General features: G+C 36.5%; 61 protein-coding genes (1 of these 61 only partly in view). 26 read left to right on the top strand and 35 right to left on the bottom strand.

The features are described 5' to 3' along the window. From HDC90_RS19655 to HDC90_RS19620, 8 genes are all read right to left on the bottom strand, one after another. Positions 1 to 75, bottom strand: partial view of a hypothetical protein gene (locus HDC90_RS19655; RefSeq protein WP_255497764.1) — the beginning only. It extends 411 nt beyond the left edge of the window; 75 of the gene's 486 nt are visible here — the first part of the coding sequence; the start codon lies at positions 73 to 75; the stop codon falls past the left edge of the window. Between the two features lie 5 nt (positions 76 to 80). Continuing rightward, on the bottom strand, positions 81 to 911 hold the full coding sequence (locus HDC90_RS19650) for a universal stress protein (RefSeq protein WP_184469420.1): 831 nt from the start codon (positions 909 to 911) through the stop codon (positions 81 to 83). A gap of 333 nt (positions 912 to 1,244) precedes the next feature. After that, positions 1,245 to 1,772, bottom strand: a complete 528-nt coding sequence (locus tag HDC90_RS19645) for an HAD family hydrolase (RefSeq protein ID WP_184469418.1) — start codon at positions 1,770 to 1,772, stop codon at positions 1,245 to 1,247. Positions 1,773 to 1,842: 70 nt separating this feature from the next. Continuing rightward, positions 1,843 to 2,085 carry a Fe-S cluster assembly protein IscX gene (gene iscX / locus HDC90_RS19640; RefSeq protein ID WP_167293382.1) on the bottom strand — a complete coding sequence of 81 codons (243 nt, stop codon included), beginning with the start codon at positions 2,083 to 2,085 and terminating at the stop codon, positions 1,843 to 1,845. A gap of 95 nt (positions 2,086 to 2,180) precedes the next feature. After that, positions 2,181 to 2,513 carry a 2Fe-2S iron-sulfur cluster-binding protein gene (locus tag HDC90_RS19635; RefSeq protein WP_029275355.1) on the bottom strand — a complete coding sequence of 111 codons (333 nt, stop codon included), beginning with the start codon at positions 2,511 to 2,513 and terminating at the stop codon, positions 2,181 to 2,183. Positions 2,514 to 2,553: 40 nt separating this feature from the next. Then, complete coding sequence (locus HDC90_RS19630) at positions 2,554 to 3,318, bottom strand: Rossmann-like and DUF2520 domain-containing protein (RefSeq protein WP_184469416.1); 765 nt, start codon at positions 3,316 to 3,318, stop codon at positions 2,554 to 2,556. Positions 3,319 to 3,322: 4 nt separating this feature from the next. Next, entirely contained in the window at positions 3,323 to 5,788 is a 2,466-nt protein-coding gene (locus tag HDC90_RS19625) for a heme lyase CcmF/NrfE family subunit (protein WP_184469414.1), read from the bottom strand. A gap of 5 nt (positions 5,789 to 5,793) precedes the next feature. Beyond that, entirely contained in the window at positions 5,794 to 6,228 is a 435-nt protein-coding gene (locus tag HDC90_RS19620) for a cytochrome c maturation protein CcmE (protein WP_057932366.1), read from the bottom strand. A 257-nt stretch (positions 6,229 to 6,485) separates the two neighbouring features. On the opposite strand from HDC90_RS19620, the gene HDC90_RS19615 reads away from it, so the two are divergent. The 3 genes from HDC90_RS19615 (at position 6,486) to HDC90_RS19605 (ending at position 10,722) form a co-directional block, all read left to right on the top strand. Beyond that, complete coding sequence (locus tag HDC90_RS19615; protein ID WP_184469412.1) at positions 6,486 to 7,166, top strand: hypothetical protein; 681 nt, start codon at positions 6,486 to 6,488, stop codon at positions 7,164 to 7,166. Between the two features lie 58 nt (positions 7,167 to 7,224). Further along, positions 7,225 to 9,246 carry a hypothetical protein gene (locus tag HDC90_RS19610; protein ID WP_184469410.1) on the top strand — a complete coding sequence of 674 codons (2,022 nt, stop codon included), beginning with the start codon at positions 7,225 to 7,227 and terminating at the stop codon, positions 9,244 to 9,246. Between the two features lie 81 nt (positions 9,247 to 9,327). Beyond that, a complete protein-coding gene (locus tag HDC90_RS19605) occupies positions 9,328 to 10,722 on the top strand; it encodes a hypothetical protein (RefSeq protein ID WP_184469407.1) in 1,395 nt (464 codons plus the stop codon). Between the two features lie 129 nt (positions 10,723 to 10,851). Here the strand turns inward: HDC90_RS19605 and HDC90_RS19600 are convergent, their stop codons facing one another. The 4 genes from HDC90_RS19600 to HDC90_RS19585 form a co-directional block, all read right to left on the bottom strand. After that, the gene (locus HDC90_RS19600; RefSeq protein ID WP_184469405.1) at positions 10,852 to 12,273 is read right to left on the bottom strand and encodes a Glu/Leu/Phe/Val dehydrogenase; all 1,422 of its coding nucleotides are present in this window, start codon (positions 12,271 to 12,273) and stop codon (positions 10,852 to 10,854) included. Between the two features lie 656 nt (positions 12,274 to 12,929). Further along, entirely contained in the window at positions 12,930 to 13,148 is a 219-nt protein-coding gene (locus tag HDC90_RS19595; protein ID WP_184469403.1) for a CcmD family protein, read from the bottom strand. A gap of 1 nt (position 13,149) precedes the next feature. Then, entirely contained in the window at positions 13,150 to 13,812 is a 663-nt protein-coding gene (ccsA, locus tag HDC90_RS19590; protein ID WP_184469401.1) for a cytochrome c biogenesis protein CcsA, read from the bottom strand. A 38-nt stretch (positions 13,813 to 13,850) separates the two neighbouring features. Further along, positions 13,851 to 14,516 (bottom strand): heme exporter protein CcmB, encoded by a 666-nt coding sequence (locus HDC90_RS19585; RefSeq protein ID WP_184469399.1) that lies wholly within the window; start codon positions 14,514 to 14,516, stop codon positions 13,851 to 13,853. Positions 14,517 to 14,636: 120 nt separating this feature from the next. Between HDC90_RS19585 and HDC90_RS19580 the strand changes: the two genes are divergently transcribed. Genes HDC90_RS19580 through HDC90_RS19570 form a run of 3 tightly spaced genes read left to right on the top strand, consistent with a single transcriptional unit; the run spans position 14,637 to position 16,094 of the window. Continuing rightward, complete coding sequence (locus HDC90_RS19580) at positions 14,637 to 15,116, top strand: methylated-DNA--[protein]-cysteine S-methyltransferase (RefSeq protein ID WP_184469397.1); 480 nt, start codon at positions 14,637 to 14,639, stop codon at positions 15,114 to 15,116. 21 nt (positions 15,117 to 15,137) lie between these two features. Next, positions 15,138 to 15,527, top strand: a complete 390-nt coding sequence (locus HDC90_RS19575; RefSeq protein WP_184469396.1) for a hypothetical protein — start codon at positions 15,138 to 15,140, stop codon at positions 15,525 to 15,527. Between the two features lie 54 nt (positions 15,528 to 15,581). Then, the gene (locus tag HDC90_RS19570) at positions 15,582 to 16,094 is read left to right on the top strand and encodes a lipocalin family protein (RefSeq protein ID WP_255497763.1); all 513 of its coding nucleotides are present in this window, start codon (positions 15,582 to 15,584) and stop codon (positions 16,092 to 16,094) included. On the opposite strand, the gene HDC90_RS19565 is transcribed toward HDC90_RS19570, so the two are convergent. The 4 genes from HDC90_RS19565 to HDC90_RS19550 form a co-directional block, all read right to left on the bottom strand. Then, positions 16,091 to 16,489: a hypothetical protein gene (locus HDC90_RS19565; RefSeq protein ID WP_184469394.1), complete on the bottom strand. Its 399-nt coding sequence runs from the start codon at positions 16,487 to 16,489 to the stop codon at positions 16,091 to 16,093. The genes HDC90_RS19570 and HDC90_RS19565 overlap by 4 nt on opposite strands. Positions 16,490 to 16,532: 43 nt before the next feature. Continuing rightward, complete coding sequence (gene gldC, locus HDC90_RS19560; RefSeq protein ID WP_029275370.1) at positions 16,533 to 16,868, bottom strand: gliding motility protein GldC; 336 nt, start codon at positions 16,866 to 16,868, stop codon at positions 16,533 to 16,535. A gap of 159 nt (positions 16,869 to 17,027) precedes the next feature. Continuing rightward, positions 17,028 to 17,300 carry a hypothetical protein gene (locus HDC90_RS19555; protein WP_184469392.1) on the bottom strand — a complete coding sequence of 91 codons (273 nt, stop codon included), beginning with the start codon at positions 17,298 to 17,300 and terminating at the stop codon, positions 17,028 to 17,030. Further along, a complete protein-coding gene (locus HDC90_RS19550) occupies positions 17,300 to 18,646 on the bottom strand; it encodes a DEAD/DEAH box helicase (RefSeq protein WP_184469390.1) in 1,347 nt (448 codons plus the stop codon). The genes HDC90_RS19555 and HDC90_RS19550 overlap by 1 nt, the downstream gene beginning before the upstream one ends. A gap of 158 nt (positions 18,647 to 18,804) precedes the next feature. On the opposite strand from HDC90_RS19550, the gene HDC90_RS19545 reads away from it, so the two are divergent. Genes HDC90_RS19545 through HDC90_RS19530 form a run of 4 tightly spaced genes read left to right on the top strand, consistent with a single transcriptional unit; the run spans position 18,805 to position 21,672 of the window. Then, positions 18,805 to 20,139 (top strand): dihydroorotase, encoded by a 1,335-nt coding sequence (locus tag HDC90_RS19545; protein ID WP_184469388.1) that lies wholly within the window; start codon positions 18,805 to 18,807, stop codon positions 20,137 to 20,139. A gap of 32 nt (positions 20,140 to 20,171) precedes the next feature. Then, entirely contained in the window at positions 20,172 to 20,369 is a 198-nt protein-coding gene (locus HDC90_RS19540; RefSeq protein ID WP_184469386.1) for a DUF2683 family protein, read from the top strand. Next, entirely contained in the window at positions 20,360 to 20,596 is a 237-nt protein-coding gene (locus tag HDC90_RS19535) for a Txe/YoeB family addiction module toxin (RefSeq protein ID WP_184469384.1), read from the top strand. Before HDC90_RS19540 ends, HDC90_RS19535 begins: the two co-directional genes overlap by 10 nt. A 2-nt stretch (positions 20,597 to 20,598) precedes the next feature. Then, complete coding sequence (locus tag HDC90_RS19530; protein WP_370576652.1) at positions 20,599 to 21,672, top strand: DUF3810 domain-containing protein; 1,074 nt, start codon at positions 20,599 to 20,601, stop codon at positions 21,670 to 21,672. 43 nt (positions 21,673 to 21,715) lie between these two features. On the opposite strand, the gene HDC90_RS19525 is transcribed toward HDC90_RS19530, so the two are convergent. Next, a complete protein-coding gene (locus tag HDC90_RS19525; protein ID WP_184469382.1) occupies positions 21,716 to 22,297 on the bottom strand; it encodes a tRNA-(ms[2]io[6]A)-hydroxylase in 582 nt (193 codons plus the stop codon). Between the two features lie 153 nt (positions 22,298 to 22,450). On the opposite strand from HDC90_RS19525, the gene HDC90_RS19520 reads away from it, so the two are divergent. Then, positions 22,451 to 23,686 (top strand): glycosyltransferase, encoded by a 1,236-nt coding sequence (locus HDC90_RS19520; protein ID WP_184469380.1) that lies wholly within the window; start codon positions 22,451 to 22,453, stop codon positions 23,684 to 23,686. A 97-nt stretch (positions 23,687 to 23,783) separates the two neighbouring features. Here the strand turns inward: HDC90_RS19520 and HDC90_RS19515 are convergent, their stop codons facing one another. Then, positions 23,784 to 26,519 carry a TonB-dependent receptor gene (locus tag HDC90_RS19515; protein WP_184469378.1) on the bottom strand — a complete coding sequence of 912 codons (2,736 nt, stop codon included), beginning with the start codon at positions 26,517 to 26,519 and terminating at the stop codon, positions 23,784 to 23,786. A 310-nt stretch (positions 26,520 to 26,829) separates the two neighbouring features. Here HDC90_RS19515 and hscA point away from each other — a divergent pair, with 310 nt between their 5' ends. Together hscA and HDC90_RS19505 are read left to right on the top strand one after the other, a co-directional pair. Beyond that, entirely contained in the window at positions 26,830 to 28,686 is a 1,857-nt protein-coding gene (hscA, locus tag HDC90_RS19510; protein WP_184469376.1) for a Fe-S protein assembly chaperone HscA, read from the top strand. 550 nt (positions 28,687 to 29,236) lie between these two features. Then, entirely contained in the window at positions 29,237 to 30,268 is a 1,032-nt protein-coding gene (locus HDC90_RS19505; protein WP_184469374.1) for an LLM class flavin-dependent oxidoreductase, read from the top strand. Position 30,269: 1 nt separating this feature from the next. Here HDC90_RS19505 and HDC90_RS19500 read toward each other — a convergent pair whose 3' ends face one another. Continuing rightward, positions 30,270 to 30,713, bottom strand: a complete 444-nt coding sequence (locus tag HDC90_RS19500; protein ID WP_184469372.1) for a DUF4395 domain-containing protein — start codon at positions 30,711 to 30,713, stop codon at positions 30,270 to 30,272. A 263-nt stretch (positions 30,714 to 30,976) separates the two neighbouring features. Here HDC90_RS19500 and HDC90_RS19495 point away from each other — a divergent pair, with 263 nt between their 5' ends. From HDC90_RS19495 to HDC90_RS19480, 4 genes are all read left to right on the top strand, one after another. Next, positions 30,977 to 31,639 carry a hypothetical protein gene (locus HDC90_RS19495; RefSeq protein WP_184469370.1) on the top strand — a complete coding sequence of 221 codons (663 nt, stop codon included), beginning with the start codon at positions 30,977 to 30,979 and terminating at the stop codon, positions 31,637 to 31,639. Positions 31,640 to 32,010: 371 nt separating this feature from the next. After that, positions 32,011 to 32,463 (top strand): DUF1569 domain-containing protein, encoded by a 453-nt coding sequence (locus HDC90_RS19490; protein WP_184469368.1) that lies wholly within the window; start codon positions 32,011 to 32,013, stop codon positions 32,461 to 32,463. Positions 32,464 to 32,579: 116 nt separating this feature from the next. After that, complete coding sequence (locus HDC90_RS19485; RefSeq protein WP_184469366.1) at positions 32,580 to 33,005, top strand: VOC family protein; 426 nt, start codon at positions 32,580 to 32,582, stop codon at positions 33,003 to 33,005. Between the two features lie 53 nt (positions 33,006 to 33,058). Further along, a complete protein-coding gene (locus tag HDC90_RS19480; protein WP_184469364.1) occupies positions 33,059 to 34,015 on the top strand; it encodes a zinc dependent phospholipase C family protein in 957 nt (318 codons plus the stop codon). Here the strand turns inward: HDC90_RS19480 and HDC90_RS19475 are convergent, their stop codons facing one another. From HDC90_RS19475 to HDC90_RS19405, 15 genes are all read right to left on the bottom strand, one after another. Further along, the gene (locus HDC90_RS19475) at positions 34,016 to 34,702 is read right to left on the bottom strand and encodes a DedA family protein (protein ID WP_184469363.1); all 687 of its coding nucleotides are present in this window, start codon (positions 34,700 to 34,702) and stop codon (positions 34,016 to 34,018) included. It lies immediately after the preceding gene. 65 nt (positions 34,703 to 34,767) lie between these two features. Beyond that, complete coding sequence (locus HDC90_RS19470) at positions 34,768 to 35,469, bottom strand: DUF4397 domain-containing protein (protein ID WP_184469361.1); 702 nt, start codon at positions 35,467 to 35,469, stop codon at positions 34,768 to 34,770. Positions 35,470 to 35,528: 59 nt separating this feature from the next. After that, entirely contained in the window at positions 35,529 to 36,206 is a 678-nt protein-coding gene (locus tag HDC90_RS19465; RefSeq protein WP_184469359.1) for a DUF4397 domain-containing protein, read from the bottom strand. An 83-nt stretch (positions 36,207 to 36,289) separates the two neighbouring features. Further along, positions 36,290 to 37,414 carry a DNA polymerase III subunit beta gene (gene dnaN, locus HDC90_RS19460; protein ID WP_086545224.1) on the bottom strand — a complete coding sequence of 375 codons (1,125 nt, stop codon included), beginning with the start codon at positions 37,412 to 37,414 and terminating at the stop codon, positions 36,290 to 36,292. 33 nt (positions 37,415 to 37,447) lie between these two features. Beyond that, positions 37,448 to 39,133, bottom strand: a complete 1,686-nt coding sequence (gene gldG, locus HDC90_RS19455) for a gliding motility-associated ABC transporter substrate-binding protein GldG (protein WP_184469357.1) — start codon at positions 39,131 to 39,133, stop codon at positions 37,448 to 37,450. Beyond that, positions 39,133 to 39,858 (bottom strand): gliding motility-associated ABC transporter permease subunit GldF, encoded by a 726-nt coding sequence (gene gldF / locus HDC90_RS19450; RefSeq protein ID WP_184469355.1) that lies wholly within the window; start codon positions 39,856 to 39,858, stop codon positions 39,133 to 39,135. The genes gldG and gldF overlap by 1 nt, the downstream gene beginning before the upstream one ends. A 176-nt stretch (positions 39,859 to 40,034) precedes the next feature. Next, positions 40,035 to 40,691, bottom strand: coding sequence for a porin family protein (locus tag HDC90_RS19445; protein ID WP_184469353.1), 657 nt, complete (start codon positions 40,689 to 40,691; stop codon positions 40,035 to 40,037). A 183-nt stretch (positions 40,692 to 40,874) separates the two neighbouring features. Next, entirely contained in the window at positions 40,875 to 41,405 is a 531-nt protein-coding gene (locus HDC90_RS19440; protein ID WP_184469351.1) for a hypothetical protein, read from the bottom strand. 224 nt (positions 41,406 to 41,629) lie between these two features. Continuing rightward, a complete protein-coding gene (locus HDC90_RS19435) occupies positions 41,630 to 42,166 on the bottom strand; it encodes a hypothetical protein (RefSeq protein WP_184469349.1) in 537 nt (178 codons plus the stop codon). 2 nt (positions 42,167 to 42,168) lie between these two features. Beyond that, positions 42,169 to 42,876, bottom strand: coding sequence for an ATP-binding cassette domain-containing protein (locus tag HDC90_RS19430; protein ID WP_184469347.1), 708 nt, complete (start codon positions 42,874 to 42,876; stop codon positions 42,169 to 42,171). A gap of 147 nt (positions 42,877 to 43,023) precedes the next feature. Then, a complete protein-coding gene (locus HDC90_RS19425) occupies positions 43,024 to 43,944 on the bottom strand; it encodes a glycerophosphodiester phosphodiesterase family protein (protein ID WP_184469345.1) in 921 nt (306 codons plus the stop codon). Positions 43,945 to 44,017: 73 nt separating this feature from the next. Next, positions 44,018 to 44,650, bottom strand: coding sequence for a response regulator transcription factor (locus HDC90_RS19420; protein WP_184469343.1), 633 nt, complete (start codon positions 44,648 to 44,650; stop codon positions 44,018 to 44,020). Positions 44,651 to 44,738: 88 nt separating this feature from the next. Beyond that, the gene (locus HDC90_RS19415; protein ID WP_184469341.1) at positions 44,739 to 45,524 is read right to left on the bottom strand and encodes a sensor histidine kinase; all 786 of its coding nucleotides are present in this window, start codon (positions 45,522 to 45,524) and stop codon (positions 44,739 to 44,741) included. Continuing rightward, positions 45,503 to 46,150, bottom strand: a complete 648-nt coding sequence (locus tag HDC90_RS19410) for a hypothetical protein (protein WP_184469339.1) — start codon at positions 46,148 to 46,150, stop codon at positions 45,503 to 45,505. The genes HDC90_RS19415 and HDC90_RS19410 overlap by 22 nt, the downstream gene beginning before the upstream one ends. A gap of 12 nt (positions 46,151 to 46,162) precedes the next feature. After that, positions 46,163 to 46,717, bottom strand: a complete 555-nt coding sequence (locus tag HDC90_RS19405; protein WP_184469337.1) for a hypothetical protein — start codon at positions 46,715 to 46,717, stop codon at positions 46,163 to 46,165. 350 nt (positions 46,718 to 47,067) lie between these two features. Here HDC90_RS19405 and HDC90_RS19400 point away from each other — a divergent pair, with 350 nt between their 5' ends. The 7 genes from HDC90_RS19400 (at position 47,068) to HDC90_RS19370 (ending at position 53,824) form a co-directional block, all read left to right on the top strand. Continuing rightward, positions 47,068 to 48,474: a S8 family serine peptidase gene (locus HDC90_RS19400; protein WP_184469335.1), complete on the top strand. Its 1,407-nt coding sequence runs from the start codon at positions 47,068 to 47,070 to the stop codon at positions 48,472 to 48,474. Continuing rightward, the gene (locus HDC90_RS19395; protein ID WP_184469334.1) at positions 48,471 to 48,674 is read left to right on the top strand and encodes a hypothetical protein; all 204 of its coding nucleotides are present in this window, start codon (positions 48,471 to 48,473) and stop codon (positions 48,672 to 48,674) included. The genes HDC90_RS19400 and HDC90_RS19395 overlap by 4 nt, the downstream gene beginning before the upstream one ends. A 423-nt stretch (positions 48,675 to 49,097) precedes the next feature. Further along, positions 49,098 to 50,741 carry a glycine--tRNA ligase gene (locus HDC90_RS19390; protein ID WP_184469333.1) on the top strand — a complete coding sequence of 548 codons (1,644 nt, stop codon included), beginning with the start codon at positions 49,098 to 49,100 and terminating at the stop codon, positions 50,739 to 50,741. Positions 50,742 to 50,834: 93 nt separating this feature from the next. Then, positions 50,835 to 51,515 (top strand): 2'-5' RNA ligase family protein, encoded by a 681-nt coding sequence (locus tag HDC90_RS19385; protein ID WP_184469332.1) that lies wholly within the window; start codon positions 50,835 to 50,837, stop codon positions 51,513 to 51,515. A gap of 25 nt (positions 51,516 to 51,540) precedes the next feature. Further along, a complete protein-coding gene (locus HDC90_RS19380) occupies positions 51,541 to 52,422 on the top strand; it encodes a DUF6252 family protein (RefSeq protein WP_184469331.1) in 882 nt (293 codons plus the stop codon). A 143-nt stretch (positions 52,423 to 52,565) separates the two neighbouring features. Next, positions 52,566 to 52,973, top strand: a complete 408-nt coding sequence (locus HDC90_RS19375) for an AraC family transcriptional regulator (protein WP_184469330.1) — start codon at positions 52,566 to 52,568, stop codon at positions 52,971 to 52,973. 86 nt (positions 52,974 to 53,059) lie between these two features. After that, the gene (locus HDC90_RS19370) at positions 53,060 to 53,824 is read left to right on the top strand and encodes an SDR family oxidoreductase (RefSeq protein ID WP_184469329.1); all 765 of its coding nucleotides are present in this window, start codon (positions 53,060 to 53,062) and stop codon (positions 53,822 to 53,824) included. Positions 53,825 to 54,042: 218 nt separating this feature from the next. Here HDC90_RS19370 and HDC90_RS19365 read toward each other — a convergent pair whose 3' ends face one another. After that, complete coding sequence (locus tag HDC90_RS19365) at positions 54,043 to 55,248, bottom strand: SH3 domain-containing C40 family peptidase (protein WP_184469328.1); 1,206 nt, start codon at positions 55,246 to 55,248, stop codon at positions 54,043 to 54,045. Positions 55,249 to 55,386: 138 nt separating this feature from the next. Here HDC90_RS19365 and HDC90_RS19360 point away from each other — a divergent pair, with 138 nt between their 5' ends. Then, positions 55,387 to 56,076 (top strand): CAP domain-containing protein, encoded by a 690-nt coding sequence (locus HDC90_RS19360; RefSeq protein WP_184469326.1) that lies wholly within the window; start codon positions 55,387 to 55,389, stop codon positions 56,074 to 56,076. 267 nt (positions 56,077 to 56,343) lie between these two features. After that, positions 56,344 to 56,844, top strand: a complete 501-nt coding sequence (locus tag HDC90_RS19355; protein WP_184469324.1) for a GtrA family protein — start codon at positions 56,344 to 56,346, stop codon at positions 56,842 to 56,844. The last annotated feature ends 320 nt before the right edge of the window (positions 56,845 to 57,164 follow it).

Raw genomic sequence — 57,164 nt, 5'->3', positions numbered from 1 at the left:
AATTTGAGCTAGTTGGAGTGCAAAAGGAAATGAAAGTTTAAAGGCATTATGTAACTTACCTGTTGCAAAATCCAATATTATTAATCTTTCAACAATAACACCGGCACATGTGATTTAATGGTTAACTTTTGAGATACACTTTCATGCAACAAGTTTTCGAAAAAACTGTATTTTTTAGGCAGTGCAATAATTAACTGGGCTTCTTCACTTTTGGCAAATTTTACGATTCCTTTAATGGTATCGGGATGATTGGCGTAGTGATAAGCGGGAGAAAAATCTTTGAGCATTTCTTGTAAAATGTGTTCTTCTTGCATATTAATAGGTCCGCCAGAGTTGATATTGAGCACCAAAAGTTTTAAGGCATGTTTGCTTAAGATATTTTTAAGTGCATGCATGGGGATTACCTCTTTAACCTTTTTAAAATCGCAGGCCAAAATGGCTTTGCGGATCGATTGATAATCGGCCTTAGGCGGAACAACCAAAACCGGAACCGGACTTGATTTAGAAATTTTGATCGCATTAGAACCTATATCACTTTCGTCTTTCGCTCTTTTACCATTACTGCCGATAATAATAAGTCCGATCTCTTCCCTATTTACCCGATCGATGATGGATCTTAATAAGGTTTCCCTTGTTAAAGAAACCTCTATATCGGCCTCAGGGTTAATCTCCAACATTTTTACTTTAAGTTTTTCGAGTGCTTCGATCCTTCTCGTAATTTCATCGGCGATATGAGCATCCGTAGTAACAATTAAGTCGGGCGTTGGCAAGATGCTTTCATATTCCGAAACATAGTAGGCATTAAGCAGTATAATTTTTGAGTTCGCCATTGCGAAACTCAGCCTGGCCGCATATTTCGCAGCGTGATCAGCTGTTTTAGAAAAATCGACAGGTACAAGGTATGTACTCATATAATTAAAATTAAGGTTTTTACATCTATAAATTAATCAATCGATTGATTAATTTATAGATGTAAATTTCGCATATAATCTGAAGTATTGCAAATTTTGGAGATAGAGATTTATAATGAGAGCGTCACATACAAATAGATCCTTCGACTACGATCAGGATAACAATCAAAGGAAGAGCGATGAATAACGTACAGTTAACAGTTGTCAATTTTTAGTTAACTGTTACGAATAATGATCGGGATTGACAATGATGATGGCAAGATTGAAGTTAACAATTAGCCGTTACTGATCAAAAGAACAACTTACCAACGAACTAATGACAAATGAACTTATTTACATACCAGAATCTGCGGCATTTGGATTTTCATCGTGCCATCTGCCCTGTACTTTCATTACCTTCTCGATAATATCACGGACAGCAGTTTTGCCTCCATTGTAAGGAGAAATAAATGTTGATATTGCTTTTATTTCTTCTACGGCATCGGCCGGGCAGGTTGGAAGCCCTACAAGTTTCATTACTTTTAAATCAGGGATATCATCTCCCATGTAAAGTACTTCTCCAGGAGCAATCTTTTTATCTTGAAGGTATTGATTAAAAATGGCCACCTTATCTCCTGTCCCGAGGAAAACATCGGTTACACCCAGATTGAAAAAACGCTTCCCCATAGCAATACCATCTCCACCAGAAATAATACAAATGTTATACCCTCTTTTAACAGCCAACTGCATGGCATAACCATCTTTAATGTTAAAAGTACGCAACGATTGACCATTATCAGTAACCTGAACGGTTCCATCGGTAAGCACACCATCTACATCAAAAATGAATGTGGTAATTTCTTTTAATTTCTGAAGAAACATGTTGCGTTTAGCGTTTAGGGGTAAACGTTTGGAGTTGACTCAAGGCTGAGGACTCCGAACTCAGGACTAACTATTGATTATCTCTCCACTCGTAAACCCAAGCAGATTGAATTTGCTCTAAATGACCTTCATTGCTTTCTTCACGGGTTCCTTTAAAGTTGGGTAATGATAAAACCCAATCTAAAAGTTCGGTAAAACGGATGCGGTAGATTTTGGCCTCTGTAAAATCATCACCAAATTTCTCATATAAAGACATTGCAATATCTTCATAGTCGTTCCAGTAAAAAGGTAAAGCAAATTTATCGTTATTCATGTTTTGTTATTGGTTAATTGTTTGAATTGGTTAATCGGTTAATTATTGAAATCGATTAATCGACTCCCGACTAAGGACTTTGGACTCCAGACTAATTAGTGCCCCATAAAGTCTGACTGATCTGGAATGGTAACTTCGATATCGCCATTAATCACTACACACTGGCAACCCAGGCGGGAAGTAATTTTCGGACGAACTGCCCTGTCAATAAAGTCTTCTTCTTTGTCAGAAATCTCTTCGATATTATCCATGCCCTTAGTTACATACACATGGCAGGTACTGCAACCGCAAACACCACCACAGTTGTGTTGTAATTCGATTCCATTATCCAGGCAAACATCTAAAACAGACTCGCCTGCTGCTATTGGTAATTCAATAGATTCGTGATCTGCTTCTTCAAAATTTATTTTTAGTTTAAAAATGCTCATAGTTATTTTGCAAAAGTAAGAAGCAAAAGCCGTAATTATGCTATTTCAGCGTTAATTTTATGCTATCGCTCAATGTTTGATAAATGTTCTGCAATTCGGGCATATCGGTTAACATACTCAAATGCTTATTTAAAGTGTTTTCATCTGCCCGTACTGCTGGCCCAGTCTGCACATTTTCAGGTAGATTGTTCATTACCTTATCAGCTGTTTCGGCAATTAAAGGCTTGATAATTTCAAAGTCTAAGCCGTTCTGGTTTAAAATCTTATTCGCCAAAGTATATAGGTGATTCGCAAAATTACAGGCAAACACGGCTGCGAGGTGTAACACTTTTCTTTTCTCGCCATCTAACTCATATACCCGATGGCTTATTTTAGCAGCCAGCGTATTTAAAATCGACAATTGACTTTCATCATTCGCTTCGATGCACAATGGGATATTTTCAAATGAAACCTCTTTACCTTTTGAAAAAGTTTGCAAAGGATAAAAAACACCTGCTCGCTTAACTTGTGATGATAAGATACGAATATCAGTAGTACCAGAGGTGTGTACCACTAGGCCAGTTACATTTTTTAATGATTTGGCAACGCTTTCAATCGCATCGTCTTTTATTGAGATAATATATAAATCAGCGTTTCGTTCAATTTCAGTAAGATCGTTTAGCCCTTCAGCTCCAATTGTAACAGCTAAAGATTTTGCATGATTTAAGTTTGGGCTATATACCTGTATCACATCTTCGCCTTTAGCCTTTAAAGCCTTAGCCAAGTGCGTGGCAACATTTCCCGAACCCAATAAAACGATCTTCATGACTTTATACGGCTTTGGCCTCTTTTCTTCTTCTAAAAATTGAAAGTAAAAAACCAACAACCATTACAATGGTACCGGCCCAATATAAATTGATAAAAGGAAATTCTATTGCTTTGAAAACTACCCAATCTTTAGCCTGTTGTGGTTTCTCAAAAATTTGAAGCTCCACTTTTTTCTCATCTGGCAATACCCTGGAAAAACGGAATTTTAGATCCAATTCGTCTACCTTACGTGCGAAATCGAAAGTATTATTTCCTTTGATTAAGAAAATAGGCTCCGTGTTATAAACTTTGCCAGCAGCATTAACCTCTAATGGTAAACCAACAGCATAATCGCCCTGACCTAAAACTAAATCTTTTGCAGTAGGTTTTCTGTTTAAATCTTTAACCGTAACCACACCACTTGAGGTATGTATAGTATCCCCTACCGAAACCTTTACAATACGTGGCGCCTTATAATTTTCATCATCCGAATGCCCTTCATGCTCCTCGTGAGAGGATTGTTTAACTGCTGCACTGGTAATGTGTGTATACACATCGTATGTAAGGTAATGTTTGGTATCAGGAGAGGCAATTAAGCCCATTTTTTCGTTCTCCTGTACGTGTGGATGTAAGTTAAAATCTTCTTTAACCTTACCTTCTTTATCTAAAACCTTAAAATTAAGGGTGTAAATGGTATTAGGTGCTACAGTGGTATCGGCAACATAGGTTACGGTATACTTACCCATTTTCTTGGGTTCGTTTTTATATAACATGATGTTCTCACCCGGTTTTTCTACTTTTTCGAAATCTTTTACCGGAATAAATTTAGTAGTATTGATCGATAAGGGTCTGTTGGTAGCCGCAGAAATTAATGCACCTAACACTAAGAGTGCAAAACCAATGTGCGCAATTGCAGAACCCGCTAATTTTGCCTTACCACCAAAAGCCTGATACAATATTGCCGCATTAGAAAGTACAGCAAATAAACAGCTAAAGGTAATCAGGATGTACATGGTGTTGGTGTAAATCTCAGCCACATATACCAAACCTGCCGTTAATACAATCGAAAACAAAATCGCAGAGATTAAACTGCTATAAAATTTCCGAGGATCTGTTCGTTTGTATTTTAAATATTGAGAAAACCCTGAAATTAAGGTAATTAATACCGCAAAAGGTGCCTGCCACTGATTGTAGTATTTTACTGCATCAATTGGTGGTGTAAATTTAGTGCCGAATGCTTTATTAAATACAGGAACTGAAGTGGAGAATATAACCTGAATACAAGCGATGGTTACGACTAAAGCGCCAATAAACATCCAGAACTCGCGCGAATAGGTTTCTTCGTCTTTAGTGGTAATTGGCAATTCTTTCCATCTTACCACAATTAGCACAATTGCTAAAACAGCGAAAACAACATTGTATAAAATTAAGTGGCCAAACATACCCATATCGGTAAATGAGTGAACCGATGTATCGCCTAAAATTCCACTCCTGGTTAAAAAAGAAGCATAAAGCACCAATAAGAAACTTAAAAATACTAAAGCAATTGCGGTAAAATAAGCATGTCCAGTATTCTTATAAGCAATCATTACGTGTACAGCACCAATTAAGGTTAACCAAGGAATTAAAGAGGCATTTTCTACAGGATCCCATGCCCAGAAACCACCAAAGTTTAATGCTTCGTAAGCCCAAAAAGAGCCCATAATAATACCAGTACCTAAAACCATTACCGCAAAAAGCGCCCAAGGCATAGCTGGCTTAATCCATTCTTTATATCTTTTTTGCCATAAAGCCGCTATTCCATAGGCAAAAGGCACAATCATACTGGCAAAACCTAAAAACAAGGTTGGTGGATGAATGACCATCCAATAATTTTGCAACAATGGATTTAATCCTCTACCATCGGTAATAAATTTTAAATAATTAGCGTAGTTCTCAGGATTTGCAAAAACGACAGGGGCCATTGATTTTAAATCAAGCGAATCTCTTAACAGGATAAACGGAGAACTTCCAATACGCTCACCAAAAATCTCTACACCTAAAAGCATTGAGGTTAAAAACACTTGAGAGAGGGCTACAACTGTCATTACAGGGCGTTCCCATGTTTTAGCTTTCCAGATTAATAGTGCACCTAGAAACGATTGCCAGAAAGCCCAAAGCAAGAAACTGCCTTCCTGTCCTTCCCAAAAAGCCGAAATAATATAATAAATTGGAAGCTGTTTTGAGGAGTGCCAATAAATATAACTGTATTCATTGTAGTGCCCCAGTACCAAGTAGAATAAGATTGCTCCAATACCAATTATACAGGCAAAATTAACCAAGAATCCAATCCGACCTAAGTTGCGCCAAGATCTATCTTCTAAATTTTTCTCGCGACTGGCATAAAAGTATGCGATTGTTGAAAGTAATGATGCACTAAACGCCAGCACAATAAAAAACTGCCCGATTTTACCCGGTAGCAGGTTTTCGCCTACAAATTGAATATCCATTAAAATTAGTTATATTTTTTCTCGCCGTACTTACCTACCGTATCAACCTTACCGTCTTTATTAATTTCAACAAGGTTATCGTTATATTTAGATGGGCATTTCATTAAAATTTTCGATGCGTAAAACTTGTCTTTGTTCATCTTACCGATTAATACAAGTTTTTCTGATTTTTCGAAATCCTGTGGTTTAGTACCTGCGTAAATCACCTCTCTCACTTCTCCCTTTTCATCTTTCATGTGAAATGAAAAATGGTTAGCATCTTTTACGGCGTCGTAGTAAGTACCCATCGATTTTACCCAATAGCCCATAACATGCTCTTCTTTCTCAGAAAGGGCTGCCTGTTTGAAATTAGAGTAGGTGTCGGTATTTGCGTTTAAGCTAAATAAAATTCCTACGGAAATTGCGATGGTAATCAATCCAATGATGGCACTTTTCTTCATGGTTATACTTGTTGTAAAAGCTGGCAACAAAGATAGAAAAATCGGCTTAGCCAGCATTCTTTTACATTTTTCTTGTCTTTATATTGACAATTATCTGATTTTTGAAGTAAAATATTTTTTCAAAAAGCTACTATTTATAACCGATCTTAAGTAATATCTTAAATCGTTTAAAAGTTCGGGCTGAAATTATTAAGTTTGGCCTGTCAGATAATCATTCCTTTTTTTACATCCCACAGTAAAACATAAACCAGATTAATATGAAATTAAAGCAGTTTTATAGGCTTTTGTTATTTATAGTTTTAATGCCCTTTTTAAGCTCTTGTTTTGAGGTAATTGAAGAAATTGCCATGAAAAACGATGGAACCGGCGATGTGGCACTTACTATAAACCTTAGCCAGAGCAAAACCAAATTAGCTTCGGTAATGCTTTTGGATAGCGTTCAAGGCTATAAAGTACCCAGTAAACAAAAAATTCAGCAGGAATTAAATGAAGCGGTGGTCTATTTAAAAAAGTCGGAAGGGATTTCTAATGTAAAAAGCACAAGTGATTTTAATAACTATATCGCGACCATTAGTTTTTCTTTTAAAGATGTTTCAAATATCAATAATATCACCAAAAACATTCTTGCCCTGCAAAAAATTAAGGCCACCAATACCTCCTCGTATACTTATAATAAGGCCACCAAAACCTTTAATCGAAAATATCAGGCAATAGGTACGGCTAAAACAGAATTTAATAAATTAAAAGCAAAAGACAAGGCGGTTTTTAACGGCGCAACCTACACCAGTATCTACCGTTTCGAATCTGTTGTAACAAGTAGTACCAATCCGGCATCAAATGTATCGAAATCTAAAAAAGCCGTGATGTTAAAAAGCAACATCATGGATTTAATCAACGGAAAAATTAACGTATCTAATTCTATACAACTATCTAAATAAAAATGAAACCATCGCGTAACCGTGATAGTTTCATCTCCATTGAAAACAAATTATACCAATGAAAAAAATTCTAATTGTTATCTCTCTTTTCTTATCGTTTAACCTGGCCAAGGCTCAAGATTTAGTTAAGAAAATACCTGCAAATGCCTTCACAGTTGCCACAATTAAAGGCGATAATATATTTAAGTTAATGTTTGTGAAAGATTTTAACGAATCTTTTCTGGGCAAAAAATTACTGACCGAAACTTCAAAATCACTTGATAAAAGCTTTACCAGCATAGAAGATTTTGGCATTAACCTGGAGAAAAACATGTATTACTTCAATCAGTTAAGCGATAGCATTACTTATAATTGCTTTCTCATCCCGATTAAAGATGCTACTAAGCTCGAAAGCCTAATTAACAACAAAGAGAATAAATTTAAAAGGGATGGCGACGTTCGCACTATGATTTTGCCTGATAGTACAAGCATTATTAAGTGGAACAATAACATGATGTACTTTGTAACAGGAAGCATTAGTAGTTCTTTTTTTGCCGATTCTGCTAAATCTGCCCGTTATGGAATTAAAGATATTAGATTTCAAAATGATGATGACTTAGCTATTGATAGTACTGTGGCAGTAGCTGTAGATTCTGTTGCAGTTGCAGAACCAATGATTGAAGAAATACCCGCTCCACCTATTGTAAAAGTAAAGGTTCAGAAAAAATCGACGACTAAAAAGAATACTAAAAGAACTATTGGAACAAAAAAAACCGGCAAAAAGAAAACGGCTAAAAAAGTTAAAATAGATTCAGATTTTGAAGAATCCAGAGAACCAAGAGAATTCGCAGTTGATACTGCAAGCGCCATGACTCCGGTTCATGGCATTGTTGATGAACGATATGATGCTTACCAACAAGAACGTGCAGAGCAAGATGCCAAGAAAAAAAGATTGGCTTTTACCTGGATGACTGCCCAGGCGGATCAGATTTTTAATGGCAGTTACGAGTCTATCGAAAACAATAAATCGTACACGTCGAGTTTAGATAATAAAGCCATTGCAGAACTTTGGGTATCGAGCCTTCAGGATGTTTACAATGCGATTTCTCCAGAATTCGGCACTTATGGTAAAGCAGGGTTAATGAAAGGTTATGGCAGTTTAAATGCTAAGCTTTTTATGGACAACAAGAGTTTCCGTATCTCTACAGGCCTAGAATTATCTCAGGAACAAGCAGATTCGTATAAAAAAATCCTGAACAGAAAGTTAAACAAAAACTTTTTGAAATATGTGAACAGCGAAAAAGCACTCGGCTTTATGAGCTATTCTATCGATACCAAAGCTTATCTGGAAGAGTTTCCTAAATTATTAAAGCAGACCTATGGTTCTTTCCTAGGTGCTAAAATGGACCAAGAAATAGACCTGGGTGCTGAACTGTTTTCTCTTTTGTTAGATGAAGAAGCGGTAAGCAAAGTAATTAAGGGCGATGCCTTATTCGTAATTAATGGGCTAAATACCAAAGACGTTACTTATACCACTTATGAATATGATGATGATTATAAACAGAAAGAAATAGTTAAAACCAAAAAAGAAACCTTGCCTGATTTCCTTTTCATGTTTTCTTCTGAAGACACCAGATTGATCAACAAATTGATTAAATACGGTGTAAACAAGAACTATGTATCTGTTGAGAACAACATTTATAAAATATTGGAAAAGAAAAGCCCTATTGATATTTACTTTATGATTAAAGATGGCATTGTATTTTTCGGCAATTCTTTAACCGAAATGCAGGGCATTAGCAACAACCAATACAATAGCAATAAATTAAGTAAACTGCATAAACAACTATTGAGCAAAAATAATTTTAGCTTTTTATTTAACGCCAAAAATCTGGTGGGTAAAGTACCAGATTCGGAAATTGGTGGCGAAGAAACCGCTAAGAAATTTAACAGCACTTTAGAAAAAATGGGCAATGTATATATGAAATCGAACCCCATTAAGGGCAGATTGGTTTCAGCAGATATTAGTGCTGAAATTCCGAACGGACATGAAAACGCTTTAAAATATCTGTTTTCTTTAATTGAAAATGCGGCGAAATAGTTCTATTTGCAGTTTTCAATTAACGGTTTACAATTGGCACGGTTAACCGATTTAAAGAATTAACCGATTAACCATTACAGAATGAAGAAATTCCTTAAAATAACAGCAGCGATAGTCATATTGCTGCTTATTTTTTATTTTGGCTTTTTTAAATACAGGCAAATTCAGTCCAACAAAGTATTAATTCCATCGGCTACCCATACTTTGTATAAAATAAATGTGGACGAACTATACAAAACCTTTGCGGTTAGTTACCTCAAACACCCCAGTCAATATTCCGGGACAGACAAGAAAGGGATTAATGAAAAAGTAACCGATTTAAATACTGGCATAAAAATCCCCGCTAATATTTACCTATACGATTTAAAAGGAAAGATTAAAAATACTTTTTTCTCGCGCTTTGAAATTGTAGATAGTTTAGCATTTAAGAGCTTTATCCTGAAAAAACTCTCGTTAACAGAAAAAGATATCAATTTCTTTCAGTCCGCCGATTCAACAATTTGCCTTCTATTTAACAAAAAAGCGGTAGCTCTAGCATTTAGCCCCAAAAAGGAATCTGTAAAAACGGCTCTTGAAGAAATACTGGCTCAGAAAAACATGGTTAAAATTAGCGATAGCAAATTTGAACAAATGGCCGCCCTTTCTGATCACCTATCTTTTCAAAATGCAGAAAATTTAAGCAAGATTAATTTTACCGATGGAAAAATTGTTTTTAGCAGTGAATTGGTGAACAAATGGATAGAACCTGCCCTTCAGCCTAAACACAGGGTTTTAAATCCCCAAAGTACAGTAAGTATGTGGCTAAACGGGAAATTTAAATCTGTGTTGTCCAACAAAAGTGCAATTGCTAGTTCTTCTGTTTTTTCTAAAGATAACTTTTTAAGGTTTTATACAGGTTATTTGGATTTTGAATGGACAAATACCGTAAAACAGGTTGATACTATTACAACTTATGAATACAATGATGAATTTGAGCAAGTAGAAAAAAAAGTGGCCAGAGAACGGAAGATTCCGGGTATTTCTATAAATATGAGTGCGAATGATCAGGAAGTGAGTAACTACCTTAAATCATCAGGTTTTCTGGATCAATCGACAGGAAAAATTAGTGCAGCAATGATTCCACTATATCAGGTTTACTTTAAAGGTAGCAATGGCAACATTCAATTGAGTACATTATCAAATGCTAAACCCGATCTTAAAATGGAATCAGCAAACGATTTCTTTTACTTAAAAATAGATTTAAAAAAGCTGGTTAAACAAATACCGTTCTTTGATAAACTGAATATTTTCAGTCAATTTAAAATGAATGCAAAAAGTACGGGAAAAGACAAGATTAAGATAGAATCGGAGCTTTTGTTCGTAAACCAGGATGCCAATGCCCTAATGCAGTTATTGAAAACGTGGAGGAATACAGGAAAAAACAATTCGCTCGATTTTAATTTCAAATACAATATCGATATTCCAGTAAACAAGTAAACTATTGCCCTCAGATTTGAGGTGGTATACGCAAATAATGTTATATTTAATATATAAATAAAAATCCTTGCAAATTCCACATCTGCAAGGATTTTTCGCTTTAAGCTTTAATCTTTCGGCTTTGAGCCCTTATGGCCAAACACCTAAGTTCATATAAGAAACTGCAATTTTATCGATCGAATTTACAAAGGCAGCCGTTCTTAAGGTTTGCGTGCCTGGTTTGTTCATCAATGTTTCGCGGATTTCGTGATAAGAATGGATCATGGTATCTTCTAAACCAGAGTTTACCAATTCCATTTCAGATGCACCTTTAACAATCATTAAACGGTGTTCCGGAAGGATCGTTTTACCAGTTAAATTTTCTAAAGTATTGATCAGATTGGCATTTGAGTTAGCCGCATAACGGTTCTCCATACGACCAAAAGCCACGTGGGAAAGGTTTTTCAACCATTCGAAATAAGAAACTGTAACACCACCTGCATTGCAATACATATCAGGGATAATAATACCGCCCATTTCAGTAAAAATTGCTTCGGCTTCTGGTGTAGTTGGTCCATTTGCACCTTCAGCAATAATTTTTGCTTTGATGTTACGGATGTTAAGTTCTGTAAACTGGTTTTCCAGTGCTGCCGGAACAATGATATCGCAATCTTGCTCTAAACCTTCCATTGAATTTTTAAAATCTTTAGCACCTGGAAACCCTAAGATCGAACCAGTATTTTTACGGTGTGCAAAAACTTCATCAACATTTAATCCATTAGGATTGTAAATAGCACCTTCAAATTCACATAAACCTACAATGGTAGCACCAAATTCTGCTAAGAATTTAGCCGAATGGTAACCCACGTTACCTAAACCTTGTACAATTACTCTTTTATCGCCTAAACCAGCTTTAAAACCGATTTTAGCCATATCTTCTGCTACTTCTACACATTCGCGTACGGCATAAGCAACACCACGGCCAGTAGCTTCTTTACGGCCACGGATACCGTGTAACGCAATTGGCTTGCCAGTTACACAGCCTAAAGCGTCTAACTGACCTGGATTCATGGTCATATAGGTATCGGCTATCCAGCTCATTTCGCGTTCGCCAGATCCATAATCAGGAGCAGGAACATCAATACCAGGGCCAATAAAATTTTTCTTAATTAATTCTGTAGTATAACGGCGGGTGATGGTTTCTAACTCTGCAACACTATATTGTTTGGTGTTGATTTTGATACCACCTTTTGCACCACCAAATGGAACATTAACAATGGCACACTTGTAAGTCATTAAGGCAGCGAGTGCCATAACCTCATCCTCATTTACCATTTCACTGTAACGGATCCCCCCTTTAGTAGGGCTCATGTGGTGAGAGTGTTCTACACGCCAAGCATCAATTACTTCAAAACCGTTTCCGCGGCGGATTGGGAACTGGAAACGATACACACTATTACATGTTTTAATCTGGTTCAATAAACCTTCTGGATGATTGGTGAATTGAGCCGCACTGTCAAAGTTCTTACAAACATCTGCAAAGAACTTGTTCTCGTCTGCTAGATTAGCCATTATTTATTTTTTATATTGAATAAGTTTTCGATGCAAAATTGCCTAAAAAAACTACACATATCCAAATGGAAAAAGACTTAGTGTAAAGCAAACACCATTCTATTTTAACCTAAAAATAGCTTTTATACCAATAAGAGAAAACTGTTCAAAAACCACACCTAAACACATTTAAACATAGATATCTTACCCGGTGAATCTTATTAAAGCGACTATTTTCATAGGTTTTATTATGGCTTATTTTGATCTAAAAAAATTTATAAAAAAAATATTTAAAACAGCCTTTCATTGCAATAACCAACAAACAGAGACTTAAAAACCAACCAATATTACGAATATTGCAAAACACCCCTAAAAAACAGGGCATAAAAAAAGTGACCAATAGAGTGTTGATCACTTTTTAAAGTTAATCTAAATCGTCCCGTTGATTTAATCTATAACTAATCAAACTTGATCAATAAATTATCAAAAAACAATACTGTGATGTAGGTATTTTGGTTCTATACTGGTTTGTATTTTTAATTAGGGATTTATAAATCAATAAAAACCTCTTTTACAATAAGATAAGCAAAAAAAACAATAAATTTAGTTTCAAAACACGCCTATTTACTAACTATTAAAGCCAAATATGGTTTTAACTAGGATTCGTATTTCCGCTGTTATTTATCAGTTTGGTTTTCTTTTTCGATTTTTTTTAATCTTTTATCGAGGGAGAACAGGTAAGCCAACAAACCTACAAGAATAATTACGATACATATTACCACAACATATATCTTTCCATTGCTACGAAGGCTATCGGCCATTTCTACACCATTATCCTGGGCATACAACTGCATGGCGGCCATCATTAATATTAGGGAAAAAAATATCTTCTTCATTTTAGTTATGTTGTTGTTTGTTTTCAATATTACGTATTCTGAAACGGATGGTATATATCCAAAAGCCAATAATTGACCAGCCAATAAATGCCGGGTATAAAACTGCTCGCATTCTGCTATCTAAATCATAGCTATTAAAGCCAGGATTACCACCATTACCTGGGTGTAATGAGTCTGATAACCTTGGTAATACCATAATAAGTACAACCATCATTGGAAAAGCAAAAATATTGTAAATGGCCGATATTTTTGCTCTCTTTTGTTCTTCATCAATTGCATTTCGAAGAATCAAATAAGCAAAATATAACAATATAGCAATTGCACTAAAATTTTGCTTGACATCAAAACTCCAAAACTGCCCCCATGTAAATTTAGCCCAAAAAGATCCTGTTATTAAACCAAGTATACTGAAAACTACCCCTACGTTTACACTTTCTACTGCTTTAATATCATAGCTTTCTTTACCTCGAAGTAAAAACATAACGCTATAAAAAACTGAAATAGAAAATAGTGTAATCATAGCGAACCACATTGGCACATGAAAATATAAATTTCTTATGGTCTCATTCAAAATTGCCAATCTAGGTACACCGATTAGTAAACCTCCAATTGTTGAATATAAAACCAATATGGAGCCCAGAATTTTCCACCATGTTTTACTCATATTTTTTTTATAAATTGTTTTTGATTAGTTCGTAAATCTTATTCCCTCCAAAGATAAGGAAACAGCAATAAAGCTGTTGCAACGGTAACTGCATTAACCGCTAAAAGCATACCTATTTCATCGTAGCTCGTATCCCACGGCAAACCATCGACAGCATTCTTAGCTAACTTAATTAAAAGTATAAGAATGGGGATTATAATTGGAAAACTTAAAATAGCCATCAACATTCCGCCATTTCCGGCCTTGCTTGCAATGGCCGAAACCATCGTAAAAACCGTTGAAAAGCTAATTGCTCCCAGAATTATCGCCAAGTAATACATTAATAAATTTGTACCATTATATGTACCAAACACCAAAATATAAAATCCAAGTGCAATCGTGGTTAAAATAAGCATCAAAAGCACATTGTAGATCATTTTTGAAATCAGAACCGCAGCCGGACTTGCCAAAATATAACTATATAGCTGTTGCCCCTTGGTTTCCTGCAAAAAACTCTTCGATACACCATTAATGGAGGCAAAAAGCATGATGATCCAAAACAAGGCATTCCATGTTAATTTGTCGCCAAGGCTAACAAAAGAGAGGTAACAAGTAAAAATGGTAGAAACCACATACAGCAATACACCATTAATGGTATATTTGGAGCGCCACTCTAACAATACTTCTTTGTGAATTAAATATTTAACCTCTTTGGCCAATTGCATAACCGCAAAGATACTTTTATTGCTAAATATTGCACGCTTAAATTGTTGTATTGTTGTAATTTTGTTTAAGAATAAGCGCAAAGGAAATTAGTCACAGAAACACTGAAGTCACAGCAAATTATGGAGTACGCATCAGTTATAAAATCGCCGGTTGGCAAAATAACCATCTTAGCTGATGAAGAATTTGTACAAGTAGTTACTTTTGCAGAAAAAGACATTACGGGGTTATCTGAAAACGAACTTACTAAAAGGGTAGCAAAGCAGTTAAATAATTATTTTAGAGGCGATTTAAAGGATTTCGATTTCCCGATGAAACAAAAAGGGACTGAATTTCAGCAAGAAGTTTGGCAGAATTTATTAACCATACCTTTTGGTGAAACCACTTCATATGCCAAATTTTCTGCGCACCATCCATTAGCGATACGGGCTATTGCTGCAGCAAACGGAAAAAATAATATTGCCATTGTAGTACCATGTCACAGGGTAATTGGCAGTAATGGCAAGCTGGTCGGTTATGCAGGTGGTTTATGGCGCAAACAATGGCTGCTACAACACGAACGTGAAGTTGCCCAAAAAGGACAAACCGAATTAAAATTTTAAAACCATACTTTTTTTTTGCAGATGAATAAAGATCAAGCTGAAACGACTAAAAATTATATAAAAGCCATCCGTTTAATTAATATTGAAGATAACAAATGTGCTTTTGAACTAGGTAAAATCCCTATCCGTCAACATATTAATGCCAATTATTTTTTCGCGCAAACCGATGTATCTACTTTAGAGAAAATACCCCACCCTGCCCCAAGACGCCAATACGTAATTACGCTTAAAGGTAAACTTCAGTTTAAAGTAAGCAGTGGCGAAACTTTTATTATCGAGCCAGGGATTATACTCATCGCCAATGATACAGCCGGAGAAGGGCACACCTGGGAAGTTATAGAAGGCAGTGAATGGGAAAGAATCTATATCCCGTTGGATGATGATACTGATGATTATTTTATAGCAGACTAAGATCCTCAAAACCAAGATTAGACCAATTCCGTAAATCATATTAAAACCGATGATATGATGAAAACGATCTGCTCCCTTCTTCTTGTTCTTTTCACCCACTTGCCAATGGAGAAAAATGTTCCGGTAGCCAAACTAGATTTGAAAAAATATGCCGGAACATGGTATTCATTATATTCGATCCCAACCATTTTTGACAAAGGGAGCCGCGAAACAACTACAAAATATACCTTAAATAAAGATGGCTATTACAATGTCATCACCACTTATAAAAAGCCCGGAGACGATAAAGTTTATTCCAGAAATTCGAAAATGTTCCCTGCTGAAGATGGAGATAAGGGAGTGTTACATGCACAATTTATCTGGCCGATAAAAATAGACTATTGGATTATAGAACTGGCAGACGATTACTCTTATGTAGTGGTAGGTCATCCCGACCATAAATTTTTGTTCATCATGAGCCGTAATCAGACAATGCCGAAGAAAACTCATGATGAAATTGTTGCCAGGTGTAAAGCTAAAGGTTACGAAGTAGCTAAACTTACTTCACAGCTGCACGAAAAATCTTAAGCAGTAATTTTCTCGCCGCGTTTAACGCTAAAAAGCATAAATATTACACCCACTAAAAGTACAATCCAGCCCCATTGGAAATGAACAACTTTGCCGATAAGCTTATTAGCGAAGCCATATTTAGTATAATTATTTGCCGTAAAATAAACAGCAACCACCGCTAAAACATACCAGATAGCCATTACGAAACTCATAAACTTAAAGGCACCTATTTTTCTAATAAACAGAACCAATACCGAAATGGCGATAATGGCATACGTGATTAAAAACAAACGTGCATCTGATTGATACAAGTTCCAATTCCCTTTAATCGGCACTTTTAACATTGGGCAAAAACCTGCAATAACGCATAACAAAATGCCTAACCAAGCTCTGAATTTATTTAATACTAACATTTTTTGTTGGTTAATAGTTTGTGACAGAAGTTAATGACTAAAACTACTGTCCTTCAATAATCCCCATCTTATCAGCAAAGTGGGCACAGTAATCGCGTAAATCTTCAACAATCAAAGTTTCGTTTGTGGCTTTTAAAAAGCTATCTCCCATGGTCTGCAAAGTTTCGTAGAAGAAACGTTTCATCTCATCAACCGGCATATCCTTTGTCCAAAGATCTATCTTTAATGTATTTTTATAATTATGGTCCCAAACCGATAAAAACATAGCCTTTGCAGGTACTTTATCAGCATTTCCAGAATCTGTACTCTCCCAAAGTATATTATCTGGGTTATTGCCTTCGTCTAACTCAACCGTTATTTTTATTTCTGCTTTTTTCATTTTTTTTAAAATATGATTACCCTAATCAAAGGATTACACCGATAAGGGATCCCGAGGATCTCAGTTTATTTTTTCCGGTGCAAAGATGATTAATTAATTTGATTCCGTAGATGAGTAGATTATAGTGATTAACATTGTCGAGATATTTTTACGGTTTAATTACGCGAGCTTCTGCAAGATTAACATTAATACGGCCGCAATAACGATAAAAATCAATTCAACGATCCAAATTTTTTTAATATCCTTTAACGTAAAACGGAAAATCATATCAGTAATAAAAGTTACCGCAATTAAACAGGCCAATATAAGGAGATAAAAACCGTTTAAGTTTATATGTCTTGGTGCTGTATTTTTGTCCGAAACAAGATTTAAAACCACCAGGCCAAGCCCTGCTGCGCTTACGATATTTAAAGGTGTAATTCTTAAGCTCATTATTTTTTCTTATCGAATTTTTTACCTTTTTTAAAACTCTTTACCTGCTTACCAGCTTTTGCTTTAGCCTTTTCCCTTACCTTTTTTTCTATCGCTGCAGCATGTTTTTTCTCGTGGAAAGCCCCTTTAAAGTCAGGATCTTCCTTACGTTTCTGCATATCGATTTCTTTTGCAATATGTTGACGTTCTTCGTAAGGCGTTTCCTCAATGAAAACGCCTTCAGGAATCTCGGCCACGGGAATATATTGGCGGATCAATTTTTCGATCTTGCGGATGTAATATTTTTCGGCATCCGTAGCAAAGGTAATCGCATCACCTTTAGCAAAAGCCCTGCCGGTACGGCCAATACGGTGTACATAATCTTCAATAATGATAGGCACGTCGAAATTGATTACGTGGCTTACATCGCTCACATCAATCCCCCTACTCGCTACATCTGTAGCCACTAAAACCCTGATATTACCTTCTTTGAAACTATTTATCGAGTTAATTCTGGTGTTTTGTCCTTTATTGGCGTGGATTACACGAACATTTTCGGCACCATACCTGCGCTCAATAAAACTGTAAATATTATCGGCAACTGTTTTTGTTTTACAAAAAATAATCAGGCGGTTAAATGCCTCATCATTTTTCAGCAAATGCTGCAGTAAATTAATTTTCGTTTTGAAATTGGGAACGTAGTATAAAGCCTGTGTTACGTTTGCCGCTGGTGTAGCCTGCTCAGCAGCTTCAATTACTACTGGGTTTTTCAAAAAATCACCTGCAATTTTCTGTACCAAGTTGCTCATTGTTGCCGAAAACAACAAATTCTGACGTTTACGTGGAACGATTTCCAAAATCCGGTGAATAGAGCCAATAAAGCCCATATCCATCATTTTATCAGCCTCATCCAGTACCAAAAACTTTAGGCTTTGTGTATTGATATCGCCAGCCAAATATAAATCCAGAAATCTCCCTGGCGTAGCGATTAAAATATCAACCCCTTTTGCAATCTGCTCCTTCTGTGTTTTTGGACCGATTCCACCAAAAATCACTAAAGAACGTAAATCGGTATAAGTAGAAAATAACTTTACCTGCTCGGCAATCTGCATGGCCAGTTCGCGTGTTGGCGATAAAATCAATGCTCTCGGATTATCGCCCTGCGCATATTTCAACTGCATTAAAATTGGCAAGACAAAAGCAGCGGTTTTTCCTGTACCAGTTTCGGCAATACCAAAAATATCCTGCCCGGATAATACCGGCGCAATTGCTTTTTCCTGTATCGGCGTGGCAACGGTATAACCTGCATCGGCAACTGCATTTAAAATTTGCCTGTTTAACTTAAATTCTTCGAACGATTTTGCCATAGCGCACAAAGATAGTGATTAAGGTTGAGGGTTTGAAGGTGTAAGGCAGAAGGTTTAACCTAAAACAACAACATTAAACTCAATTCTCCCCATCCATAGCATCAAAATCTTGATACCTGACACTCGCTACTTAACACTAAATTGCTACCTTTGAAACCATGAATACTTACCTGATAAAAGCTGCAACAATTGTAAATGAAGGACAAAAAATTGTTACCGATGTATTGATAAAAGATGGATTGATAACCAAAATCGGTCAAAATCTATCTGCACCTGATGCACGAGAAATTAATGCAGAGGGACAATACCTTTTACCAGGGATGATTGACGATCAGGTACATTTCCGAGAACCTGGCTTAACCCATAAGGCCGATATTTTTACAGAAAGCATGGCCGCTGTAGCCGGTGGCATTACCTCCTTCATGGAAATGCCCAACACTGTACCCAATACCTTAACACAGGATTTATTAACTGATAAATATGAAATTGCTGCCCAAACTTCGTTAGCGAATTATTCATTTTATATGGGGGCAAGTAATGACAACATTGAAGAAGTTTTAAAAACCAATCCTAAAAACGTTTGCGGCATTAAGGTTTTTATGGGTTCGTCAACCGGGAATATGTTGGTTGATAATGAAAAAACCTTAGAAAACATTTTTAGCAAAGCACCAATATTGGTAGCTACGCATTGCGAAGATGAAGCAACCATCCGCGAAAACTTAGCTAAATTTAAAACACAATACGGTGATGACTTAACGATTGATATGCATCCTTTGATCCGTAGCGCAGCGGCTTGTTATAAATCGTCGTCGCTAGCGGTCGAACTGGCAAAAACTTATCAAACCCGTTTGCACATCCTGCACATTTCTACAGCAAAAGAAATAACCTTATTTGATCATATTACCCCGCTAAAGGATAAAAAAATTACAGCTGAAGCTTGTGTGCATCATCTTTGGTTTAATGACAAAGATTACGCTTCAAAAGGAAATTTCATTAAATGGAACCCTGCTGTAAAAACCGAAGATGACCAAAAAGGCGTATTAAAGGGTGTTTTGGAAGATTATATTGATGTTATTGCAACAGATCATGCCCCACACACGCTCGCAGAAAAGCAGCAGCCTTATGCTCAAGCCCCATCTGGTGGCCCGTTGGTACAGCATGCCTTACCTGCATTACTAGAAATGCACTTACAGGGCAAAATCTCTTTAGAGAAAATCGTAGAAAAAACAGCGCACAACCTGGCTATCTGTTTTAATATCGAAAAACGCGGTTTCATCCGTGAAGGGTATTGGGCAGATTTAGTGTTGGTTGACTTAAAAGATTCTTGGAAAGTAACTAAGCTTAACAATTTCTACAAATGTGGCTGGAGCCCTTTTGATGGAGATACTTTCCAGGCAAGCATTACCCATACCTTTGTATCAGGCAATTTGGCTTATCAAAATGGTAAATTCACGACCGATCAGATCGGAAAACGGTTAACTTTTGAGCGATAGATTTGTTATATTTGTTTATTACAATGAATAATATGGAAACATTAATTGCACATCCAAAAAACGAAGAGCAGGCCACCGCTTTGAAAGCAGTTATGAAAGCTTTGAAAATTGATTTTGAGACTGAAGGAAGTCCGTCTAACCCAGAATTTGTAAAGGATATTTTGCAAGCGCGAGAAGACATCAAAAATGGCAAAGGTGTAAAAATCGCGATGGAAGATTTATGGAAGTAATATATGCTCCAAAAGCTATCGAGCATTTAAACTACTGGAAAAAATCTGGCAATAAAGCCATTCAAGAAAATCCTTTTGATGGAATAGGAAAACCTGAACCGCTAAAGTATGAACTGTCAGGTTCCTGGTCTAGAAGAATAAATGAAGAACATCGAATTGTTTATGAAATTCATGATGATGGCATCATTGTCATCTTGGAAATTCAATCTTTAAAGGGCCATTATTAATCGTGTTTAAGCGTTCGGTATACAAAACATTTTTGGTTTTAATCAGTCTAGCTATTCTGATTTACCTTTTCGGCCTATTCCCTAACCCCGTCCAAAAATATTATTCAACAGGTTTTTATCCTTACATCTCTTCAGCCCTAAGGTTTATTTCTGCTCTGTTTCCTTTTGCTATTGGCGATATTATTTACATTTTACTTATTGGTTTTGTATTTTATAAAATCGTAAGATGCTACAACCGTCGTAAATCACTAAAAAAGCAGGATAGAATTGTTATACCCTTACAGATCTTAAACTTCTTTTTAATTCTTTATATCATTTTCAAAATGGTTTGGGGTTTAAACTACAGCCGACCAAGTATAAGCGAAGAATTGGGCATAGGAAATGAAAAATATAATGTTAAAGAATTGGTTGTTCTGGGCAATTATTTCGTTGATAAAACCAACACCTTAAAATTAAAGCAAAGTAAAATACCCACTTACACCGTTAATGAGCTTGAAACTAAATCTGCAGCTGCTTACTCATTCATGGAGAAAAGAAACTCAGTATTCAGGTATACTAACCCTTGTTTAAAATCGGTCTTAAATTCATGGATCATCAGTAAAATCGGCATTGAGGGTTATTATGCCCCCCTTTCTGGCGAAGCTAATATGAACATGAACTTGCCAGATTTTGTGAAACCTTATGTAAGCTGCCACGAAATTGGGCACCAATTAGGGATTGCTTATGAGGACGAGGCTAACCTTCTAGGTTACCTTACAGCAAGTAATAGCCCTGATGTGAATTACCAATATTCTGCCAATTATGAAATGTTGCGATATATCCTATTCGAGATCAGGATGAAATCACCAGATGATTATAAAACACTCCATGCAAAACTCTTACCGCAGGTTTTGGCCGATTTTAAAACTGAAAAGGAATTTTGGCGAAAATATAATGGCGATATGTTCGGTTACATGGATGCCGCTTTCGATCGTTTTCTAAAAATGAATAACCAGAAAAAGGGAATAGACAGTTATCAAGATATTGTAATTTGGTTGTGGAATATACATAAAAAGGAGTTGACAGTCGCCAATTAACAGTTCATAATAAAAAACTACAAACCGAAAATTGCAAACTAAACTATCCGTGAATCGCTTCTTTCTTACCAAAACTTTGAATCAGTTCTCCTTCAAATTCCAACCATTCTTTCCAACGTTTATCTACATCAACATCAGTGCTATATTTACGCGCAAAATTTAAAAATGTAGTATAATGCCCCGCTTCCGAAACCATCAGTTCGTGGTAAAACTTGGCCAGTTCCTGATCTTTTATATTTAATGAAAGTACCCTGAAGCGCTCGCAACTTCTGGCTTCAATCATTGCGGCAAACAATAACCTGTCAATAAAAGCCATATTTCGGCTTCCGTCTTTTTTGCTAAACTTTACCAAACGGCCAACATAATCATCTTTCCGCTCGCGGCTTAAAGTATAACCCCGTTTTTTTATAATTTCAATTACCATCTGGAAATGTTGCATTTCTTCGATAGCAATTGCCGTTAACTCATCAACCAGGTCCTGATGTTCTGAGTTTTGAGTAATTAAGGTAATGGCATTGGTTGCTGCTTTCTGTTCACACCAGGCATGGTCAGATAAAATTTCTTCTAAATTCGATTCTGCAATATTTGCCCAACGTGGGTCTGTCAATAATTTTAATCCTAACATCTGGTGCTTTGTAATTGAGCTGCAAAATTAGGAATATTTAAGATACGTTTATATCTCCCGCAGATTTTAAAAGATTATGCAGCTAACAGTTCACTCCTCGAAAATCACATTTATCTGCGGGAGCCAAAAAAAAGAACTTATTTTTGCAGGTAAATGAATACAAATGCAAAGAAATTATTGATAATTGGATTGGTTTGGCCCGAACCCACTTCATCTGCAGCAGGCACAAGAATGATCCAGTTGATTGATTTATTTCTCTCGAAAGGTTATCAGATCATTTTTGCATCGGCAGCATCAAAAAGCGATTTCAGTTACGATTTTAGTGAGACTAACCTTGTTGAACAGCAAATCAAACTGAACGACGAAAGTTTTAACGTATTTCTGAAAGAATTAAATCCAGATTTAGTGCTTTTCGACCGTTTTATGGTAGAAGAACAATATGGCTGGCGCGTTCAACAGGAATGCCCTAATGCACTTAGGGTTTTAGATACCGAAGATCTGCATTGCCTCAGAAATGCCCGCCAGCAAAGCGATAAGAAAAAACAAGTTTTAGACTTATTTTCGGATACTGCCAAAAGAGAAATTGCTTCAATTTTACGCTGCGATTTATCTTTAATCATTTCTGAAGTGGAAATGGATATGCTGAAAACACAGTTTAAGATCGATGCCTCATTAATTTATTATCTACCATTTCTAGAAAAAGAAATCACCCAACAAGATATTGAGAACTGGGTTTCTTATGAAGAACGGGCTGATTTTGTTTTCATTGGCAATTTCCTTCACGAACCCAACTGGAACACCGTGCAGTTTTTAAAAACCAAAGTCTGGCCTGTGCTCAGAAAAAGGCTGCCCGATGCGAGTTTGAATATATTTGGGTCTTATGCATCGCAAAAGGTGCTGCAGCTGGATAACAAAAACGAAAAGTTCTTAATTAAAGGAAGAGCTGTAGATGCCAAGGAAACCATTGCTAAACATCGAATCTTACTGGCCCCTATTCAGTTTGGCGCAGGCGTAAAAGGGAAATTTATTGATGCCATGCATGTAGGTACCCCCTCTGTTACCACATCAGTTGGTGCTGAGGCCATGAAAGGCAATTTAGATTGGAACGGTAGCATTGAAGATAATTTAGAATTATTTATTAATGAAGCGGTAAAACTCTATCTGGATAAAAATGCCTGGCAAATTGCCCGGCAAAATGGGGTAAAAATCATTAACGAACGATATTCTACTAAATATTTTGCTAACCAATTTATAAATGAGGTAGAAAAATTGGTTTCTAACTTAAGCACACACCGGCAGAACAACTTTTTCGGACAGATATTAAATCACCACACTGCACAGAGTACAAAATACATGAGTTTGTGGATTGAAGAGAAGAATAAGAGATAGTCCCGGGTCTTTAGTCCGAAGTCAGGGTACGAAGATGTCATGTATAAAAAACATAAAAGAGGTATTGAACAGATCAATACCTCTTTTATATAATATTTTAGAAATTAAAAGCAAGTTTAGTAAATAGCCTTCGCCCATTAAACCCCATTTGAACGGCATCCCATGCACCACCTGTTTCTCCATCATAGGCAGAAAGCTTTGCACCTTGTACATAACCATAATCAGGGTGAATATTAAATATATTATCTGCACCAAAAAATACAGTCACTTTTTTCGAAATTTTATAAGAGCCATAAATATCAGTAACCATTTTACCTGAATAATTAAATTGCTCCAAAACTGTTTGGTTTGGATCATTATCCAATGCAACCAACGGTGGGTAAGTGTTTGCATAGCCGTAGCCTAAAATCGAAATTTTGCCATAGTATAGAAAATGCGTTCCAGCCATCCAATTACCAAACCCATAATCTAAGTTTAAACCAAGTTTTACAGGAGGAGCAGACGCTTTAATATATGCCTGCTCTCTGTCGCTAAAAAATGCCTGCTGGTTTTGATAAGAGCCACTTAAAGCATTGGGAATATTAATTTTATCGATATTCAAATGATTTAAGTTTCCGGTAAACAAAACTTTAATTGTTTTATTATCAAATCGTTTAGTATAGTCTACAACTAAATCCAATCCATAATTAGTAGTATTAACTGCATTTGCAAAAAACTGTGCCTGTGCAACATTTAATTGATTCAAAATTGGTTTTAAAGCGGGAATACTTTCATCAAACTGACCGGATAATACTACCCTATCTTTAATATTAATGCGATAACCATCTAAGGTTACGGCAATTTCTGGAACTGGTTTCCACGAAAAACCTAAACTCGCATTAACAGATTTTTCTTGTTTCAGGTCAGGAATTCCGGCTGCTTTTGTAATTGGACTATAGTTCGGCGCGATTTTAACTTCGAAAACTTTACCTCCCTGCACGTTTGTAAATGTATTGCTGAAATTAATTTGTTGCAAGGATGGTGCACGAAAACCAGTACTTATCGATCCACGGACATTAAAATTGTTTGTTAATTTATAACGGGTTGCAAATTTGTAATTACTTGTAAAACCAAAATCATTGTAATTTTCTGCCCTAACAGCAACACCAACAAGCCACTTATCGGTAGCATCCAACTCTGCATCAACATACGCTGCAACATTAGATCGGCCAGCGTTAACTTCATCGCCAGGCTGATAACCGGGAAAACCTTGAGAACCTGTAGCTTTATTTAGGTTATAATTTGCATATGAATCTTTTTCTCCTGCATAAATTTTATAATTTTCATACCTATGCTCTAAACCAAAAGCTAAATTCAATCCTGATGCAACAGTTGGAATCGCCTTACTCAAATTAAAGTTGACCGTATTTTGCAAAAATGAAAAACCGCCATCATCAAAATGGGTTTTACCAGCACCAAGAGAAGCATTAAATGTTTGATCACCATAAAAATGAAAATTGTTACGGCCCAGTGTATTACTTAAATCCCAGTTCCAGTCTTTACCCCATATTCCTTTTACACCTGCGGCAAAAGATAAATCCTGGATTTTAGTCTGGATGATCGGATCATAATACGTTTCCCCATCTGCTGTGGTCTGTAAAATAGGATTCCCTGCAACTCCATCAGGAAAACGCTCTGGCCGCTCTGATAAATTTCTGGTATAGGCATAAGCATCCGAAGCCTTTACATTACCTCCGCCGAATGAATAAATCACTGTTTTTGTATTTGCAATTGGCAGTTCCATATTATACATTAAACCACCAGAAGTTACCGATCCATCACCAGTAGATCTTCTAACCTTATTAATTGGCAAACCATCTTTCGAACTTAAATCTGTATTCAGATTTTGCCTGAATGTTTTACCATTAGCAAAAAAGTTTCCTGAAAAATTAACAAAACCATTATGCTTACCCAATGCAACACCATAATTGGCCCCTAAAGAAAATGCATTCCCATCAATTGCCCCCTGCTGCCGATACTGCCCCAGCTCTTTACCATAGTGGGTATTGTTTCTTGGATCATAATAACCCGAATACCCAGTATTGACACTTAAAACGCCAACATCCTTTTTTAATATTAAATTAATTACCCCTGCAATGGCATCCGATCCATATTGTGCCGACGCACCATCGCGTAAAATCTCAACACGGTCTATCGACGATTCTGGAATCGCATTTAAATCTGTACCTGAATTCCCCCTTCCCCTGGTTCCGAATATTGCAACAAAGGCTGTTTGATGCCGGCGTTTGCCATTAACCAAAACCAATGTCTGATCTGGCCCCAAACCTCTAAGCGTAGCTAAATCTATTTGATCTGCACCATCTGATCCGCTTTGTTTGTTAAAATTAAAAGATGGTGAAGCAGCATTTAAAATTGAAGTTAAATCCATTTTGGCAGTAGGCATATTCACCTGATTAATCTTAATCACATCAACAGGAACAGGCGTAAGAATAGAAGAGCGACCTTTACCACGGGTTCCAACCACCACGAAATCGCCGAGATTTTGCGCACTTTCCGATAAAATAATTGTTAAAGGTCCGGTTGTTGCTACTACTTCTCTGGTTTCATATCCAATAGCACTAACAATTAAGGCTCCTTTATCAGAAATAGAAAGCTGAAAATCTCCATTCTGATCGGTAACAGTGCCCTTGCCCGTTCCTTTCTCTTTAACAGAAGCGGCTATAATCCCTTCTCCTTTCAATGTTGTAACCTTACCTTTTATAATATTTTGCGCAAAAGAGGTTACCGGAAGCAAACAAAGCCCAATAAATACATAAAATAATTGTTTTTTCATATTTGTTTTGATAAATGTACAGGCAATATAAATAACATGAAGATATTTTACACAAACAAATACAACAAAACACAAAATACACTTAAAAAAACAGACAAAAACAATTAAAAAATAAATAATAAACAAAAATCAACAAAAAATAGACAAATAATTAAACAAAAATCACTACAATTCAAAAAACAACACACTTTTCACCCTGTTTTTTCAAATAAGCCGTACGATATTTTTAGTCATAAATTGTTTAGGTTTATATTTTCTTGCTAACAAATGAATGACATAACCTTTATTTAAAAAGCATATTTTTGCTGCTATGGCAAAAATATCAATTAACCTTGCTACAGGTTCGTTCCAGAAGGAAGAAATTATAGTTGGAATAGATTTAGGTACAACCAATAGCTTGGTGGCATTTATCAATCCAGATAAAAACCCGCAGGTAATTAACGATGCAGGTAAGGGAATATTGGTACCATCAGTGGTATACTTTAATGGTCAGAATGAAGCCATTGTAGGTAATGAGGCGAAAGAGTACTTAACCACTGATCCTTCAAACACCATTTTTTCAGTTAAAAGATTACTTGGGCGCTCCTACAAAGATGTAGCCGAACACAAGGATATTTTTTCTTACAAAATTATAGACGATGATAGCGATGCTTTGGTGAAAATCTATGCTGGAGACCGTTTCTATACGCCGATTGAATTATCGGGAGAAATTTTGAAGGAACTTAAAGCAAGAGCAGAACATGCCTTAAAAACTCCGGTTAATAGGGCCGTAATCACTGTTCCGGCATATTTTAACGATAGCCAGCGCCAGGCCACACGAGATGCAGGAAAACTGGCTGGCTTAGATGTTATGCGTATTGTGAACGAGCCTACCGCAGCAAGTTTGGCTTACGGAATTGGCTTAGATCCTTCGCAACAAAAAACAATCGCAGTTTACGACCTGGGAGGAGGAACATTTGACATCTCTATTCTACAGATCCAAAATGGAATTTTTGAGGTTTTGGCCACAAACGGAAATACCTATTTAGGTGGCGATGATTTCGATCGGGCCATTTTAAATTATTGGCTGGAGAAAAACAACCTTGATGTAGCTGTAGTTGCACAAGATAATATTTTAATGCAAACCTTACGTCTACAAGCTGAAGCTGCTAAAAAAGCATTATCATTCCAAAATTTATATAACGAACAAGTTGGCGAAATCTGGTGCACATTGGATAAACAAACTTTTGAACAGTTAATTTCGGCAAAAGTTGAAGAAACCATTACCGCCTGTAAAAATGCGTTAAATGATGCAGATCTATCTGCCGGCGATATTGACGAAGTAATTTTAGTAGGAGGCTCTACCCGCACACCATATGTAAAACAGGCTGTAGAAAATTTCTTTGGTAAAAAACCACAGGACAATATCAACCCTGATGAAGTAGTAGCACTTGGTGCAGCCATTCAGGCTGATGTTTTGGCTGGAAACCGCTCTGATATTTTATTGCTGGATGTAACGCCACTTTCTTTAGGTATCGAAACTATGGGCGGTTTAATGGATGTAATTATTGCCCGCAACAGCAAAGTGCCTACCAAAGCCGGTCGTCAATACACCACCTCAATTGATGGACAGGTGAATATGAAAATTTCTGTCTATCAGGGTGAGCGCGATTTAGTTAAAGAAAACAGAAAATTGGCTGAGTTCGATTTAAAAGGAATCCCTGCAATGCCTGCTGGTTTGCCAAAAGTAGACATCAACTTTTTACTGAATGCCGATGGTATTTTAACTGTACAGGCAATTGAATTACGTTCAGGCGTTAAACAAGAAATAGAAATTACGCCAAGCTACGGCTTAAGTGATGATACTGTAGAGAAAATGCTACTAGACAGTATAGAACATGCCAAAAGTGATGTAGAACAACGTATGCTCATTGAAGCAAGAAGCGAGGGCGAACAATTGCTCTACACTGCCGAGCGTTTTATCGAAAAACATGCTGAGCATCTAACAGCGGGTGAAATTGAAGAAACCAAGATACACATCGAAGCGCTTAGAACGGCTTTGGCTACCCAAGAAAAAGATACTATTTTGAAGAAAGCAGATGAGCTGAATGAATTTACCCGTCCTTTTGCCGAGCGTGTAATGGATGCAGCGATTTCTACGGCCATGAAAGGTAAAAAGATAGAGTAAGTTTCAGTCGGCAGTTTTCAATTGCCTATTTAATATATTCATACTATCCTGACGTCATTTCTATAGATAGGTCTTTCTGAGCTTGTTTCATAATCTTTCATTGCTATTAATAGCACACAAATTATCGAGGTTTTTAGTTAATTTCTTTTTTGGAAAGCAAAGGCTATTTTTATCGGTTCCGATAGTCCCGTTTGCCGCTTTACTTCGTGTTCGCTATAATCGGGTTTAGCTAACTTAGGTGAGTATAAAAACTCAGGTTGCAGGGTGCATAAACTAATCCAAATAATTATCTTCTTATTTCTATGAAACCTCAATGCGATAATTTAACTTAGTTAGTCGTCACCCTGAATTTATTTCAGGGTCTATTTTGAGATAGATGCTGAAACAAGTTCAGCAGGACGAATATGTTAGGTAGTGCGGCTAAATTAACTGTTACCAGTAAATGTTAATCTAACTCAGGCTTGAAATAGTTTAATATCCTACTTTTCTTACCATACATCAAAAAGCACTCCCCCATTATCCACTAACTTTGTTAAAAATATTTAACATTATGGAATTAGGTATCGGAATGTTTGGCGATCTGCAGATCAATGCAAAAGGAGAAATCCAGCCCGCTCAGCAAAGGCTTCAGGAAATTATAGCGGAAATAAAACTGATGGACGAAGTTGGTTTAGATTTCTATGGCATTGGCGAACACCACCGTCCCGATTATGCAGTATCCAGTCCTGAGATTATATTGGCCGCTGCAGCTACAGTAACCAAAAACATTAAATTAAGTAGTGCGGTTTCGGTTTTAAGTTCATCTGATCCAGTTAAACTATATCAGAACTTTGCAACAATAGATTTAATTTCAAACGGAAGAGCCGAATTAATGGCTGGTCGGGGAAGTTTTATCGAATCATTCCCTTTATTTGGATACGATCTGCAGGATTATGATGAACTTTACGAAGAAAAATTAGACTTGCTCCTTAAAATCAATGCATCACATAAAATCAGCTGGAAAGGCAAATTCAGACCCGAACTGAACAACCAGGAAATATTACCGAGAGCCGTAAATGACAATTTAAAAATTTGGGTAGCCGTTGGTGGAACACCAGAGTCTGTAGAGCGTGCAGGCAGATTAGGTTTACCTGTAATGTTTGCCATCATTGGTGGTCAGCCCATACAGTTTAAACCACTTTTTGATTATTACAAAAAAGTGTATCAAGCCTATGGACATGATATGAACAAGTTCGAAGTTGGCCTTCATATGCACACTTTATTTGGCGAAAACAGTAATGAAATTGCTGATTACTATTACCCGCTTTATTCTGCCGTGATGAACAGGATTGGTAAATCACGCGGTTGGGCGCCTTATCAACGAAGTCAGTTCGATTCTGGCAGAAGCAATAGTGGCGCCTTAATTATTGGCGACGTAAACGAATCCATAGAGAAGATTTTAGCTATGGAAGAAACCTTTGGCTTAACACGTTTCTCAGCACACATGGATGTAGGTGGTCCATCTCATGCAACTTTGATGAAATCAATAGAGTTATTCGGAAGCAAGATTGCCCCTAAAGTACGTGAAGCTTTAAAGAAATAGATTAAGCCTCGCTCTTTTTCGTAAAAACCTGTAAAAAAGAATAGATATAACAACCTACACAAATGGCAAATAAGCTCTCTAACAGGGCAAAAGTGATCATGATCAAGGTAAAAATCAGCGCCGCATTATAAAAATTAAATAGAAATACCGTGGCAATCAAAAGGCAGAAAACAAAGCCCAAGGTTGCCGCGAACTTTTTTGGCGCTAAATCCTTCATTTTCGGAGATAGAGAAAGTCCCTCAGATATTTTAATTGCGATAAATTTCAACACACTAAATTTACCTGTAGTAAATGCCCTTAAAGCAAAATCAAATAGCAGGAAAACAATTGCCCAATAATTTGAAGACACAACACAAGCTATTGCAATCAACGCAACCATAAAGGCAATAATCCTAACTACATTTTCATTTACTCTTTCTGCTGATACCGGGCAAGATAATTCCATGGATATGATTTTGATGTAAATTTATTTAATTTTAGTTAACATACAAAGTGCTGTACTTGAATGTTTTGCCACTGGAAGCGAAAAACAGCAGCTATTTCAACCCAATTCAACTGCAATGCAGGGCATTTTTTTCTGTTTTTTACAAAAACATAACGAAAGGTCAGCAAAAACACTTCTAAATGTTCTGGAAAATCCTTTTTCAATTATTTTAAATTACCTGTAAAACAATTTTATTAATTTGGCAAAACCTATACCAATGAAAAATGAAAGCGTACATTATAATAATCTGTTCACTACTTTTTTACGGATGTACAAATACCGACGAAAAAGCAGTCAATCTTGAAGAAAAAAATGCCTCAGATTTAAAAAAGCAACATTTAAGCTTGTTTACACCCAAAACCTTTTACTATACCAATGATTTGCAAGGAGATAATCCTGCATGGACAGCGGCAAAATATTCAATATTTCAATCCAAAATGTTGGATAGTTTAAACCACCGTTACTTCGAATTGCTTGATGTATATGGTAATGACGATAATATTGTTGTTTTTAACGAAGTTTTTCATGAAGGCAATCGGATTAAACATATAATACTCGATACGCTCTATAATTATAGTGATTTTGCAAAAGATATACCTGATAAAGGTACATCGGTTGGTGTTTTGCATAAAGATGAGTTAATTGGAATTGAGACAAAAGGCATTGAAAAAAACTCGATTATTGCAGTTATAACTACATCTGGCCAGAATTCGTTCAAAGCAGATGTAGACAGCGCAATTGCAAAACATAAAAAAGCAGGCAAAGATCCTTTTGAGGTTGTTGATGTCAGCAGAAAAATGACCGTTATTAAAGCCTGGTATGCAAATTCGAAAACGGGAAAAATAGAGCCAATAAAAATTTATGTATCTCCAAAACCCAAGACTTGACAGCAAAAAATCAGACGTCAACATCGTGTTGGAAATTAATCAGATTTGATAATCTTGAAGTTTTTGACTCTGAAGAACTCGTCTGTGAGACAATTAGGAATCATTTTAAAAACAAATAACCACCCCCAGCCCCTCCTTGAAATCAAGGAGGGGAGCTAATTCACAGCGTAAAATTATATACAGCAAGACGTCTAAACCACAAACCCTATTTCAGGAATTAATCTCGTCTCAGCGCTTCCTACCCCTCTTATTTTAACAGAGGCAAGGGATGATAAGAACGCCTCAAATCATTTTCCAAATTTCCGAATCCTTATAAAAATTCATTCTTATATTTAGTAAAGCAAAATACACACTCCAGATATAAACAAACCATGAAGAATATTTTCCAACCTGCAGTAACTAGCGAAATTATTGAAAGGATTAACAAGCTTACCCCTACTACTACTCAACTTTGGGGCAAAATGAATGTTGCACAAATGTTGGCCCATTGCAGTGTAACTTACGAAATGGTTTACGATGACATTCATCCAAAACCAGGGCCGATTATGAAATTTATTTTGAAAAAACTAGTAAAAAGCAAAGTGGTAAACGAGAAACCCTATCCTAAAAATAATCAGACAGCACCACAGTTTATTATTAAAGATGAAAAGGATTTCGAAAAAGAGAAAACTCGTTTAATCGATTATATTAACCAAACCCAACAACTTGGCGAAGATTATTTCGACCGTAAAGAATCGCATTCATTTGGCCCATTGGCAAAAACCGAATGGAACAACATGTTCTATAAACACCTGGATCATCATTTAGCACAATTTGGGGTTTAGTTTAAACACGTAAGAACAAGTTATTGTCCAAATCACCCCCTTAAATCGTCACTTTTAAACCTTACACAGGCCAAAAATCTTGTTTAAACTTGTGGTAACAAAAAAAATGATATAAAATGGCAAAACCACTTGTAACATGCCTTTGGTTTGACGGACAAGCCGAAGCTGCAGCAAAATACTATTGTACCGTTTTTAAAGATTCTAAAATTACCCAGGTAACGCCCATGGTAGTTACTTTCGAATTAAACGGAAATAAATTTATGGGGCTCAATGGAGGTCCGCAATTTAAGTTCGATGAAGCCATTTCCCTTATGGTAAATTGCGATAACCAGGATGAAATAGACTATTACTGGGATACTTTTATAAATGACGGCGGTACAGAGAGCGTTTGTGGATGGTTAAAGGATAAATTCGGACTTTCATGGCAAATTATTCCATCAAACATTGGTGAGTTAATGGCAGAGCCCGAAAGAGCAAAAAGAGTAATGGATGCCGTTATGCAGATGAAAAAGCTTGATATGAAAAAAATGGAAAATGCATAATTTTTGCTTCTAACCCCCTAGCGTTATAAAGAAAATTTCTTATCTTCGGATATATGAAAAGATTAACGATTTTAACCGCGTTAATCATCCCTATATTTCTTTGTACCTCTTGGGGTTTCTTTGCACATCAAAGGATAAACAACCTTGCTGTTTTCACTTTGCCAGCTGACATGATCGGTTTCTATAAAAAGAATATCAAATACATTACCGAACATGCTGTTGATCCAGATAAACGCAGGTATGCTGATACCCTCGAAGCACCACGGCATTACCTCGATGTGGAGAACTACGAGAAAAATATTGATAGTATTCCCGAAAAATGGGATGATGCCCTGGCAAAATATGGCCTAAAAAAACTGAACACCGATGGCATTATCCCTTGGCAAATACAGCGCAGTTATTATGGTTTAGTTAAAGCCTTTAAAATGCGTGATTCGGTAAAGATCTTAAAATACTCTGCTGATCTGGGCCATTACATTGGCGATGCACACGTTCCTTTACACACTACCGCCAACCATAACGGGCAACTCACCAATCAGGTTGGTATCCACGCTTTTTGGGAAAGCCGTTTACCCGAATTGTTTTCAACTCATTACAATTTTGTTGTTGGCCATGCGGATTATATTGAAAACCCATTGCAAGAAGCATGGAAGATAATTAAACACACGCACAGTCTGGTTGATACTGTATTAACTTTCGAAGCTGAACTGAGTGCTTCATTTCCTCCCGACAAAAAATATAGCTTTTCTGAAAGGAATAATACTGTGTTGAAACAATACTCTACGGCCTATTCTAAAGCCTACCACACTAAAATGAATAATATGGTAGAAAATCAAATGCGGGCTGCCATCTTAAAAACGGGCTCATTTTGGTATTCTGCCTGGGTTGATGCAGGTCAGCCTGTGCTTAAAAACATGATTAAAACAACCTTATTACCCGATGAAAAAAAGGACGGTGATGATGTAGAAACAAAATATCAAAACGGTTCACTAATTGGCAGAGAACTTTAATTATGACTTGGTATCCTCTCCTTCGATAATTGCTTCAATCTTTTTAGGTTGTAAACGACTTCTGATAGCTGCCCAAATGGCAGGAACAAAAGTTACCACAGCAATAAAAATAATAACCAGTTCAAAATTATTTTTAATTACTGGGATTTGTCCTAACAGATACCCCCCCATCAACAACGCAAATATCCATGCTACACCACCAATAATGTTATAGTAAGTAAAACGACCGAAAGGCATTTTGGCTATTCCCGCTACAAATGGTGCTATGGTTCTGAAAATTGGAAGAAACCTGCTTAACATAATGGCCTTACCACCATGTTTCTCAAAAAATTCGTGAGATTGATGATAATATTTAAGCTTCAAAATTTTGTTCTTTTCTTTAAATACTCCCGCGCCTAAAACACTCCCTAGTTTATAGTTAACTGTATTTCCTAAAATTGCTGCTACAATTAATATAATGAGCATGATCCAGATATTTAAACCGGTTTCATGTTCACCAGCAATTAAAGCACCCATTGCAAAAAGCAACGAATCGCCAGGAAGGAATGGTGTTACCACAAAACCAGTTTCGGCAAAAATGATCAGGAATAAAATGAGATATGTCCAGGTGCGATATTCGTTAACAATTTCAGCTAAATGTACGTCTATATGAAGAATAAAATCTATAAGCTGTTGTAGTAGTTCCATTTATCTAATTTTGGGCAAAAGTATGAATATCAAAGGGATTAAATGCTAGTATAGTGCAATAAATGTTAGTTGGTAGCGATTATTCTGTTTTTAAGCTCTCCCTTTTTATCCCCATCAAATAAGATGAGGTAAACCCTGCCTTTATTAATGGTCAAAGAATCAAGTCGCGTTACTACTGGAGGCGGATTTGTAGCTGTAGGACTAGATAGTTTGAAGGCAAATTTCATATTCTTATTTACCTTTACTTTAAAGGTTTTAAGTCCTCCATAAACGAGCGCAGATTCAACAGGTTTAGCCGTATTCGTACTATCAGTAATCACCACGCTAGAGGCTAATGTATAGCCTAAGTTTAAGAAAGTAAGCTTGGCAGAATCTAAATCTGGTTTTACATCATCTTGATATACCTTTAATTCAGCAGGTTTATTGATAGCCTCCTTAAGGTAGAAAACAGAATAATTCTGGCCGATTTTGAAAGTTTGCCCTGACAGTGAGGTAGCGTCTACGCCGGTATTAATATTTCTGGTGGTTATTTTAAAAACAGAATCGCCAGGTATCACAACATAACTTGTATTTGCATTATAAGTTACTGAAGTTCCGATCTGTATGCCGTTTAAATAGAAATTCTGTGTGGTATCTGTTGATGCAACATGGAAGAAACGCACTTTCGCATCACCTTTAATAAAATTATTGTTTTTAATGCAAGAGCTAATTAAAAGAACAAGTGTAAAAAGAAGAAATATTTTGGGAAACAATACTTTGTTTTTCATAATTAATTGCTGATGCTAATAAAACGTAAAGATAGCAGAAAGCATATTAAACTTTGAAATTAATTATCGGTAATGATATGTGCTGCTAATGTTGCTGCCGTAGTACCGCTAAACCAAATGGTGTATATCTTTCCCGCTTCTAAAGCCGTATTTTGGATGGTTTTAACATTACCAGAACCTACTACTGTATATTTTAAATTGAATCCTGTATCTACCGTAAAATAGCTAGATGCCTCTTTAAAAGCCAGTCCATTCACAAACTGGGTACCGCCTTCAACCATCACATTTATGCCTGTAGCAAAATTAGGTGTCAGGTTAATCAGTTTAATTTTAGCTTTACCTATTTCGGTATTACTTAAGTTATCTTCGTAACTTACTATTTCCATTTCTCCTTTTTTATTGGTTACCAGAAAAGTTGTGTAGGTAATAGACGGTGTAAAGTTAAAAGAAGTATCAGTAGTGGTGTTATTTGTGCCGGTATAAGAAATATTTCTATTACCAGAAGGGATTTTTACGTAATCGCTGGTTTCGCCAAAAGCTAAAGCTACAGTGGTTAGTTTTTCGTTATCTAAATAAACATCCTGGTGCTCATTGGCCGGCGATGCATTAACCATTTTTACCTTGGCCTGGCCATTTACTACTTCATCTGGATTATGCTTTTTACAGGATGACAAGCCTATACTAGATAAGCAGGTGAGCAAAATTATCGATTTCGAGAGATTGTTATAGATTTTCATTTGGTTGTTAGTTGGTTAAAACAAAAATGGCTCGGTCAAAAACCAAGCCACTTTCTCATAAAAACTAATAAATTAGTTTTTATTTAATAACTATTATTTAGCATCACAGGCATCACCAACATTAAAACGTCTTCATTTTCGTCATTAGTTTGTGGAATTAAAAGCCCGGCTCTATTTGGTGTCGAAAGTTCTAAAGTAACTTCATCACCACTTAAATTACTTAACATTTCGATCAAAAAGCGTGCGTTAAAGCCTATTTCGAGGTCTTCGCCATCATATTGGCAGCTTAACCGCTCATGTGCTTCGTTAGCAAAATCCAAATCCTCAGAAGAGATATTAAGTTCGCTTCCGCTAATTTTCAACCTTACCTGATGTGTTGTTTTATTGGCAAAAATTACAACCCTGCGAAGTGTATTTAAAAATAAACTTCTGTCGATAATTAGTTTATTAGGATTATTAGTTGGAATTACCGCCTCATAATCTGGATAGCGCTCGTCTATTAAACGACACACTAAATTGATATTTTCGAACTTAAAGAAAGCGCTTGTTGCATTATAATCTACTGATACATTAATATCAGTTGAAGGTAAAGCAGCTTTTAAAAGTGTTAAAGCTTTTTTAGGAAGAATAAAAGATGTTGCTTTATCTGCTTTGCTATCCATACGGCGGTATCTCACCAATTTATGTGCATCGGTAGCTACAAAGGTGATGTGCTGAGGAGATAACTGACAGAATACACCTGTCATAGCCGGGCGCAACTCATCGTTACTTACCGCAAAAATAGTTTTTGTAATGGCTTCAGTTAAAACTGATGCTGGCAAATTTACAGAAGACGCATTTTCTACTACTGGAATCTTCGGAAAATCATCGCCATTTTCACCACTCAATTTATATTTACCATCGCCAGCACTGATCTCGATCGCAAAAGTACTATCATCGATATTAAATGCAATCGGTTGATCTGGTAATGTTTTAAGCGTATCTAATAAAATTTTAGATGGAACAGCAACTTTACCTTCTTCTTTTGATTCTACAGCCAAAGCAGTTGTCATGCTCGTTTGCAGATCGGTAGCAGAGATAGTTAAGTTTCCATCTTTAATTTCGAAGAGAAAATTTTCTAATATAGGCAAAACCGTACTGCTGCTTGATGCACCATTTACGGTTTGTAAGTGTTTTAATAGAGTTGATGTGGATACAATAAATCTCATGATATTATTTAGTCTTCTTCAAAAATATAAAAATTATTTAGCGTACTTGTATTTGCGGTAATAATGTTGAAAAATCGCAAAGAATATTAACAATAGCAAGGGTGCTACTACATTTATAAATTGCCATTTAGTTTTTTCGAGTTTAATTTTGGCTTTATCCAACAATCTAATTTTTACTTCTTTATTTCGCAACGCAATTAAGTTGTCGTTATCGGTAAAATAATCAACAATATTGAGTAATAAAGCCTTATTGCCAAAAGTTCGCTGCGAATAACGATCAAAACCCAATGGAAAGGGAGTTCCATTTTGCTCCGATACCTGGTTTTTAAAAATATCCCCATCTCCTATCACAATCATTTTAGCCGGTTTACTTGTGCGCTCCAAGGTATAAGGCTGTGTAATGGTAGCTGGTAAAGGTCGCCCAGCAAAAACCGATGGAAAATTACCTTCTAACATTAAACCAGCATGTTGTGGTTTACTTTGGAAAGACCGGGGATCTAACTGCTCGCTTAGCATTTGCAAGCTAAACAATTTCGGCACACTATAAACCTTATTATAGGGAGATGTAGCCAAAATATACGATTTCTTTACGCCTTTCACACCAATAGTGTCTACCGTGCTTGGAAATTCAGATTTTACACCATCCAATTTTTTCACTACACTTTCGGCCGTATCAGGCAATAAAATAGGATAATAAATCCAGGGCACCAGTTGCATTTGGTTCTGCCCGCCTACAACTCCTGTTGAAACTGGAATTTCAGCACTATTTGCCGGATCGGCAATAATATTATAATTAACCCTTGCCCCATACATAAAAAGCATATCATCCAAGTTCAAATTACTGTTAACAGCCATCTGTCCACTTTTTCCCCGCAAACTATCCAATTCGGCCTTTACCTGGTCGATACTCCAGAGCACCCGCCCACCGTTCATTACAAAATAGTTAATTTTGTATTTCTCAGCTTCTGTAAAAGGTTTCTTAGGTTTGGCAATAATCAACATTTTCAATTTATCAAGCCCTGCTTTATCAATACTATTCAAATCAATACGGCCAACTAAATAACTATTCGATAGTGTATGAATGGCATCAGCCAATTGTAAATCGGAAAGTTCACCATTTGATTCTGAAAAGCCGATACGAGGGTTATCACCTGATAGTACTTTCTTTAAACTCGAAGTAAAGATATACTCCAAACTTTCAATAGAGCGATTTATATTGTCTTCATAATTCCCCCTGGTATCTAAATTCTGGAAGAGTTTAATAGGGAATTCTTTCCCCCCACTTTCCATCATAGCCATCGGAAATACGAGTTTCTGTGTTAATCCACTTTCTGTTTTAACACTTAAATTGGTTGCCTCTATACCTCTTTCGTACAAATTATTGATGACTGTATCTTGATCGGCCTGATTAAGTCCCGCTATCGGATCAACAAAAACCACTTTAACTTCTGCTTTAGCATAAGCCTGATAATCAGACAAAATATCCGACACGGCAGCCTGCAACCTTTTAAAAGCAGGTGGTAATTCTCCAGCTAAAAATACCGTTACGATTACTGGCTTTTCGTTTTTCTGTAGCAAAGTTTTTGTTTTTTCGCTCAGTGTAAAACGTTTATCGGCCGTAAAATCAAATCGATAAAAAACATACTGACCTAAAACATTCACAATAACCAGTACCGTTATTATGATGATGAAATTAATCCATTTATTCTTCAGCTTCATTATCGCTTCCCTCCTATTATTAATTTAGTGACAAACAGAAACAGCACTGAAAAAGTAATAAAGTAAATCAGATCTCTGGTATCTAAAACACCGCGGCTTATCGAAGTATAATGTTGATTTATCCCTAAATTGCTGATGTTATTCTCGATACTTTGAAATGCAGCAAGCTGACTACTATAATCGAAGCCTAAAAAAGCAAATGCGCATAAAGCAGCGCTGATCACAAAAGCAATGACCTGGTTTTTAGTTAATGCAGATGAGAAAATGCCAATAGATGTAAAGGCTGCACCCAATAAAAATAAACCGATATAGGAACCAATAACCGATCCTGAATCGATATTTCCTTCTGGGAAGCCCAGCTTTGAAATGCTGTAGTAATAAATTAACGTTGGAATTAAGGCAAATAATATCAAAACCAAACTTGCTAAATATTTTGCCACAATAATCTGCCAGATTTGGATAGGCCGTGTAATTAAAAGTTCATAGGTCCCCTCTCTCCGTTCTTCGGCAAAAGAGCGCATGGTAATGGCTGGAATAAGAAACATGAAAAGATAGGGTACCAAACTGAAAAAACCATCAAGTTCGGCATAACCATAATCAAGTATCGAGGTGTCGGGAAAAAACCAAAGTAACAGGCCAGAAACCAACAGAAAAATGCCTATGGTAATATAAGCAACCATCGAACTTAAGAAACTGAATAACTCGCGTTTAAAAACTGCGTACATAGTTAAATTTAAATGCCGAAGTTAAGAAATATTTTTTTCGTTGGCTTTACCTGGTTAATCGTAAAATCGAAGATGGTTGGTGGTAGATAGTTTTACAGTTAATGGGCTGATTATTAAAAGCACTAAACAAAAAAGCCCCCGATTTTCATCAGAGGCATAAAGTTATTTTAGATTCGCTAAAAAGAAAAGCCCAACCCAATCGTAAACACCTTGTTTTTGATTGAAGCATCAAAATCTTGTGCGTCTTCATCATTTACCAGATTGCGTAAACCCAAGCCATAACCTGCGTGAATGTTTAAACCATTATTTAACTGAAAACCAGCTAAAAAATTTAATCCGTAATCGCTACGGCCAAAACCCGAATCTTTGAATTCGATTTTCTCTTTTTCTGAGCCCATTTTAGCATTGGCACTTAAGGCATAAGCAAAGTAAGGACCTGCGCCTACAAATAATTTACCTGCATCGCCCGTTTTAAAGTTTACAAGCGCATTAACCGGTAATTCAAGATACTTGAAATTTAATGTAGCATTAACATCGGTAAGAAAATCATCGTTATTGAATCCAAAACTACTGCTGTTAATTTTTGTTCCTTTATCGATAAAGGTTAATCCAGGTTGAATAGAAACCAAATCAGATAATTCAAATTCTACCGTTCCACCTACATAATAAGAGGTTTTTGTACCATAACTAAATGATGCATTGCCCGCTGAGAAAGTCATATTTGGAAAAGCAACGCCTGCTTTTAAGCCAAATTTAACCGGTTTACTACTTTGAGCTAAAGCTGCAGTACTTAGCGCAGCAACTGTTAATAAAGATAATACTAGTTTTTTCATCTGATTTTTTTGAGATTGTTTGTTAGAATTGTTTTTAATTTCCATTTACCCGCCTGATTTTCAAACAGGCGCCACAATGATAGATAAACTAATTTGATAGTTAAAATATTTTAAGGAATAAATTTATGTAAATAACAAAGCCCCCAATGGCTTGGAGGCTTCTGAATAAATTATGGCTTAATGTTATAAACCGAATGCAAATGCAGCGCGTAAGCCAATAAAGCCTGAAGAACCGCCATTTCCTGACCAGTTTTCGTAACGTAAACCGAAATCTAAACTAGATTTATCGGCAACTGAAAATGAAGCACCTAATGTTGGAGCCACAGCAAAAAAAGTTTTGCCACCAGTTTCTGTGCTAATTGCAGCACCTAATTCGCCGGCACCATAGAAGTTACCACCAAAATAATATTTAGCACCTGCTTTTAGTGGAACTACTCCACTGCTTGTTTTAGCACCAATGGCTTTAAGCGCATCCTTGTAATCACCTGTAGCCATTAGCGATAAATAACCAGCTGAACCTGTTAAACTTAAATCTTTAGCTACTGGATGTTCATACTGTAATGAACCACCTACGATAAAGGTATTTGAATTTTTTTCAGTTGGTAAACCAAATTCAGCACCAATGCTTAATTTTTGAACCGCACCTTCTGTTTGAGCTGAAGCTGCAAAGCCCAGGCCTGCAACCATTAATAAAGATAGTAATACTTTTTTCATTGTTTTTTAAATTATTGTTCGTTAATTATTTCAGGTTTTAGACAATCATGATGCCAAAAACGTTACAAATAAAATCAGAAACAAAAATTTTAAAACATAAGACACTGATTAACTGAATATTAAATAAAAAATAATTTATTCTAAAACGTTGTATTAAGTTATAAGATTTAAGAGTATTGTATTTTTTTGACCAATAAACCAAACAATTAAACACAACAATTGTTTCACAGCCCAAACACATAGGCAAATCTGATCCCTACAAATCCTTTTGTATCAGATCTGTTCAAGCCGATCGTATTATTCTTTCCTGTCCATGCTTCGTAGCGGATACCTAAATCGAGTTTATTTTCTCCTGAAAGTTTGAATTGATTGCCTATGCCGGGCGACCAGGCAAATAAGGTTTTCTGATTTTTATTTAAAGGCAATGCGGCTCCTAATTGTCCTTCGGCGTAAAAGCTTTCACCCAAATGATATTTCAAGCCAGCTTTAGCGGGTAAGTAAGTTAAATCCTGAACATTGAAAAGCTGATTCTGCCGACCGAAAAAGTTCATAAAGCCTGCATTTAAAGTTAATGCAAAATTTTCAGCTACCAGAAAATCAGCTTTTATGGATGCCCCCAAGCCAATTCCTGAAAGGTTCGAAAAATTGCCTGAGGGTAAACCGATCTCGGTACCGACACTGGCATTTACTTGTGCTTTTAACAAAATCGGACTTAAAAATAAGGAGGCAATGAGTAAAATTTTGATTTTTGGATCGAACATAATTATGCGGTAAGTTTTCTAAAAATATCTTCTAATGATTGCTGTTGGTACATTTTTTTTAGGCCTTCGAGCGAATCTTTCGCTACAATTTTACCTTTACTAATGATAATGATATCATCACAAATGGCTTCAACCTCCTGCATAATGTGGGTAGAAATGATAACCGTTTTAGCCGCACCTAATGTTTTAATCAACTGCCTAATGTCAACCAATTGGTTTGGGTCTAAACCAGAAGTAGGTTCATCCAAAATTAAAACTTCAGGATTATGGATAATGGCCTGGGCTAAACCTACCCTTTGACGGTATCCTTTAGATAACATACCGATTTTTTTATGCTGCTCTGGTGTTAAGCCTACCATTTTGATCACTTCATCAATCCGCGCAGGCAAATTGTTAAGCTTATAAGTTTGTCCAACAAAATTTAAAAATTCCTTTACATACATATCCGTATAAAGCGGGGTATTTTCAGGAAGATAACCGATATGCTTTTTAGCTTCAATGGCATCAGAAAGAATGCTTTTACCAGAAATTTCAGCCATACCAGATGTAGGTTCTAAATACCCGGTAAGCATGCGCATAGTGGTAGATTTACCAGCTCCATTAGGGCCAAGAAAACCCAAAATACGACCTGGGCTGGCTTCAAAACTAATCGAATCGACCGCCTTCTGCTTATCGTAATGTTTAGAAAGATTTTTAACTGAAATACTCATATCTGTATGTTTAACCGCAAAGAACACAAAGGTTTTCGCAAAGGTAACGTTTAGAACTATCGTCATTGCGAGGCACAAAGCAATCTTAAAGCACTCGCAATAGACTATAGTAGTAGGATTGCTTCATGCCGCGCAATGACGAACAGGTTAGTTTACATGCACTGAACTTAATTTTTTATTATACCTAAACTTATCCAGTTCTTCTGATGCCTGTGGTAAATTATCACCCGACAAAATATCGGCACCGTTATTAACCAAATGATAATAAACATTTTTTACCGGACTGGCAATGGCGCTTTTATCGATATTCCCCATGGTGCCTAAAATAGTAGTAATGCCCTTGTTGTGTAAATATTGGTACAATTCTTTATCTGGAGCTGAAACACCAACAAAAGCTACGATACGGTTGTTAGGAATACCCAGATTATTTAAACGTTTCAATTCTGCTTTCTTTTGAACAGATGCTGAAATCATGAGCTCAGGTGCCAATTGGTGTACCTCCTTTGCCTGATTGGCGGTATAGGTAATAATAATCGAGTTACTTTCTACTTTATATTGTCTTACCTTTTCGATCACTTTTGCATAAGAAACCCCTTTTTTCAAATCGATCGTTAATAAAACTTTTCCTTTGCTCCAGCTTAATACGCTGTCTAAAGTAGGGATTTTAAATTTTGTTTCCCTGCCAGCATTATCTTTAAGGTTAAAGGCTTTCAACTCTTCATAGGTATAATTGCCAATCGGCCCTTTTCCTGTCGAAGTGCGATCGAGCTTATCATCGTGCATAATCACCATTACCGAATCTTTACTGTAAGCAATGTCGAATTCGATAATTACCGGATTATAAGTGGTAGCATTATTAAATGTTTCGATGCAGTTTTCAGGAAAACCAGGCATTGGCCCTCCTCGATGGGCACTAATTAATGGGAAGCGGTTTTCTGGCGACCATTTTAAGAATTGATATAACTCCGTGGGTGTATTAAATTTAATATATTGATGGCTTTTTTCTTCTGGTTTACATGAGGTAAAAACTGCAACAATAACCAAAAATAGCAAATGATGGAATTTCATGCGTCAAAAGTAAGGTTAATTGATTAATTGTTGAAATCGGTTATTTTTGTTATCAGTATAACAATTAACCAAACTAAGCAAATCCATTTTTAATGGCAAAAACTGCCAGTCCAACCCTGGTTTTGAGTTCCAGTTTTTCGCATAGTTGATCTCTATAACTTTCAACAGTTCTTGGGCTACAGAACATTTTATCGGCTATTTCTTTATAATTAAGTTCGGTAACGGTATATTTTAAAAATTCTTTTTCCCGGTCTGAAATTTTGATTTCTGCATCTTTGGCCTTATTCAAACTGGAAAAGATAATTTTCGATGCCCAATCAGGGTAAAAAAATCCGTTGATATTCAATTTTGTAAGTGCATTTTCTAACTCTACCGGATGTGCATTTTTTAAGAGGTAGCCTTTAGCACCGTTGCTCACCATTTTAATTACACTTTTTTCTTCGCCCTGCATACTGAGTGCCATTACTTTTACCTCAGGGTGATTTGCAGTTACCCAGGTTACGGTTTCAAAACCGTCCATAATGGGCATACTAATATCCAAAAGTAAAATATCTGGGATTTTATTGCTGTTTTCGAAGTTTTTAATCAGCTCTTTTCCGTTTTCGCAAACATACATCACCTCAAAAGCTGCAAAATTATCTATAATGCCTTGAAGTGCTTTTGCTATCAGGATATGATCATCAACAATAACTATAGTTTTTTTCATCAGTATAGAGTTTGTTTTCAAAGGTAATGAAGCTATCATGATTTTAAATATTCATTCCCCTGCGGGTTTTGGTAAAATCATGATGGTTTCATGCCGGGCCATTTAAAATAATAGTAAGTGTAGTGCCTAAATCGGGTTTGCTTTCTAAATTAAATTGTCCGCCGATAATTTCGGCTCTTTTCTTCATGTTTTTTAATCCTATACCATCAGAAGTGATTTTACCATAATCAAATCCTACTCCATCATCCTGTATTTTTAATGTTAAAAAAACTTCAGGAGAAGAATTTAACTGGATCATGATATTGCTGCAGCGTGCATGTTTTAAGCTATTTTGAAGAAATTCTTGCGTTATCCTTAATAGTACATTCTTTTTCACAAACTCCAGATCTATACTGTCGAAATTGTATTGAAAGGTTACCTTACATTTTTTCAAAGCATTGAGGTTGTTCACTTCTTCCTGTATTAAAGTTACAATTTCATTTTCACTTATATTATCGTTCGTTAAGTTTTTCGACAAACTCCTCAAGTCTTGCAAGGATGAATTAATGATCTGATAAATCTGTTCAATTCTTTTGCTTGCCTGAGGCACCTTATTTTCGTATACAAGCTGTTGGGCATAAAGGCTCACCAATGTTAATTTTTGCCCGATATTATCATGTAACTCGCGACCAATCTGCTGCATGGTGGCCTGTTGTATTTCCAACTGGGTAGTTAAAAGTTCCTTTTGGTGTATTTCGTTTGTGATTTTGATTTCATTCAGGTATTCTCTCTTTCGTTCTTTATATTTTTTAATATAAACCATAAGGGCTACTACAAACAGTACAAAAAACAGATTGAAAAGAATAATTGTAATTAAGAGTTCTGTTTTCCCCATATAAATGAAATTGAGAATAATACATACATTACAATTCCCGATACCAAAAAGTAATCGAAATAAATATTCCAGATTTGCTTATACTCTACCAGCAGGTAATAAAAGGTCCAAAATGGTAATGTTCCAATATAAAACAACGTTACACCCAAATTAACATAAAACATTTTGTTCCTGTTAAAATTAATGATATCGGAGGATGTAATCTGTTTATAATATTCCATCACCACCAAAACCATCAAAATAAAGGATCCAAAAGTATAATTAAAGGAAAAGATTATTTTACTGCCCTTAAAGTAGAACTCGCTGGGTATAAATGAAATTAAATATAATAAGGAGAGTATCCAAAACAGCTTTTTATTGTTAAAAGATTTGAAAGCATAAAGCCAGTAAAAAAAAATAAACTGAAAGGGGATAACGGCATAGTTATAATATTTTGTTTTAGAAAAACTCATGTATGCACCTCCCCATTTCCCTATGGCCTCACAAATAAAAACGATAACCAAAAAATAAATAAAAAAACACCAATATTGCCCTTTTAAGCCTTTTAAATACAGCAAAGCAACAATTGCAGTTCCGCCCTCAATCCAAAGAAAGCTATCGCTAAGAAATTTTTGAAAGCTGTTCATGTTATAATGACCTTAGTAAATCTCAACCGTAGCTTCTGCAGGTGGAATAAGCTGACCATGATTTTGAGCCATTACCTCACGCGATTGGCTGTCAGTACTATCCGAACTCATAGCCATTAAGGTAATTGGCTGCTCTTTTTCTCTTTCTTTTATTGGGAAAGTAGAACGGTCTAAAGGATTAAAATCATAATCCTGGTAGCTTCCATCGCCGCCCTTCTTCTTTAAAGTAGGGATCATAACAAGTGTATGTTTTTGAGCATAATTTTTTCCTATCGCCTTTTCATCCTCAAAATTATTCCATTCGTTCTCTTTTGGATAAGCAGCGTAATAGAAGCGGATACCCAACGCACCATCAGCAATGCGTGGATTTACTTTTTTGGTGAAAAATTCGATATCAGCAATAAACTTTTTCAAGGTTTTTAAACCGAAAGAAACAGAATGGGCATCGCTTATCCCTAAAAGTTTATTAATCGCTGCTAAATGGTTGTTACGGTAACCATCTACCATTTGCTGAATTGTGGCCGGATCCATCGTACTTGGACGTCCGCGCCTTTCGTTTGTTTTCATAAGATCGATTAATTTCTGTAACAGATAATATACTAATGCCCCACATAAAAATGCGATAGCATAGATTGGCAGATGTTGCATTTCCATAATTTTTGAGTTTTAATTAAAGTTAACTTTTATTCCCAAATGTGATAAAACTTTTATAGATAAAAGGTGGGGTTTTCCCCATATTTTATTGTTGTTTTTACTGCTTTTTATTTCGTTGCTTTTACCGCTGATTTCTAGTGGTTTACCTGATGTTTTTCTGCGTCAACTATTTCAATTTTGGATTGGTATTTATCAACAAAAAACGCCAACAGGAATAAGCCGAAAATCCTGAATAGAGTAGGCAAAACTTAAAAACTTAAACCATGTCAAAAACCTTGAAAAAAGAAGAAAAAGTAGAGTATACAGGAAAATACCTGGTACTACTACCAGAGGGATCTAACACTTCAGATTCGATCAACTCAATCAGCGCCATCAGCGGGCTGAACCTAAAAAGCTCCCTGGAGTTCGAAAATGAATTTTTTACAGATAAAGATCTGGCTAAAACCGATGGCATTGTATTGGACAAATTGGGTATCGCTATCGTAAACGAAAAACCAAAAATTGAAAACTCAATCAGCAGTTTAGGCGAAAGTGAAATGATTGTGGAAAAGGAAAGAGTAGTTTATGCTATTGGGATGCTGGATGAAAGTACCCAAAATTATGTAGAGGGTTACAGAGATGCAGTAAATCAAATGACCAATGTATTGGTTGGAACCGAAACAGAAGATTACAATTACGAAGAGCAACAATCTGAAGTAGAATCGGTTGGCGCTACCTGGGGATTAAAAGCAACCAATGTTGTACCAACCAGCTTTTTAAGATACAACCCATACAATGGTGCAGGCATTAAAGTTGCCATATTGGATACTGGCTTCGATTTTACCCATCCTGATTTTGCTGGCCGTCCTATCGTTCACCAAAGTTTTATCACTGGCGAAACTACACAAGATGGACATGGCCATGGCACACACTGTACAGGTACTTCCTGTGGTCCTGCCAGCTCACCATCGGCAGTTGAAAGATATGGAATTGCTTATGCAGCAAGCATTTATATTGGTAAAGTATTAAGCAATGGTGGATCTGGTGGAGATGGTGGCATTCTTGCGGGCATTAACTGGGCCATTGCCAACCGCTGTGATGTGGTAAGCATGTCGCTAAGGGGCTTTGTAACCGGAACAGGCTATTCTGCCGTTTTTGAAACCGCTGCTGCCCGCGCTTTGGCACAAGGCACTTTAATTATTGCCGCTGCAGGAAATGATTCGGCAAGGCCAGGCACTGTAAAACAGGTAATGCATCCTGCAAATTGCCCATCAATAATGGCCGTAGGTGCTGTAGATGTAAATATGAACGTAGCAGCTTTTTCTAACGGAGGCCTTTACCCAACTTATGGTGCTGTAGATATTGCTGCCCCAGGTGTTAATGTGTACTCTTCTACAAAACTGCCTACTAAGTATGCCAGCTGGAACGGAACCAGTATGGCTACCCCCCACGTTGCTGGTATTGCCGCACTATGGGCACAAGCGTCGGGCCTTAGGGGAATTAATTTATGGAGAAAACTAACCTCTACAGCGAAAACATTACCTTTACCTGGCAGAGATGTAGGTGCAGGATTGGTACAGGCGCCGACAAAAACAAGATTGATTAAATTCCCAATTGATAGAACCCCGATTTTGATTAATCCGAAATTCCCTATCGATCCAATTGGCCCAATTGAAAAAATTATAAGATGAAAACAAAATGGTTAATATCTGTAAAGGATGATGCTATGGATGCTGTTTCCGCTGAATTGAGAGCATTGAAGATCGACAATTTAGAGAAACTGGATTCGATCGGTGTAATTGTTATTGTTCCGGGCGATCATAAAATAGCAGATATCAAAAAGATTGATGGTGTATTAAATGTTGAAGAGGAAAGGGACGTTAGCATTTAAGCTTACACACCCCATCATTGACCTATAAAAACCGGTGCAGCTAAATGCCACACCGGTTTTTTTTTGCACTCTATATTTAAACGTTAATAGCTCCGCATTTTGACCACCTAAACCTGACGCGGGCACGAGTGTGATGAAGTAAATCGGAAAGCAGGGACTAATTAAACCGATTAGCACTGCAATTGCTTTTCAAATCATATTGGACCATATAAGAGATTTAAGGACAGATAAGCTCAATAGTCACATATCTGATTCCTTTCCTTAAAAGATGGCTGACCACGAAGTATCTACAAGGCAATTAAAAACACCATTTCTACTTGTAAAATAAATTCAGCATGACGATAGCGTTGGTTTTTAAGTTGATCAAAAACCTTCAACCTTATACCTTTAAACCCTCCACCTTTTTATTATCTTTGCTGCATTATGGCTCAAAAGAATAACGACGAACAATTTAAAAATGTAATATCACACGCTAAAGAATACGGTTTTGTATTTCAGAGCAGCGAAATATATGATGGCTTAAGTGCTGTTTACGATTATGGCCAATTGGGTGCCGAATTAAAAAACAACATTAAAACTTACTGGTGGAAAGCCATGGTGCAAATGCACGAAAACATTGTAGGAATTGATTCTGCAATTTTTATGCACCCTAAAGTTTGGAAAGCCAGCGGGCACGTAGATGGTTTTAACGACCCAATGATCGACAATAAAGATTCGAAAAAACGTTACCGTGCCGACCAGTTACTAGAGAATAAAATTGATGAATTATATTCAGAATTAGCCAACTTCAGTACTGAAAACAAAGCTAAGTTTGAGGTGTTTCAACAAGAAATATTGGGTTTAAGTGATGAGGGACAGGCAAGCTGGGTACCAACATTTAAAGATGAGGAAACAATTTTAGATCATGCCAAATATCCTTTTGTGGAAGAGGCAAGCTGGAGATTTGTTAAAAAGGGTTTAACGCTTGAGGTAGAAATGAACTTGGCACTTAAATCTGAAAATTTAGCCCAACTAAAAGATTTAATTGTTGATTACAAGGTAATCTGCCCGATATCTAAAACTTCTAACTGGACTGATGTGCGCCAATTTAACCTGATGTTTAGCACGCAATTTGGTGCAATGGCTGAAGGTAGTGATGAGGTTTATCTTCGTCCGGAAACAGCGCAAGGTATTTTTGTAAACTTTTTAAATGTTCAAAAATCGGGAAGGATGAAAATTCCTTTCGGTATTGCGCAGATTGGTAAGGCTTTCAGAAATGAGGTAATTGCCCGTCAGTTTATTATGCGTATGCGTGAGTTTGAGCAAATGGAAATGCAATTTTTTGTTCGCCCGGGTGAAGACACAAAATGGTTCGAATACTGGAAAGAAGCACGTTTAAAATGGCATAAAGCTTTAGGCACCAATCCAGAAAAATACCGTTACCACGATCACGTTAAACTGGCTCACTATGCCAATGCAGCTACCGATATCGAGTTCGAATTTCCGTTCGGGTTTAAAGAGGTTGAAGGAATCCACAGTCGTACCGATTTCGATTTAAAGCAGCATGAGAAGTTTTCTGGCAAAAAAATGCAGTATTTCGATAACGACTTAAACGAAGAAGGTAAACCTTATGGCAATTACATTCCTTATGTAATTGAAACTTCTATCGGTTTAGACCGCATGTTCCTGTTAACCATGATCAATGCATTCGAAGAGCAGGATTTAAGCACCGATGATAAACAGGATAGCCGTACTTTATTACGTTTACACCCGGCTTTGGCACCTTACAAAGTAGCTATTTTCCCATTAACCAAAAAAGATGGTTTACCCGAGAAGGCCCGAGAGATTATGGATACCTTGAAATTTGATTTCAATTGTATTTATGAGGAGAAAGATGCTATCGGTAAACGTTACCGCCGTCAGGATGCAGTGGGTACGCCTTTCTGTATCACGGTTGATCACCAGAGTTTAGAAGATAATACGGTTACGATCCGCCATAGAGACAGCATGGAGCAGGAACGTGTAGCCATTACCGATTTAGGAAACATTATTGGCTCGGCAGTAAGTTGGAAAACTTTGTTGGCTTAAAACGAGAAACGTCATGCTGAATTTATTTCAGCATCCAACTAGATCATATTTAGTCGCAGGTTTTAAGCCTGCGACTTTTTTATGTAAGAAAAGATGAATTTAGCAGAACACTACAATAAACTTTATACCGAGTCAATTGCTAAAATATCATCTGGCGATTACGAAACAGATCCTCGAATTGATGCGGAGGCCGATCAGCGTTTTGGGATCACACTGGTAATCAGACCAGATGCAGCAACGAAGGATAAAATTCAACAGTTTTTAACTGAAGCGAAAGCAATTGAACCTAATCAATATTATTATCAGAATTCGGATATACATATTACCCTAATGTCTATCATTTCCTGTTATGAAGGCTTCGACCTAAAGGACATCCATGTTGGGGATTACATTCAGCTTATTAAACAGGTTTTAACCAGACATAAGCATTTCAAGATCGAGTTTAAAGGACTTACCGCATCATCATCCTGCATTTTAATTCAAGGTTTTTTAACAGATACTTTAAACAAAATCAGAGACGATTTAAGGGCTACATTTAAAAATTCAGAGCTACAACAAAGTATAGATAAACGTTATGCCATCCAGACAGCTCATTCTACAGTGATCCGTTTCAGATCGGAGTTAGCCAATGTAAATGCTTTGCTCAGTCTCATCGAAAAATACCGGGATTTTGATTTTGGCACTTTCGAAGTAAAACAGATAGAACTGGTTTATAACGACTGGTATCAACGCGAGAAATATGTTAAAAAATTGCATCAGTTTTCTTTATCTTAGCATATTAATTAACCCAAACAAATTAATGCTCGTGAAAGTACCTTTTAAATTATCGCTATTGGCTCTTGTATGCCTTTTGATTACGTCATCCTGCAAAAAAGAAATCGATTATCACCAGGAATGGGATTTATCTACCATGAGTGCTAAAGTTGACGGCGCTTTATTGCAATGTACTTTAACTACTGCCCAGGTTTATGAAGTCGGCGGAAAAATAAGCGCACAAATTTCTGGTTTTAAAGGTACTACAGCATTTACCTTAGTGATGAGCGATTTTAAAGGGGTTGGAACTTATGCTTTATCCGACAACAACTTCGCAACTTATCTTACTGGTACATCCTTCTCTCAGGACGCTTACATCGGCAGTACATCAGGAACAATAAAGATAACCAGCTACTTATCAGACAAATACATTAAGGGTACTTTTGAGTTTAAAGGAGAAAATCTATCTACTTCAACAAGCAAAACCATTAGTGAAGGGCAATTTATGATCAGTTTGGTCCCTGTTAAACTGCCAGAAACCAATAACAGCACTAATAATTTAAGTGCAAAGGTAGATGGTACCACAATTGGTTTTACCGGTGAAGCAACATCAATCAACACACCAATTATTGGCAATTTACTTACGATTGTAACTATAAATGGTGATAAACGCATGATTCTTTCAGTTATAGACTATAAAGGTGTAGGCACCTACGATCTTGTAACCGATGGAGTTGGATCTTATATGAAAGACCAAACACCTACAGGCTCATTTACAGCTACAAGTGGCACTTTGGTGATTACAAGTGAAGTTGGTGGTAAACTAAAAGGAACATTTTCATTTAAAGCACCCAATGAAAATACGACAATTAATACTTCTGTAACGGTAACAGATGGTGTTTTTGACCTACCCTTTAGCAAAAAATAAGAAATATTTTTTTTAGAATATAAAACCGCTGGTCTAAAAATCAGCGGTTTTTGCATTTAATAATCCTTTGGTCACAAATAGGTTCAAGATTTAATATTTATTTATCCGAATATTATATTTGTCTAAACAGCAATCGCTTTGATATGAAAATCCCACAGAAGTTTTTTGCCCGCCAACATGAAATTGCTGCCGATTTCTTAAAGGAACTGGATAAACATTTAGACGATGTGGTATCGGGTAGGGCAACGGAGATGTTTGAAGTAAGAGATTTTGCCGAGCTTATTCACGTTCATCCAACACATTTAAGCAATACCATTAAATCGGCTACTGGCCATTCCCCTTGTTATTTCTTTGAAGAACGTTTAATGGAAATTTCGAAATCGATGTTACAGAACGTTAGTATGCCTATTGCAGAGATAGCTAGAATTTTAACCTACGATCCATCTAACTTTACCAAGTTTTTTAAACACTTCTCTGGCCAAACACCAAAACAGTATAGAGAAGCTTATTTTCAATCTTTGGCCGCAAATAAGGAAATTGTCACCATATAAAACTTAAACAGTCACCATTTTTACTTAAGCTGTCACCATTTTTTCAGCAGGTTTCCATCTAACTTTGTTTAACAAATTAAAAGAAAATGGAAACACAAAATAAAATCGCCCTGGTAACCGGTGGCAGCCGCGGATTAGGAAAAAATGCTGCTTTAAAAATTGCAGCAAAAGGAATTGGTGTAATTGTTACCTATCAATCAAAAAAAGAAGAAGCCGAAGATACCGTTAACGAAATAAAACAATTTGGGGTTCAGGCTGCAGCATTACAGTTAAACGTTGCCGATACTAAAACTTTCGATGCCTTTTTTGTAGAAGTTAAAACTATACTGAAATCTGTTTTTGATGCCGAAAAATTCGATTTTCTCATCAATAATGCAGGGATTGGCATTCATGCATCTTTTGCTGAAACTACCGAAGAACAATTTGACACTTTGGTAAATATCCAGTTTAAAGGAGCATTTTTCTTAACTCAGAAAGCTTTATCATTACTAAATGATGGCGGTGGAATCATCAACATTTCTACTGGCCTTGCCCGTTTTGCGCTGCCAGGTTATGCGGCTTATGCGTCAATGAAAGGTGCTATGGAAACTTTAACAAGGTATCAGGCTAAAGAATTAGGTTCAAGAGGAATCAAAGCTAACATTGTCGCTCCTGGCGCCATTGAAACTGATTTTGGAGGCGGTGTAGTGCGCGACAATGAACAAGTAAATGCAGGAATAGCCTCGAATACAGCTTTAGGCCGTGTAGGTTTGCCTGATGATATTGGTGGCGTAGTGGCATTTTTATGTACTGAAGATGCCAGATGGATTAATGCACAACGAATTGAAGCATCAGGCGGTATGTTTTTATAGCCTCACCATTAAGTAGCCATATTTCTGTCTCGGCTTGAGGTTGTATCATAATGGTGATTTCACCTCAAATAATGTCATATTAAGCTCGTCGAAAGGCCTTAAAGAGTATTTTCAGTCCCTTCGACAAGCTCTCTGTAATTGCCACTTGGACAAAGAACGGCAAACCTACGATGTTTATGACCCAAACTCTTGAACACACACTGCTTTAAACCCAACCGTTAATGTACTGAGGTTGCGTACCAGTCATGTTGATCTACCCTTGTAATTTCGGGCTTACCAATCTGGTTTAGAAAACGCCTGGCACTCACCAAAGTTTTGCTTTCCCGCTCGTCAAAGTTAGTATCATCTGGTTTTAAGCTATTAATCTTTACCATTCCTGCAGATTGAATAAATGCGCCATCGCCCATATAAATAGCGGTATGTGTTATCCTTCCTCCGGATGTTCCTTTCAATTTTGCTGCAGCGAAAAACAGTAAATCGCCAGCTTTTAAATTCTTAAGACATTTAGTGAGACTAATCGAATCTCCTTCTAAAACAGGTATATCCTCTCCAACCAAAGCTTGTTGCGAGGCATCTCTCGGAATAATGATGCCATTCAGGAAATAGCTTGTTTTGGTAAAACCACTACAATCTACCCCTTTGATAGATGTACCACCCCAAAGATAGGGCACGCCAATTAGTGTTTTTGCTGTTGTCAAAATAGCTTCCGCATCTGGATTAGGTCTTTTCAACCAATTCGAAAACAGTAGGGCATCAGTTTTCTTAATATAGCCCTTCCTTTTATCAGGAAAAAGAACCTGATAATAAGCTTTTTCTTCACCGGTTAACACTAAGATATTGCCACTCACTAAATCAGAAACGCGGGAGGCGTTGATATCTGCCTCGCTAAAAGCATGACCAAAGTCGGAAGTAAAAATAATCCTTTTCGATTTTTTCCATTGGTCAAAAGCCGCTTTATCCATTACACTTACAGCGGTACCGTCAGTCCATGATAAGTAACCATCGGGTGTACGTACCAGATAATAGCCACCTTGCTTTTTTAATACCTGCACAGGCGTACCCAAAATCATCTGCGTCATCATTTCTGCCGCATTTTGAGGGGCAGCTCTGTTGTTACAGACCGAAAGATTGGCTAATCCGTATTCCATCCCGGTCAACTTGTTCGAAGGAAGGAGTGTGTTTATTTTAACGAAACCCTTAAAATCTTTGGTTTGATTATTTAGTGCCTCAAGCACTTGAGCAGATGTGCTTTCTGCAAGAACAGTATCTCCTTTAAACTGAATATTAAAATAAACAGATCGTTTATCTGGAGCAAATTCTTTCTTTACTTGATTTGAAATCGTTTTATACGCTGCTGTATCAATCTGCGCCTTTAAAGAAACCGCAAAATTTAATAAACAGCTCACTATTAATATACTTTTCATCATCATTTTCTAAAACTAAAATTACGAATATTCATATTGCTTAATTAGGTAAAGGCTGTAACTAATTGCTTACGCGATATTATTTTAACAGACGAGAAATAAAAAAAATTAAAAGACGTTATCCATGAAAATCACGCTATGTTTAAAATACTTCTACCTATACTTTTACTCTTAATTTTTTCCGGCCAGGTTAATGCTCAAAAATGGACTGATGCAGAATTCAGAAAAGCCAATACCGCAGCTAATGCTTCTTATTTAAGTAACGAAGAAAAAAATATCGTAATGTATATGAACCTGATCCGCCTTGATGGTGAAAAGTTTTATTACACGTTTTTAGAAGACTACATCAATAATTACAATGCTAAAGTGCGGCAGTACAGAAATTATAATGAACTCCGGATTACCAGAAATAATTCTTACTATACTTCTTTGCTTAAACATTTACGTGGCGTAAAAAACCTGCAAATGTTTTATCCTGATGACAAATTAACTTCATTAAGTCGGAGCCACGCACAAGATTTAAACAGGAATAATTTAGATACACATGAAAGCAGTAATGGAGATAAGTTTTCGAAACGATTATCCAGATACTTCCCCAATAAGGCCATGAGTGAAAATATCGATTTCGGTTATTCGAACAGTTTAGACATCGTTTGTCACCTATTATTAGATTGTGGTGTGCCTTCCCTTGGCCATCGTTTTAATTTACTCGATCAAAAATACAAACTCAATACTGTTGGTGTAAGCATACAGCCCCACCCTTCTTATAGCTGGTGCGCAGTAATTGACTTTGTTGCACAATCTAAATATTATACCGATAACGAGTAATTACATAAATGATCTTTATACATGGCAATAAAAATTTAATTGTAAATTGCGCCAATAACAACGGTTGCACAGCAAATTGCATGTTTTAAGGCCACCACGTCCTGCTGAATTCGTTTCAGCATGTTTATGGCAGGAAAGATCCTGAAATAAACTGCGTAGCACGCTTGAATACAATTGAAAATATAAGCAGACAATGAAAAATTCAGGATGACGGCCGCTTATGCAATTTGTAGTACCCCCAATAACAACAACGAATAGTTTTAAGTAATGCGCAAAATAATTTTAGCCGTAATAGATTTTTTTCATCCTCCTTTTAAAAAGTTCATTTCCTTACACAATTTCAGGTATTTGGTAACTGGAGGCACTACATTCGTGCTGGGCATCATCATTTATTTTTTATCATTCAACTTTCTTTTTCATGATGATGAGGTTAAGATATTTTTCTTTACACTCAAAAAAGACACAGCAGCACTTGCTGTAGATTTTGCTGTGGTAATACCATTTAGTTTCCTGATTAATCGTTATGTAGTTTTTACACATAGCGAAGTAAAAGGCCGCACACAGTTATTTAGGTTTTTAAACCTGCAATTTATCAACGTATTGCTTAATGTTTTTCTATTTAAATTCTTTGTAGAAATATTGATGGTTTACCCAACTATTTCAAAAGTTATTGTAGCAGTGCTTGTTGCATCATTTAGTTATATTTATCAGCATTACTTTACCTTTAGTGTAAAGAAAATCGGCAATAAAAAAGGGAAAAAGATTTAACGGACAGCCCGGCCAGAGCCTCCCGACGAAATGCTACAGCACCTTTCCAAATTATAAATCTCTTTAAATTTTATTTTTTTGGGGAAAGCAATTTCACAAACATTTCGTTTTCTTCTGTCCCGCCTTTACTTCAAGTCCTCACTCGTTACCTCGCTCCGGGCTTTACGCGACAGTCGGGTTTATATGGCCACAACATTGCTCCTATTTTCGTTTTTTAGCAAAATACAGGAAAAACAAGGTTCATCAGCACAAGCCTTTGTGAATAAACGGGATGGAAGCAGCATCCCCCGATTCTTCATCGGGGATATAGCAAACAGCCC

The organism is Pedobacter sp. AK013 (assembly GCF_014205835.1).
In the GTDB taxonomy this organism is placed as follows: domain Bacteria; phylum Bacteroidota; class Bacteroidia; order Sphingobacteriales; family Sphingobacteriaceae; genus Pedobacter.
This window is presented reverse-complemented; position numbering and strand designations above follow the sequence as displayed.

Excerpts from the sequence above, each read along its gene's own strand:
- HDC90_RS19425 (WP_184469345.1), bottom strand. The coding sequence starts at position 43,944 with ATGAAATTCCATCATTTGCTATTTTTGGTTATTGTTGCAGTTTTTACC.
- HDC90_RS19645 (WP_184469418.1), bottom strand. The coding sequence starts at position 1,772 with ATGTTTCTTCAGAAATTAAAAGAAATTACCACATTCATTTTTGATGTA.
- HDC90_RS19405 (WP_184469337.1), bottom strand. The coding sequence starts at position 46,717 with ATGAAAACAAACGAAAGGCGCGGACGTCCAAGTACGATGGATCCGGCC.
- HDC90_RS19540 (WP_184469386.1), top strand. The coding sequence starts at position 20,172 with ATGGAAACATTAATTGCACATCCAAAAAACGAAGAGCAGGCCACCGCT.
- HDC90_RS19605 (WP_184469407.1), top strand. The coding sequence starts at position 9,328 with ATGAAGAAATTCCTTAAAATAACAGCAGCGATAGTCATATTGCTGCTT.
- HDC90_RS19550 (WP_184469390.1), bottom strand. The coding sequence starts at position 18,646 with ATGGCAAAATCGTTCGAAGAATTTAAGTTAAACAGGCAAATTTTAAAT.
- HDC90_RS19595 (WP_184469403.1), bottom strand. The coding sequence starts at position 13,148 with ATGAAGAAGATATTTTTTTCCCTAATATTAATGATGGCCGCCATGCAG.
- HDC90_RS19630 (WP_184469416.1), bottom strand. The coding sequence starts at position 3,318 with ATGAAGATCGTTTTATTGGGTTCGGGAAATGTTGCCACGCACTTGGCT.
- HDC90_RS19430 (WP_184469347.1), bottom strand. The coding sequence starts at position 42,876 with ATGAGTATTTCAGTTAAAAATCTTTCTAAACATTACGATAAGCAGAAG.
- HDC90_RS19370 (WP_184469329.1), top strand. The coding sequence starts at position 53,060 with ATGGAAACACAAAATAAAATCGCCCTGGTAACCGGTGGCAGCCGCGGA.
- hscA (WP_184469376.1), top strand. The coding sequence starts at position 26,830 with ATGGCAAAAATATCAATTAACCTTGCTACAGGTTCGTTCCAGAAGGAA.
- HDC90_RS19520 (WP_184469380.1), top strand. The coding sequence starts at position 22,451 with ATGAATACAAATGCAAAGAAATTATTGATAATTGGATTGGTTTGGCCC.
- HDC90_RS19610 (WP_184469410.1), top strand. The coding sequence starts at position 7,225 with ATGAAAAAAATTCTAATTGTTATCTCTCTTTTCTTATCGTTTAACCTG.
- ccsA (WP_184469401.1), bottom strand. The coding sequence starts at position 13,812 with ATGAGTAAAACATGGTGGAAAATTCTGGGCTCCATATTGGTTTTATAT.
- HDC90_RS19490 (WP_184469368.1), top strand. The coding sequence starts at position 32,011 with ATGAAGAATATTTTCCAACCTGCAGTAACTAGCGAAATTATTGAAAGG.
- HDC90_RS19435 (WP_184469349.1), bottom strand. The coding sequence starts at position 42,166 with ATGTTCGATCCAAAAATCAAAATTTTACTCATTGCCTCCTTATTTTTA.
- HDC90_RS19575 (WP_184469396.1), top strand. The coding sequence starts at position 15,138 with ATGAATAAAGATCAAGCTGAAACGACTAAAAATTATATAAAAGCCATC.
- HDC90_RS19360 (WP_184469326.1), top strand. The coding sequence starts at position 55,387 with ATGTTTAAAATACTTCTACCTATACTTTTACTCTTAATTTTTTCCGGC.
- HDC90_RS19465 (WP_184469359.1), bottom strand. The coding sequence starts at position 36,206 with ATGAAAATCTATAACAATCTCTCGAAATCGATAATTTTGCTCACCTGC.
- HDC90_RS19385 (WP_184469332.1), top strand. The coding sequence starts at position 50,835 with ATGAATTTAGCAGAACACTACAATAAACTTTATACCGAGTCAATTGCT.
- HDC90_RS19495 (WP_184469370.1), top strand. The coding sequence starts at position 30,977 with ATGAAAGCGTACATTATAATAATCTGTTCACTACTTTTTTACGGATGT.
- HDC90_RS19580 (WP_184469397.1), top strand. The coding sequence starts at position 14,637 with ATGGAGTACGCATCAGTTATAAAATCGCCGGTTGGCAAAATAACCATC.
- HDC90_RS19365 (WP_184469328.1), bottom strand. The coding sequence starts at position 55,248 with ATGAAAAGTATATTAATAGTGAGCTGTTTATTAAATTTTGCGGTTTCT.
- HDC90_RS19445 (WP_184469353.1), bottom strand. The coding sequence starts at position 40,691 with ATGAAAAAACTAGTATTATCTTTATTAACAGTTGCTGCGCTAAGTACT.
- HDC90_RS19625 (WP_184469414.1), bottom strand. The coding sequence starts at position 5,788 with ATGGATATTCAATTTGTAGGCGAAAACCTGCTACCGGGTAAAATCGGG.
- HDC90_RS19535 (WP_184469384.1), top strand. The coding sequence starts at position 20,360 with ATGGAAGTAATATATGCTCCAAAAGCTATCGAGCATTTAAACTACTGG.
- HDC90_RS19355 (WP_184469324.1), top strand. The coding sequence starts at position 56,344 with ATGCGCAAAATAATTTTAGCCGTAATAGATTTTTTTCATCCTCCTTTT.
- gldF (WP_184469355.1), bottom strand. The coding sequence starts at position 39,858 with ATGTACGCAGTTTTTAAACGCGAGTTATTCAGTTTCTTAAGTTCGATG.
- HDC90_RS19380 (WP_184469331.1), top strand. The coding sequence starts at position 51,541 with ATGCTCGTGAAAGTACCTTTTAAATTATCGCTATTGGCTCTTGTATGC.
- HDC90_RS19585 (WP_184469399.1), bottom strand. The coding sequence starts at position 14,516 with ATGCAATTGGCCAAAGAGGTTAAATATTTAATTCACAAAGAAGTATTG.
- HDC90_RS19475 (WP_184469363.1), bottom strand. The coding sequence starts at position 34,702 with ATGGAACTACTACAACAGCTTATAGATTTTATTCTTCATATAGACGTA.
- HDC90_RS19545 (WP_184469388.1), top strand. The coding sequence starts at position 18,805 with ATGAATACTTACCTGATAAAAGCTGCAACAATTGTAAATGAAGGACAA.
- HDC90_RS19500 (WP_184469372.1), bottom strand. The coding sequence starts at position 30,713 with ATGGAATTATCTTGCCCGGTATCAGCAGAAAGAGTAAATGAAAATGTA.
- HDC90_RS19525 (WP_184469382.1), bottom strand. The coding sequence starts at position 22,297 with ATGTTAGGATTAAAATTATTGACAGACCCACGTTGGGCAAATATTGCA.
- HDC90_RS19415 (WP_184469341.1), bottom strand. The coding sequence starts at position 45,524 with ATGGGGAAAACAGAACTCTTAATTACAATTATTCTTTTCAATCTGTTT.
- gldG (WP_184469357.1), bottom strand. The coding sequence starts at position 39,133 with ATGAAGCTGAAGAATAAATGGATTAATTTCATCATCATAATAACGGTA.
- gldC (WP_029275370.1), bottom strand. The coding sequence starts at position 16,868 with ATGAAAAAAGCAGAAATAAAAATAACGGTTGAGTTAGACGAAGGCAAT.
- dnaN (WP_086545224.1), bottom strand. The coding sequence starts at position 37,414 with ATGAGATTTATTGTATCCACATCAACTCTATTAAAACACTTACAAACC.
- HDC90_RS19395 (WP_184469334.1), top strand. The coding sequence starts at position 48,471 with ATGAAAACAAAATGGTTAATATCTGTAAAGGATGATGCTATGGATGCT.
- HDC90_RS19565 (WP_184469394.1), bottom strand. The coding sequence starts at position 16,489 with ATGTTAGTATTAAATAAATTCAGAGCTTGGTTAGGCATTTTGTTATGC.
- HDC90_RS19400 (WP_184469335.1), top strand. The coding sequence starts at position 47,068 with ATGTCAAAAACCTTGAAAAAAGAAGAAAAAGTAGAGTATACAGGAAAA.
- HDC90_RS19375 (WP_184469330.1), top strand. The coding sequence starts at position 52,566 with ATGAAAATCCCACAGAAGTTTTTTGCCCGCCAACATGAAATTGCTGCC.
- HDC90_RS19470 (WP_184469361.1), bottom strand. The coding sequence starts at position 35,469 with ATGAAAAACAAAGTATTGTTTCCCAAAATATTTCTTCTTTTTACACTT.
- HDC90_RS19485 (WP_184469366.1), top strand. The coding sequence starts at position 32,580 with ATGGCAAAACCACTTGTAACATGCCTTTGGTTTGACGGACAAGCCGAA.
- HDC90_RS19570 (WP_255497763.1), top strand. The coding sequence starts at position 15,582 with ATGATGAAAACGATCTGCTCCCTTCTTCTTGTTCTTTTCACCCACTTG.
- HDC90_RS19515 (WP_184469378.1), bottom strand. The coding sequence starts at position 26,519 with ATGAAAAAACAATTATTTTATGTATTTATTGGGCTTTGTTTGCTTCCG.
- HDC90_RS19600 (WP_184469405.1), bottom strand. The coding sequence starts at position 12,273 with ATGGCTAATCTAGCAGACGAGAACAAGTTCTTTGCAGATGTTTGTAAG.
- HDC90_RS19505 (WP_184469374.1), top strand. The coding sequence starts at position 29,237 with ATGGAATTAGGTATCGGAATGTTTGGCGATCTGCAGATCAATGCAAAA.
- HDC90_RS19420 (WP_184469343.1), bottom strand. The coding sequence starts at position 44,650 with ATGAAAAAAACTATAGTTATTGTTGATGATCATATCCTGATAGCAAAA.
- iscX (WP_167293382.1), bottom strand. The coding sequence starts at position 2,085 with ATGAATAACGATAAATTTGCTTTACCTTTTTACTGGAACGACTATGAA.
- HDC90_RS19635 (WP_029275355.1), bottom strand. The coding sequence starts at position 2,513 with ATGAGCATTTTTAAACTAAAAATAAATTTTGAAGAAGCAGATCACGAA.
- HDC90_RS19615 (WP_184469412.1), top strand. The coding sequence starts at position 6,486 with ATGAAATTAAAGCAGTTTTATAGGCTTTTGTTATTTATAGTTTTAATG.
- HDC90_RS19410 (WP_184469339.1), bottom strand. The coding sequence starts at position 46,150 with ATGAACAGCTTTCAAAAATTTCTTAGCGATAGCTTTCTTTGGATTGAG.
- HDC90_RS19555 (WP_184469392.1), bottom strand. The coding sequence starts at position 17,300 with ATGAGCTTAAGAATTACACCTTTAAATATCGTAAGCGCAGCAGGGCTT.
- HDC90_RS19620 (WP_057932366.1), bottom strand. The coding sequence starts at position 6,228 with ATGAAGAAAAGTGCCATCATTGGATTGATTACCATCGCAATTTCCGTA.
- HDC90_RS19480 (WP_184469364.1), top strand. The coding sequence starts at position 33,059 with ATGAAAAGATTAACGATTTTAACCGCGTTAATCATCCCTATATTTCTT.
- HDC90_RS19390 (WP_184469333.1), top strand. The coding sequence starts at position 49,098 with ATGGCTCAAAAGAATAACGACGAACAATTTAAAAATGTAATATCACAC.
- HDC90_RS19650 (WP_184469420.1), bottom strand. The coding sequence starts at position 911 with ATGAGTACATACCTTGTACCTGTCGATTTTTCTAAAACAGCTGATCAC.
- HDC90_RS19440 (WP_184469351.1), bottom strand. The coding sequence starts at position 41,405 with ATGAAAAAAGTATTACTATCTTTATTAATGGTTGCAGGCCTGGGCTTT.